The sequence below is a fragment of the uncultured Victivallis sp. genome (assembly GCA_944389935.1).
In the GTDB taxonomy this organism is placed as follows: Bacteria; Verrucomicrobiota; Lentisphaeria; order Victivallales; family Victivallaceae; genus Victivallis.
In genome coordinates this window covers 1-57,671 of sequence record CALXOE010000013.1, presented here as the reverse complement: position 1 = coordinate 57,671, position 57,671 = coordinate 1, and the positions used below count along the sequence as shown (strand labels likewise).

Sequence of the window (57,671 nt, the reverse complement as noted above, 5' to 3'; positions counted from 1 at the left end):
CGGCGGACGATGAACCGGCGCCGTTGGACGGATCAGTTCCCAGGTCCGTTTGACCCGGTTCAGGAGCTCGTTGTGCAGATTCATTGGCCCGATGTTCCCTGTTCTGCCGCCCGGGCTCTCTCCCGGGCGGCGGTTGAGCCGATAGTCGCGCTTACGGCAGATAGGTGAACTGGAACGCCTTGCTCGCGTTCACCGCTTCACGGATCTTCTCGACGAGCATCTCGGGAACCTCGACGTTCGTCTTGACCACCGTGAGCGAAAGCCCGGACTTCAGATCCTGCGGCGCGCGGATGTCGACGATGTTGATGTTCTTTTCTCCGAGGATTCCGGCGATCCGGCCGATCACGCCCGGTTCGTCCTTGTATTCGACGAAGAGATGATGACCCGTCGGCTCGAGATAGAGCTGGTCGAAATCATTCAGACGCGAGATCATGAGATTGTTCTCCGTGATCGTGCCGCGCGCTCCCGCCTTGTAAATCAGATTGCCGCCGACAAAGAGGTCGATGGTCATCGCTTCGCCGTAGTGCTTGTTGTTGTCGACTTCACGGTTCACAAGCTCGATCCCCGCATCGGAGAGGTAGTGCTCCGCATCCGAGGGGGTCGTGTCCGGCGCGAATTCCGCCGCGATTCCGGCCGCGATCGGCGGCGTCATCCACTTCGCGTACTTCGCAAGGTCGCCGTAGAAGCTGGTTTCGACCCGGGTCGGATTCTCCTTGCCGAGATAGGCATTCGTCAAACTGGTCAGCACGTAGGCGAGCTTCTGATACTTGGCGTCGAGCCCGTCCGGCAGGGCCTTGTTGACCACGCAGTTCGTGATCCCCTGCTCGAAGTAGGCGATCGTCTGCTCGGCTGCCCGCTTGGCCGCGACGAAGTTCGCCTCGAACGTGTTCGCTCCGAGGTGCGGCAGCATGAGGTCGCAGATATCCGCAATCGGCTTCTCGCCGGCGACATCTTTCGGATAGACGTCGTTGCAGAAGTAGATCTTCTTCTCGGCCTTGACCGCACGCAGATCCGCCTCATTGAGAATTCCGGCGCGGGCGCAGTTCAGCAGCATCGCGCCCGGCTTCATGAGTTCGAGCAGACGGCGATTGATCATGCCGCGCGTTTCATCATTCTCCGGGATGTGCAGCGAAATGAAGTCCGACTCCTCGAAAATGTGTTCGACGGTGGTCAGTTCAACCCCGAGTTTATCCGCGAGTGCGGGTGAGAGCATCGGATCGTAGCCGAGCACTTTCATCTCGAATCCGGCGAGCCGTTTCACGAGCAGCTGCCCGATATGGCCGAGCCCGAGAATGCCGATGGTTTTTCCGGTCAGTTCGCGGCCCATGAACTTGCTCTTCTCCCAGTCGCCCCTGCGGGTCGAGATGTCGCCGGCGACGACGTGGCGGCAGACCGCCAGCATCATGGCGATCACCTCTTCGGCAACGGCATTTGAATTCGCGCCGGGAGTGTTCATCACATCGATGTCGTGTTTGCGGGCATATTTGATGTCGATCGTATTGTAACCCGCTCCGGCGCGGACGATAAGTTTCAGATTCGGCAGCAGATCGATGATTTCCGGTGTGATCTTTTCGCTGCGGACGATCAGCACCTCCGCGTCGGAATTCGCCTTGACCAGTTCATCGAGCGGTGTGGCGGCGTCGAGCACCACTTGATAGCCGCGGTCGGACAGCATGGTCGCCGCGAATTTGTCCAGTTTGGTCGGAATCAAAACTTTACGCATGATGATATCTCCAGTGTGAATGGTGGCTCGCTTCAAAAACGAATCAACGCGAAGCGGAATTGACGGATCCCCGCTTCCGCTTTCTCCTTAATATACCATGTTCCATCCCTTTTTTCAAGGAACGGTTTCCGGCGAATCAGGCGAATTCGATGAGAACGACCTCCCGCCGGCAGCCGATCCGCAGAGGAAAAGAGCAGTCCCCGATTCCGGAGCTGACGATCATTCGGGTGGTTCCGTTGCGTCGCTGATAGAGCCCGTAAGCAAGTCGGCAGCCGTACCGGCTCGAGGCGTAAAGCGGTCCGATCAGGGGGAGACGAACCTGACCACCATGCGTGTGCCCGCAGAGTATCAGCCCGACCGGATCGAGCGCATGCAGCGTGTCCAGCGCAATCGCCGTGTCGGGACGGTGAACCAGGAGAACCGGGAACAGTCCCGACGGCCACCGCTCGGGAAGATGTGGAGAGCCGTTCGCGAGCTCGTCGCAGCCGTAGAAGTAAAATCCCTCATATTCGACTCCGGCGTTGCAGAGATAACGAATTCCCGCCGCTTCGTAAAGTGATTCCCAGAACTCCGCTTTCAACCAGCTTTTACCGCGTTCCCAGTTCCCCGGAATCGCGAGCCGGAGCGGAGCGATGTCGCGGAATTTTTCAAGCAGTTCCGGCAGCGCGTCAAGTTCGATGGCATCGGTGGAGAGGTCTCCCCCCAGGCAGAGCACGTCCGGACGAAATTCCCGGACCCGTTCCGCGGCCAGTGTCGCCAGATGCCGGTCGCGCGCACTGCCTCCGTAGTGGAAATCGGTCGCAAATGCGATCCGGCGCCCGGCGATCGCCGGGGAGGCGGCGGGCAGCGTGTAGAGCACCGCCGTGACTTCTCCTCCCGCAACGACACGGACCCGGTTGTAGCCGATTGAACGAACCCATCTCCGCAACCGTCCCGGATGCGGAACGGTCAGCGGAAAATAGATCGACCGGAGCGTCCGGAGTTTCAAGCATCCAGCTCCGCGATGATCGCTTCGGAGAGCGGCCGAACCGCAGCGAGAACGCATTTGCGTCCGCCGGGCGCGTCGATCGTGTCGCCGACCTTGCTGTTCAGCACGGCCTGTCCGAGCCGGGTGCGATAGGCGAGGAACTTCCGTTCCGGATCGCCGTCCCAGGCGCCGAGAAGCTGATAGACTTCAACTTCGCCGTCCTCGTATTTGAGTTCGATCTCGGAGCCGATCACCGCAGTGTCTTCCACCCGGACCGAACGCATGTTCACGGGCTGGATGCGGCTGAGTTCGCGCTCGAGCTCCGAGCGGCGGCGTCCGAGGAAGTTGCGCCGTTCCTTGGCGGCGTCGAACTCGGAGTTCTCGCGGAAGTCGCCGTGAGCGCGCGCGGCCTTGAGCGCCTCGCGGTTCTCCGGAATATGAATGTTGATGATGTCGTCGAGTTCCTGCATGAGTCGTTTGTGCGATTTCACGCTCGTGTAGTTCGGCTCGTTTCCGGCGGGGGCGTCGGTGTCGATTTTGCCGATGCCCGCTTTCAGAATCCGCTGGCCCGCTCCCTCCTCGAGATAGCTGCGCAGTTCCGGAGAGACCCGCGAGAGCTTGACCATCAGGCTCTGCCGTTCACCGGAGCTCAGGAAGAGCGCCCCCTGCAATGCGGCGGCGAACATCGAAACGTCGTCTCCCGCTGCGTGAATCAGCTGTTTCTGGAAATCGGCGTTGTTCAGGAGCAGCGTCCGGAGTTCGCGCAGCGCCGCGCCCCACGCTTTCGGCAGATTGTCCTGCGAGAGCGCGCGGGAGACGTTGTCGACGTTCAGAAGCTGCAGCAGCTCCGCGCTTTCGCGTTTTTTGCGGTTTTTCCAGATCCAGAGCAGGAAGTCCGACGTACAGGCTTTCTGTTCGATGAAGAGATCGTAGAGCACCTCGTCTGCGACGTTCGCACAGATGGCATTCAACGACTTGAGCGGAACGCGCATCGCGCACTCCGCGAGGTACTCCTCCGGAAAAATCGCCGCCGTGATCCGGGCGAGCTGTTCGAGCTCTTTCGCCGGAAGTTCCCCCCATACCGCAAGGCAGTTGAGATCCGCCGACGCGGGGCTCGCGGGCCAGAAGAGCGCTTTCCCCGGCAGCGGCGAGAGCATCGCCTTGAGCTGTTCGACCGAGGCGCGCGGAGCGAGGCGCGCGACGATCGAGGCCAGAAGTTTTGAATCGCGTGCGGCAGTGTCCGGTTTCAGGTTCGAGAAGAAGCGGTTGAACGCGGCCGCTTCGGCGTCGGAGAAGTTCCCCGCTCCGGCTTTCTCTTCCGCCGAGAGCAGCAGGTCGACCTCCTTGAGACTGCGGCCGTCGCAGGCGCGGCGCGTGGCGGGCGCGGCGGCTCCGGCCGCGTTGTCGGCCCAGTATTTTTCAAACGCCGCCCCGTCGAGATTCCGGGCACATCCGTGCTTCGCCATGAGCCGGGCAACCTCGTCACTGACCGGAACGAGCGCCTTGCGTTTGATGATGTTCCGGAAATCCGCGGAGGAGACCATGCCGCGGCTGGAGTCAACGAGTTTGATGAGTTCCGGACCGGGCGTGAGCAGAACGGCCTCGCGCAGCACGATGTCGAGCGGAACCGCGGCACCGCCGCCGGTCCCCCCCCAGGTGTTGATCGCGAGCGACCCGATGCTGTCGAGCGATCCGGCGATGCCCCAGCGACCCGAGCTCGGCAGAAAGACAACCAGTCCGTTCTTGAGCATGCGCAGCCGCTGCAGCCGGGCTGCGAAATCGTTCAATGCGACGTTTTCGTCGCGGACTCCGAGCGCCTTCATGATCGGCGGCCGCGAGAGATAATTCGGCAGGACGGCTTTCACCGCCTGTGCGAGCAGCTTGCGGAACACGGGGGAATCGGTCATCGGCAGTCCTGCCAGTCCGATGCAGAATGCACCCTGTGCGTCGTCAAGTTCGTCGTTGCCCCACGCTTCCCAGAGCAGATTGAGCTCTTCCACTACGGATGCGGGGATCGGATTACCGGCAGTGGCCAGCAAGGCAAGGAGTTTTTCAAGCGTTTTCTTGTCAGGGGAGGTCGTTGCGGTGACCAGAAGATCTTCAAAAGCGGCTGAATCCATCGTTGTGTCTCCATCGTAAGCGCCGCGCTCCGCGGAGGGAGCGCCCCGCGCGTTTTCTTGCAAGTAATAAATATAGCCTCCATCGGATTTTTTTTCAACAACAGCACTCCGGTTTCCGACGATTTCATCTCTTTTTTTTTGTTTTCCTGTGGAAATCGGGACTCTGTGGCGTTACAATAATCAGAAATCCATTTCAATGAGGATGAAACTATGACGAACTTTCACTCGTTCCGTCCCGGCGAACTCTGGCCGGACGATCATGGCGTGCACATCAACGCCCACGGCGGCTGTCTGCTCCGGCACGGCGGAAAAATCTACTGGTACGGCGAACATAAAGTCGAGGGACGGCGCGGCAATCTCGCCCGGGTCGGCGTCCATGTTTACGTCTCGGACGATTATTACAACTGGCGCGATGCCGGAATCGCGTTCGACGTGAAGAACTCCGGTTCGACCGCGGTGCGTCCCGGCTGTGTCATCGAGCGGCCGAAAGTGCTCTTCTGCCCGCGAACCGGGAAGTTTGTGATGTATTTCCATTTCGAGCGCGACTCCTCGTATCAGGACGCTTCGATCGGAATCGCCACGGCCGACGCCCCCGAGGGGCCGTTTCAACTGCGGGAGATCACGAAGATCAATCCCGGTTTCTGGCCGGAAAACACTCCGCCGGAGTTGCGCGATCCCGCCCGGATCGCCGCGAGCGCGGCGAAGCTCAACCGTATTTCATGCGGCGAAAATCCGGAAGCTGCGCGCGGATCGATTCTCGGCGCCTGCGTTCCGACCGGGCAGGATTCACGCGATATGACGCTCTTTGTCGACGATGACGGCAGAGCGTATCTGATCTACTCTTCCGAACGGAACAGCACCACGCATGTGGCGGAGCTCACCGACGACTACCTCGGGCGGACCGGACGATTCTGGCGGATCTTCCCGTTCCGCTGGATGGAGGCGCCATCGCTCTTCAAACACAACGGAAAGTATTATTTCATCGGGTCCGGCTGCACGGGATGGGCGCCGAACGCGGCCCGTTCCGCTGTCGCCGACTCTCTGCAGGGACCGTGGACCGAACTCGGGAATCCCGCCGTCGACGACGGCGGCGAGTTGACTTACGGGGCGCAGAGCACCTGGATCGAACCGCTCGGGGGAGGGCGCTTCCTCTTCATGGCCGACATCTGGCGTCCTGACAACGCGATCGACGGCCGCTATCTCTGGCTGCCCGTCGAATTCGAGGGGGAGAGACCGGTCCTGCGCGCCCCGCGCGAGTGGTCGCTCGAATCACTGTGAAAGGCCGAGCAGCCTCTTCGCATTGCGGACGGCGGCCATCGCATCCGCGCCGTAGACCGCGCCGATCGATTCTGCGAAGTTCTCATCGACCGCGGCGCCGCCGACGAGGACCGGAATGTCGAGCCCCCGCTCACATGCCAGGTCGATGACGACTTTCATCTGCGGCATGGTCGTGGTCATCAGCGCGGAGAGCCCGATGAGCTTCGCCTTTTCACGGATCGCGGTTTCGACGATCGTCTCCGCCGGAACGTCCTTGCCGAGGTCGATGACCCGGAAGTTGTGGTTTTTGAGCAGCAGCGCGACGATATTCTTGCCGATGTCGTGGATGTCTCCCTTGACCGTCGCGAGGACGAATACGGGGCCGTCGCCGCGTCCGCCGCCCTCTTCGAGCAGCGGTTCGAGCTTCTCCATCGCTTTCTGCATGGCCGAAGCGCTCTGCATGAGCTGCGGCAGGAAATACTCCTTGCGCTCGAAACGGTTGCCGACCTCCGTGATCGCCGGAATCAGAATCTCATCGACGATCACCCCCGGTTTCGTTCCGGAGGCGATGACTTCATCGAGGAGTTTCAACGCTTCGCCGCGCCGTCCGCGCAGCACGGCATCGTAGAGCCGCTCCGGAAGCGGAAGCGTCTGCGGTTCCGTCGGTTTCGACTCCGGAACGGGTGAATTCCCCTGCGCCGGAAGCGCAGCAAAGCGGTTGATGTACCGCTCAAGCCGGGAGTCGCGCCCCGTGAGCGCGTCAGCGGCCGCAATCGTGTCGAGAATGCCCGGTGCAGCCGGATTCGCGATGGCCGAAGTGAGTCCGCGCCCGATCGCCATCCCGAGAAACGTCTGATTCACCACCGCCCGCGACGGCAGCCCGAAACTCACGTTCGAGAGTCCGCAGATCGTCGCAAGTTCCGCCCGGCGGCGGCACGCTTCGATGAAGTCGAGCGAAATCGCCGCCGCCTCCGGATTCGCCGAGATGGTCATGATGAGCGCATCGGCGACGAAGTCCGCCGAGTGGTAACCATATTTTCGCGCATGCCCGGCGATTTTCGCGAGGACCTGCATCCGCTCCTCGACCGTCGCAGGAATTCCCTGATCGGTCAGCGGCAGCAGCACGAGCATTGCCCCGTACTTCGCGGCGATCGGCAGAATCGCCCGGATCCGCTCCTCCTCCAGCGAGATCGAATTGAAGAGCGCCCGCCCGGGATAGAGCCGCAGCCCCGCCTCCACCGCTTTCGGATTGGTCGAGTCGATGCAGAGCGGAGTGTCGACCGTGAGCACGAGCTGTCCGATTGCGCGGCGCATCATTCCGGCTTCATCGATTCCGGAGAGACCGAAGTTCACGTCGAGCAGCGCCGCGCCCTGTTCATTCTGTTCGCGCGCAAACTGTTTCACGAGTTCGAGCGAACCGCTGCGCAGTTCAGCCTGAAGCGCTTTCTTGCCGGTCGGATTGATCCGCTCCCCTACGAGCGCGAACGGCTCCTCCGGCGCGAGGCGGCGGAAGCGGCCGGGCGAGGCGACGACGCCGCGCTTCTCCGGAACGACCGGGCGCGGCAGGCTGTTTCCGAGCGCCGCGTTCAGTTCCCGGATGTGTTCCGGGGAAGTTCCGCAGCAGCCGCCGATCAGATTCGCGCCGGCGTCGACGAGGGCGAGCGCAGCCTGGGCGAACGGTTTCGGTGCGAGGTCGAATTTCGTCACGCCGTCGAAGAGATGCGGCATTCCGGCATTCGGCTTGGCGACGAGCGGAATTTCCGCGTAGGGTTTGAGTTCGCGGATGATCTCCGCCATCGCCTCCGGGCCGGTCGAACAGTTGCAGCCGAATGCGTCCGCGCCGAGGGATTGCAGCGTCACGAGCGCCGAAACCGGATGAACTCCGGTCAGCGTCCGTCCGCCCGGCTCGAACGTCAGAGTCACAATCGTCGGAAGATCCGAGAGTTCCCGAACCGCGATGAGCGCGGCGCGCGCCTCCTGCAGGTCCATCATCGTTTCGATCGCAAACCCGTCGAGGCTTTCGCTCGCGAGCAGCGCGCGGATCTGGCGTTTGTAAAGTTCGACCGTCTCCTCGAACGCGAGTTCCCCGTAAGGTTCGATGAGTTTTCCCGTCGGAGCAATGTCACCGAACACATACCGGTCGGGCGGCAGCGCGCGGCGTGAGAGTTTCGCGAGTTCCCGGTTGAGCTCTTCCGTGCGTTCCTCAAGACCGAACTCCGCGAGTTTGAGCGGATTGGCTCCGAAAGTCGGCGCGTAAACAATATCACTTCCGGCGGCGGCGTAGCTCCGCTGCACGTCGAGGATCGCATCGGGATGGTCGAGAATCCACGCTTCGGGGCAGACCCCGGCGGGCATCCCGCGTTTTGCCAGTTCGGTCCCGGTGGCTCCGTCGAGGCGGAGAATGTGCCGGGCGGCGAGATCTTTGAATTCACTGCGTGTCATGCGTGTCCTTCCTGCGATGTTTTTCCTTATAAGATACCGCTCTTTCCGGAAAAATTCAACTAGCCGGGGTTTGAAACCTGCGCGGGAGAAGATATATTTAGAGTAAAACGAATTTTGACCGATGAATCAGAGATCAGGAGGATGAGCGTCATGGACGGAGTTCGGAATATTTTCGCGCCCGGCGCCGGTTTTTTCACTGGATGCAACTACTGGGCCAGCCATGCGGGAACCGCAATGTGGCGGGATTGGCGGCCGGAAGTCGTGGCGGAGGATTTCAGGCAGCTCGCCCGGAACGGGGTGACGGTCGCGCGGGTGTTTCCGCTCTGGCCGGATTTTCAGCCGATTCAGGCGCTCACGGGATTCGGGCAGTGCTTTGTCGAAATGCGCTTCGGGGAGGAGCCGCTGCCTGACACCCCCGCCGGACGCGCCGGCGTCGATGAGAAAATGGTCGAGCGTTTCCGCGAACTCTGCCGCATTGCCGCTGAGAACGGCATCCGGCTCATTGTCGGTCTCGTGACCGGCTGGATGTCCGGTCGCATGCATGTGCCTCCCGCATTCGAGCGGGTGAATGTGATCACCGATGCGACCGCCATCAAATGGCAGGTCCGGATGGTTCGGTATCTCGTGCGTTCGCTGAAAGATTGTCCAGCGATCGCCGCATGGGATCTCGGCAACGAGTGCAACTGCATGGGCAGCCCGGTTTCCGCCGATGAGGCCTGGTGCTGGAGCGACACGATCACGGCGGCGATCCGCCGTGAGGACGCGGAGCGCCCGGTGGTTTCCGGCATGCACTCGCTCGTCTGTGACGGCGGGCCGTGGAAGATCTCCGACCAGGCGGAGGTGACCGATGTGCTCTGCACGCACCCGTATCCGCTGTTTACGCCGCACTGTTCAACCGATCCGGTCAACACGATGCGCAATGCGTTTCACGCCGCCGCCGAGACGCGGCTTTACGGCGATGTCGGCGGCGTTCCGGCGTTCGTCGAGGAGGCGGGCAGCCTCGGACCGACGTTTTCGAGCGAGACGGTTGCCGCCGCCTATTTGAACAACATGCTCTGGAACAGTCTCGCACACGACTGCCGTGGTTTGCTGTGGTGGTGTGCGAATGACCAGACCCTGCTTAAACATGCTCCCTACGACTGGGTCGCGATGGAGCGCGAACTCGGACTTCTGCGGCCCGACCGGGAGGAGAAGCCGACGCTGCGTGTGATGAAGGCATTCGGGGAGATGCTCGACCGGACGGGACTGCGTAAACTCCCCCCGTTCCGGCGCGATGCCGTGATGATCCTCTCGCAGGATCAGGATCAGTGGGGCGTGGCGTACGCGGGATTTCTGCTCGCGAAACAGGCGGGGTTCGACATCGAGTTCCAGTATTCGGAGCAGGCGCTCAAACCTGCGAAATTCTACATCCTGCCGTCGATCCGCGACACGCGCGTGATGCCGGGACGCCGCTACCGGGAGCTGCTCAGGGCGGTTCAGGAGGGGGCGACGCTGCTGGTCACTTCCGACGGCGGGTCGCTCGAGCCGTTCAATTCGGTCTTTGGAATCGACATTGCGACCGTCAGCCGGGCGGTGGCCGAGACGGTGATCTCTTCGGAGGAGCGCGACTTCCATCTGCGCTGCCGTTCCGAGTTTCAGATCGACCTTGTGAACCGCGACGCGGAAGTCCTTGCGGTCGACAGCGATGATGATCCGATCTTCTGCTGCCGGGCGTTCGGGGAGGGGAAAGTGCTTTTCCTCGCCGCCCCGATCGAACGGGCCGCCTCGGAGACGCCGCGCGCATTTCTGCCGGGCGGGCAGGAGCTTTATCGGCTTTACGCGGCTGCGGCGGAAAAGGCGGGAGTGCGGCGGCGGGTATTCCGGACGAATCCTCAGCTCACGCTCACCGAGCATGAAGTCGATCCGGATACGCTGCTTGTGATTGCGGTCAACAATACGCCGACAACATTCACGGATGAGATCACCTCTTCCGCCGAGTGGGTATTCGATTCGATGGTCTGGGGTGAACCGCCGGTCGTGTCGGGCTTCACGGTGCAGGGAAACTCCGGCTCGATTTTGAAATTCCGCAGAACGAAGCGGGGGTGAGCCGGGCAGCGGTGAAACGTGTTTTTTTCTTGACCCATCGGCCATAAATGGCAGATGCTGTCATAAATGTGAGGAAATATTGAAATGAAAGCAGTTGTCTCCGTCATCGGACGGGATTCGGTCGGCATCATCGCCAAGGTCAGCGCGGGGTGCGCGGAGTCGGGTGCGAACATCCTTGATATCTCGCAGACCGTTTTGAATGAATATTTTACGATGATCATGATCGTGGATATCAAGGCGCTCACGGTTCCGTTCAACGATTTTGTCGACCGGATGAGCGCGCTCGGGCGGCGCGAGGGGCTCGAGATTCACGCCATGCACGAGGACATCTTCAACTCCATGCACAGGATCTGAACATGTTTGAGATGAAAGACATCCTGGAAACCATCAGCATGATCCGCGAGGAGAAGCTCGATATCCGGACGATCACGATGGGGATTTCGCTTTACGACTGTCAGTGCGACGATCCAAGGCGGCTTGCCGTGCGCATTTACGACCGGGTCATGAGCCGTGCCCGCGATCTCGTCCGCACGGGGGAGGAGATTGAGAAGAAGTACGGCATTCCGATCATCAACAAACGGGTTTCGGTGACTCCGATCGCGCTGATGGCGGGCGGGCTCGACGTCGACGGAGCGGTCGGAATCGCGAAAACGCTCGACCGTGCCGCGCACGAGCTCGGGATCAACTTCATCGGCGGCTACAGTGCGCTGGTGCAGAAGGGGTTCACGAATGGCAGCCGGACGCTGATCAGTTCGATTCCGGAGGCGCTTGCCGAGACGGAGCGGGTCTGTTCGTCGGTGAACGTCGCGAGCACGAAAGCCGGAATCAACATGGACGCGGTTGCGGAGATGGGTCAGATCGTCCGCGAGACGGCGGAACGCACGAAAGAGAACGGTTCGATCGGCTGCGCGAAGCTCGTTATTTTTGCGAACGTGCCGGAGGACAACCCGTTCATGGCGGGGGCGTTTCACGGGATCGGCGAACCGGAGACGGTCATCAACGTGGGAGTTTCCGGGCCCGGGGTGGTTGCCTCCGCGATCCGGCGCAAGGGGGCGTGTGACCTGACTGAGATCGCCGAGACGATCAAGCGCACGGCGTTCAAGATCACGCGGGTCGGGCAGCTTGTGGCGCGCGAGGCATCGGAGAAACTCGGCGTCCCGTTCGGAATCGTCGATCTTTCGCTCGCTCCGACACCGGCGGTGGGGGATTCGGTCGCCTACATCCTCGAATCGATGGGGCTTGAGAAGTGCGGCTGTCACGGCACGACTGCGGCGCTGGCGATGTTGAATGACGCGGTGAAGAAAGGGGGGGTGATGGCCTCCTCGCATGTGGGCGGACTCTCGGGTGCGTTCATTCCGGTTTCGGAGGATGCGGGGATGATCGAGGCGGTGCGCTGCGGCGCGCTGAATCTCGAGAAACTCGAAGCGATGACGGCGGTCTGTTCGGTCGGGCTGGACATGATTGCGATTCCGGGGGATACGCCGGCGGAGGTGATCTCCGGCATCATCGCCGACGAGATCGCGATCGGCGTGGTGAATTTCAAGACCACGGCGGTGCGTCTGATCCCCGCATACGGCTGCAAAGTCGGGGATACGGTTTCATTCGGCGGACTGCTCGGCGAAGCGCCGGTGATGCCGGTGAACACCTGTTCTCCTGCTGTGTTCATCGGGCGCGGCGGCCGGATTCCGGCGCCGATCCAGAGTTTGAAAAACTGATTCGGAGAGAGCGGTCGGGAGGATGAAGCCGGGAATGCGCGAAAAGGCGGTCACGATCAAGGACATTGCGGAATACTGCGGGGTGTCAAAGAGCCTCGTCGGGTATATCCTGAGCAATTCGCCCACACGCCACGGTTCGCCCGAGGTGCGGGAGCGGGTACTCGAGGCGGCGCGAAAGCTCGGTTACCGGCCGAACCGGGCGGCGAAGATGCTGGTCGGCCAGAGCAGCCGCCTGATCGGCATCTGCATCTGCAGCCAGATGCCGCCGGTCCTGTTCCGCTGTCTTGCGGCGATGGAACGCGAAGCCAAGAAACGCGGTTACCAGCTGATGATCAGCGAAAGTTTCGGGATGCCCGAGGATCTGCTTCAAAGCTATTATACTTTTATGGAATACTGGATTGCCGGCGTGATTTTTCTGGGCATCGAACATCCCCGTGACCAGGAGCAGGTTCGGGCTTGTTTTTCGGGGAAGCGCAATCTTCTGTTCATGGGAGTGTCTCCGCTTGAGAGCGCCTGCTGTGTCGATGTGGACTGGGGGGCGGGCAGTTATGCCGGTGCGGAACACTTCATCCGGTGCGGGCGAAGATGTCCGGCTCTGGTGGTGGATCAAGTTCCTTACGTGTCAATCTTGAGCCGGATTCACGAATTCCGCGAGGCGATGCGGCGCGCCGGGCGTGTGGAGGGGAGGGACTTTCTTATCTCCCGTATCAATTACTCCCCCGATCGTGAGCACATGCGGCGCGAGGTTGTCCGGGTACTCGAGGAGGAGCTGCTGCCGAACCGGGTGGACGCGGTCATGATGCAGAATGACGTTTATGCCGCAAGTCTGCTTCAGGCTTTGTCCCGGCGCGGCATTCGGGTGCCGGACGATATGGCGGTGATCGGGTTTGACGATGAACTCTTCTCCTCTGCGACGATTCCGCCGCTGGCCACTGTCGACCAGAATGTGGAACAGCAGGCAGTGGCCGCCATCGATCTGCTTGTCGCCCAGATCAACGCAGAAGGGGAGCTCCCGGCGGAACAGCGCAGCATCCGTATTCCCTGTTCTCTGGTTCTGCGCGAATCCGCCGGAATCCCCACTGCCTGATTTTTTCGAAAAATCGTTTTTTTTTTGCGTTCCCCTCTTGACTTTGATCGCAAAGTTTGGTATAATATAAAAAAACGTGGAACGTTCCACAGTGATGGGTTTCATCCCGATGGAAAGGAGTGTCATAATGAGAAAAAGTCGGTGCAGAATGATCTGTAAAGTTCATAAATTCACATTGATAGAACTTCTGGTGGTGATTGCGATCATTGCGATTCTGGCGGCGATGCTGCTGCCGGCGCTGAATCAGGCGCGGGGACGGGCGAAAGCCGCGAATTGTGTCAGCAACTTGAAGCAGCTTGGGCAGGCATTGCTCGCTTATGCGGACGACTCGAAGGGGTGGGGGCCGTCCTGCTATTTTGACAACGGCATCTGGTTGTTGCCACTATTGGATGGAGGGTACATTCCAGGTCCATCCTATACGCTTTCCTGGAACAATGCGACGTTTGATACCAATACGAAAGGGGTTTTCTGCTGTCCGTCGGTCACTTTCCCCGGCACGATGAAGTATACCTACGGAATATTGACTTACGGGAATTGGGGAATGTTCCACCTGACGGGAGGAAAACTTTTCCTGATCAACAATTCGAACGGAATCCCCAAGCCGTATTCGACAATGAATTCAAATCTTTCCCATAGCCAGTCCTTGATTCTCGGAGATTCCAGTGTGGTTGCTTCGGCAGCCGACTCCTATTTCCGGATCGATATGGTCACCAGCTGGAATGGAGAGGCGAGTTTGCTTCACAGCGGCGGGCAGGGGAATTTCCTGCATGCGGACGGTCATGTCGCCGCTCTCCGGAATTACGAATTGAGGAAGCACTGCAGCTGGACCTATGGAGCAGAACAGGATATTACGGTCAAATACGCACTGCCGGGCATGACCGCTCCACTTGTCGCACCATAAATATTTTCATTAACGAATTCACTCATCTGAACATTTCCGGAGGGTACAAAAATGGATCGAAGATTTTGGAGGGCAGCGGCTGTTTCCGCTGTATTGGCGGCGGGAACTTGGCTTTCCGCGGGGGAGGAGTTTCTGCTTGGTTCTTGTGCGCACTTTTCCAAGAGCCGGGCTGATGTCAATGCGACGCTCGATTTGATGGTGGAGGGGGGACTTTCCGCCACTCGGGACGATATCGTCTGGGCCAGCTGGGAGAGAGAACGGGGAAAATATACTCCGCAGGGATATTACGAAAGTTACCTCAATCGTGCTCTCGAACTCGGTCTACGGCCGATGCAGCTCATCAACTACGGTCACAAACTTTATGATCCTTCCGGAGCTATGCTTTACGAAAACCCGAATCCGCCGCAGGAGGCGTTCGACGCTTTCGGCCGCTTTGCCGGCTGGGTCGCCGCCCGGTATCGCGGCAGGGGGAACGCTCCGCAGATCTATCAGATCTGGAACGAGTGGCCGGGACAGGCCGCCCCTTATGCAAAAGCGCTTGCCGCGGCTTATGCGCAGATGAAGAAAGCGGATCCCGACTGCATCGTCGTGGCGAACTCCTGCCATCGCCGGGAACCGTTTCTGGAGGAGACGTTTCAGCAGGGAGTTCTGCAGAACTGCGACGGAATCGCCTGGCACAACTACAACCACGGAGAACTCGGGGAAAAAAATCGTTCCTCCGAAACGTTTTTCGCCCGGGTCTGCAATGTGCTGGAACTCTCGAAGAAATACAACAACGGAGTCCCGAAACCGATTTACCTGACCGAAATCGGCCGCCCGAATCATCTGGGAATTGACGGCAGCACGGAAGCGGAAGCCGCCGACTATCTCACGCAGCTGCTGCTTCTGTTCCGTACCGAGCCGGCGATCAAGGGTGCTTGGATTTACAACTTTTCGGACAGCGGCTATGATCCTTATAATCAGGAGGACAATTTCGGACTCTGCACCGCCGACGAAACTCCGAAAGAGGCGTTCTACGCCGTACGCTCCATCGCCGACGTGGTTCGTCACGCTAAGTTTGTGCGGCGTTGGAAGACGCCGGACGATGTGCGGCTTCTGCAGTTCCGCATGCCGGACGGGCGCGATGTTCTGGCGGCGTGGACCGCGGTTCCCGATGTGCGGCATCAGTTGATCTTCTCCCGCGGCAGCGCGCCGGATGTTCCCGCTGAACTGCTGGTCGCTGGCGGTGTCCCGACCGTGCGCAAGTGGGGATGGCTCGAATGGGTCGACGCCGACAACAACAAACAGATCGGTCTCGGCGGCAGACGCAAAGACGAGATCAGCTTTACCGCGGGCAGCCGCCCCGTACTGCTCTTCGGAAAGCTCGACGGGGTTTCTCTGCGGACGGTCAAGCGGATCGAGCGTCTGCCGAAGGACGGCGGCAGTGGCGGAATCAAAGTGCCGGAGGAGGTCATCCTTGTTGGAAAATCCCTCGATCAGGCGCAGGATCATCCGTTCGGCTCGGAACTTCTGTACCGTCGCATGGGCGGATTCGGGCCGCGCAACGGTGTCGCGGATCTCGACGCTTCGTTCCGTATCGCGTACGACAAAGAAAATCTGCTGCTCGAAGTGAGCGTGACCGACGATGTTCCATTCAACAACTTTCACGGCAATATGCTCTGGGGCGGGGATTCGCTTCAGCTCGCATTTTCCGCGCTGACCCGCAATGAGAGGGGACCGGCCGGAACCGAATACGGTCTGGCGTTGACGCCGCAGGGACCCGAGGTGTTCCGCGAGGCTTCCCAGATTGGCCTCGAGACCCCGACCCGGGTGAAGCTGGATGCAAAACGCACCGGGACGAAGACCGTCTACCGGATCACCGTTCCCTTTGCGGAAATCGGCGTCGAACCGAAACCGGGTATTCCGATCGGCATGTCTCTGGTGGTCAACGACAACGACGGCAAGGGACGCAAGGGGTATTTGCACTGGGCAGACGGTATCGCAAACGGCAAGAATCCCGACCAGTATAACTGGGTCGTCCTGCAATGAAGAAACTGTTCAGTTTGCTGTTGTTCTCCGGCGCGGTTCTGCCGGTCCTCGCCGAAGCGCTGGAGATCAGCTTCGACAAGGGGACGAATCCCGGGTGGGGGTTCTTCATCGGCATGGAGGCTCCGGGCGCCCAGGGAAATCTGGTCATGATGCCGGAGAAAGTCGGCATCCCGGCGCTCCCCGCCGCCCGGTTGGAGGGTGCGTTCAATAACGGCGGCTGGTACGTGGGGATGAGTCGCCATTTTCAGAAGCCCGTTCCGTTCGGAAAGCTTACAATCAAACTCGCCAGTTGGGATTACAACGCAATTGTCATCCGACTGGTTGACTCCACCGGTCAGACGCATCAGATGCCGGTCTGGTTCCGGAGCGGAGGGGAATGGAAGGAACTCGTCGTTCAGCGGCCGAAGTGGTCGCGGATTCACTGGGGCGGCGCCAACGACGGCAAGTGGCACGGCAACCTGAAGTCGGTCATCATTCTCGTCGAGGGAAACGGTCTTGTGGACAGGAAGAAAGGGCAGGGATTTCTCTACCTCAACCGGATCGCCATCGAAGCGCCCTGAGGGGCGAATAGATCGATCCTGATAACAGCAAAGCATGAGGCGGCACAGCCTCACGCGGAAAATGGATGAACGATTCTGTTTCGTGATGGAACAGAATCGTTTTTTCGGTATCTGCATTCGTGCAGATCATTGGGAACGTGTTTGTTAAGGAGTGTAAGCCGGAGCGTATGTCCGAACCGGCAACCTTTCTTTTTCCCGGTCGAAGTCTTTTTTTGAATTTGCAACGGGAATAAATCATCGGAAGATTCTCTCCCGATACTTGATAAAACAGATATTTGAGTGTATTGTAATAAGTTTTTTTACCTTTATGATGCGGAAAATCATTTCAGAGATTGGATGAGGAACAGCAGGATTATGGTTTCAGTTTCGTCAGCTCCCCGTTTTCACGTTCCGGCAGCATTCGGAGTGCGGCCGGGCAATGAATTTTTCTTCCCGATCCCGGTTGACGGGGAGGGCGTTGCGCTGCATTGCGTGAATCCGCCGCCGGGTACCCGGTTCGATGCGGCGTCGCGGTCGCTGCGGGGACAGTTCGCCGCTCCCGGTACCTGGCCAATCTCATTCGAGGCGGAGAATTCCGCCGGGCGCGTCGTTTGCATCGTCAAATTTGTGGTTGGCGACTCCATTCAGTTGACGCCGCCGATGGGGTGGAACAGCTGGTACTGCTTTTCCGAGGGGGTCAGCGATACGAGAATTCGCACCGTGGCCGATGCCCTGGTGGAGCGCGGACTCGCCGCGCATGGCTGGAATTTCGTGAACATCGATGACTGCTGGCAGGGCGAACGCGGAGGAAAATACGGCGCATTGCAGGGGAATGAACGCTTCCCGGATATGGCCGCCCTGGCTGATTACGTGCATTCCCGCGGTTTGCGGTTCGGGCTCTACTCGACGCCGTGGATCTCCACCTACGCCGGTTTCCGCGGCGGCAGCACCGACGGCGGAAGCGAGGAACGTATTTTCCTGCCGCCGGAAGAACGGCTGCAGCCGAATCAGGTATTCGGACGTTTCCCCAGCTTGTATCAACGCAACGTCAACCGGACCGGGACGGAGTGGCGGGTCGATGACGATATCCGCCAATGGGTCGAGTGGGGCGTCGATTTCGTGAAGATGGACTGGCTCCCGAACGATCTTCCGACTACCCGGAGAATCGCCGCCGGGCTGCGGAACTGCGGACGCGACATCGTTCTGAGTCTCTCGAACAACGCGCCGGTTGCGGATGCGCAGGAGCTGCTCGATTGCGCCGAGCTCTGCCGGATCACGGGGGACATTCGGGACGAGTGGGAGAGCATCTCCACCATTGGATTTGACCATCCCGCCGGGTGGCGTCTGGCGGCGGGACCGGGGCGGCATCCCGACCCGGATATGCTGCAGATCGGCGCGATCGGCATCCCGAACCGGCCGAATCCGACCTATACGCCGAGCCGGCTGACTCCGGAGGAGCAGCGTTTGCAGTTTTCCCTCTGGTGTCTGCTGTCGGCGCCGCTGCTGCTGAGCTGCGACATCGCCGGGATGGATGACGAAACTTTCCGACTCCTGACGAACGACGACCTCATCGCGGTCGATCAGGATCCGCTGGTCTGCCCGCCCCGGATCCGCGATTGCGGCGACGGTGTCCTCGAATACCGGAAACCGCTCGCGGACGGTTCCGAGGCGATCGGCCTCTTCAACCGTGCGGACGAAATTCGCCGGACTCGATTGGAGATTCCCCGTCGCGGGCGCGAACTCTGGAGCGGCGAAGAGCGGGAACTCTGCGGAGAGTTCACCGTCGCCCCGCACTCCTGCGCGGTCTACCGGAGCGGGAGCCCGGCCGAATCCGGCCGGTAACGCCGGAAGAGCGCTTTGACCGTGTCGAACGCAAGTTTCGGGCGGCGGTATTCGTCGAGCAGTCCGGCGCAGTTGAATCCGCGCGGTTTTGTCCGGATCTGGCCGCAGAGCGTATAACTTTTGCAGTCGAACATCTGCCAGAGCGTGATTCCGCAGTAGCGCGGATTTCCGAGGATGGCCTCGATCGCAGTCGCGAAGTAGTCGGACTGATACTCCTCGCTCCACTGGGCGCGTTCGCGGCTGCGGATTCCGTAGATGCCGCATGCGCCGCTTTCACTCACAAGCAGCGGTTTTTGCGCGAACTGCGGTGCGCTGAAATAATCGGCCCAGCGGTCCATCTCCGGCTTGACCACTTCGAGATTGTTCCGACTCCAGTCGTCACATTCGCTGATCCAGCCCGGATAGGGATTGATCGAGATGATATCCGCAAGATCGAAGCAGATATCGCGGTCGAAGCGGTTTGAGGCGTAGGAGATGAGCCGGGTGTCGTCCTCCGCGCGGATCGATTCGATGATTTTCCGGTAGAGTTCGCGCCCGGCCATCGTGTCGGAACAGCTTTCATTCAGAAATCCGTAGATGATGACCGACGGATGATTCACGCTCGCGCGCGCCATTGTCGCCGAGGCGCGGCAGAAGAGTTCGACTTTGACAGGATCCTCCGCGTCGGCGGCGGGCTGCCCCCAGCCGTAACTCTCCTCCCAGACGAGAAATCCCATCTGGTCGCAGAGCTCGAGGAACTCCGGATTCTGCTGATAGTGAGCGCCGCGGATGAAATTGGCATGGAGTTCTTTCGCGTATTTGAGGTCGTCGACCATGAGCTGAGTCGGCTGAACCGGGCCGAATTCGGGGTGGGATTCGTGGCGGTTCACGCCGAGGAGGCGCAGCGGTTCCCCGTTGAGCAGCAGTTGGCAGCCGTCGGTTTCGATGGTGCGGATTCCAAACCGTTCGATGACCGTATCGTCTGCGATCCGGACGCACAATGTGTGCAGATCGGGCTGTTCCGGACTCCAGATCCGGAAGTCGGGGACTTCGACCTCGAACGCGATTTCGTTTTTCTCGACGCGCGCCTCGGCCCGCTGGAGCTCCGCGCCGTCGAACGCATACTGAAATGCGAGCATTTCCGGGACCGCGCCGCGCAGGGAAAGTTCGACCCGCACGAGTCCGGTTTCGAGATTCAGCGTTTTGATCCGGATCTGGTCGATCGCGAGTTTCGGCAGACGCTGGATCGAGACGCTGCGGTAAATGCCGCCGAACGCATAGAAGTCATTGTAAGGTTGCACCAGCGGAGCGTTTTCCGGACTGAAACGGTTGTCGACGGCGATCACGATTTCGTGCATTCCATCTTCAACGGAAAAATCGAACTCAAGTGTGGCATACGGGATTCTGCATTGTCCGATCTCGTTCCCGTCGAACCAGATGCGTGCGTATAGTCCGAGCCCATCCAGCGAGAGACGGCAGAGTCCGGCGGGAAAGTGGAACCATTTCCGGTAGAGTCCGACTCCGCGGCGACCGATTCGCTCGCCCGCCGTGTCGAAACACCCCGGGACCGCGGCGATTTCATTGAACACTTCAAGTGAGGGAACGATCGCATTCACGTCGATTGCATCCCCGAGCCAGGCGAAATCCCAGGCTCCATCGAGAAGCCGGGTGAAACGATCCGGATAGACTGGAAAATTTCTCATGACGCTTTCTCCCTGATCATAAGCATTTGTGTTGTCCTGACCACGTTTTGAAGATACACCCGTGTGATCTTCTTGTCAAGTACCCTTACGGTTTCTGCCGGAAAGTTCCCCGCTCCATGGGAGAAATGTTGGAAAAATTTTCAAAAAAAACGTTTTATCACTTGACATTTTCATCGAAATTCAGTATAATTAATGCAAACGATAAAACGTTTTCTTAGTTTTCTGACAAGACAGTTGGAGCGGATACGATGGGCAAGAACGGGATCAGAAGTGTGGCGGAGCTGGCGGGAGTGTCGATCGGGACGGTCTCGAAGATATTGAATCCCTCCTCTTCCGCAAATATCCGGGTATCTGCCGAGACGCGCGAAAAGGTGCTGGCCGCGGTGAAGAAGCTCGATTACCGCCCGAGTTACGGCGCGAAACTGCTGCGAGGAGAGAGCACACGAACGATCGGATTTGCGATTTCGATGCCGAAGGACCACAATGTCGCCTATCTTTCGAGTTACACGTTTCGGCTGTTGAACGGAATCGGCCATGAGGCCTCGATGAAGGGTTATCAGGTGCTGCTGCTGAACGGCGTCGACTACCGCTGCTTCATGAATATCAAGCGGGTCGACGCACTGATTATGATCAATTTCGCCTTGTCGTCGAATCCGGAACAGGAACAGATGCGCGAGATGTTCGAACTCTTCAATGAACGGCATTATCCCTACGTGGTCATCAACCGGGAGCCGGGGGAAGAAAAGATGCCGAAGATTCCGTTGATCCGGGTCGACAACGCTTCCGGGATGAGGCAGGTGGCGGATTTCATTGTCCGCAAAGGATATTCGACCGTGGGATTTGTCGGGGAGTTGACTTCCAATCCGCAGCAGCATCATCTGGACCGCTGCCGATTTCTGGCGGAATATCTTGCCGGGACACCATGCCGGCTGTTGCCGGGAGCGGTTTTGAATGGGAGCGGCGGCGGGATTCCCGATGTTCCGCGGGTCGGCCGCTACAGCCACGATGAAGGGCGTGTCGCATTGCGGTATCTGATGGAAAAGAAGTGTGTTCCCCGCTGCCTCGTCTGCGGGGACGACGACATCGCCATGGGGGTCTTGAAGGCGGCGATTGAAGCAGGGATCCGGGTGCCGGAAGAGCTTGCCGTGATCGGGTTTGACGACGATCAGAACACGGATTATCTGAATCCGGCCTTGACGACGGTTCACCAGCCGCTCGAGGAGTTCGGACGCCTCGCCGTCGATTATGTCCTCGCGAAGATGGAGGAGCCGGAAAAGTTGATCGAACTGGTGATCGAACCGAAACTGATCGAACGGGAATCGGCATAGAAACAAGATGGAATGGAATCCGAAGGCATTGCAATACAGGAGGTTTTTTATGACGAAACGTTTCTTTACACTCATCGAGTTGCTGGTGGTGATTGCAATCATCGCGATTCTTGCGGCGATGCTGCTGCCGGCGCTGAATCAGGCGCGCGAGCGTGCACAGAGCGCGAAATGTATGGGTAATTTCAAGACGATCGGCCAGGCTTCCGCCATGTATCAGGGAGATAACAATGACTATTTTGTGAATGGAGGCATCACAAATTACGATGTGGAACCGACGACAACAGGAAGATGGTTTCACAAACTAGAAGTGTACACGAAGAATTATACCGTATTCAACTGTCCGGCCATGGTCAAGGAGTCGCCGAATTATGAAGTCGCGAATTACAACGGCCAGTCCGTCGGCGGTTGGAACCCCTCCTGGGGGCAAATACCGCGTGGCCGGGCCGGTTATGGCGCTGTTTGTTGTTCCGCCTTGAACACCAGTCAGTTTGGAGCGGCCAATAAATCAACCGGAGTACCGGATTATACGGTGAAGATCAAACAACTTCAGGAGCAGATCAACTCCATGTGGAAGGGGACCCGTCCTTCGGTGAGCAAAATCGTGTTTGTGACAGATGGTCTGATGAAGATCAATTCCACTGTCTACAATGGAACGGATTCGATTTTGACGCTTAAGCATTTTGTCCACCGCGACCGGCGCAATGTCGTATATATCGACGGTCGGGTGGAGTCCAGGGGGGTCAACGACTTCCGCGGCTGTGAAGGGGATAACGCCGCAGGTCCGTACTGGCGGGTGATTTTCAGCAATTAGGGGATAAAGATAAGGAAAGGAATCCCGTTTATGAAATCTCTACTTCTATTTCTGGTTGCGTGTCTGTTTTGCGTGACCGCTCCGGCCGCTGTGAAACTTACCGCCTCCGGAATCGAGGTCGACGGCGGCGCGATGGGAAAACTGACGTTCCGCTATCCGAAATTTACGCCACAGGGCGGCAAGGACGTGAAGCCGGAAGTGAAATTCGTCGACGATGCCCGCGTCGAAATCAGCTATCTGACCGAAGGAGCTCCCGCCATCGTTCTGACTCGCGACGGCGATACCGTAACCGGCATTCTGACAACGAAATCCGCCGGAAAACTCCGCTGGGACATGTATATCCCGATCATATTTGCCGGAAGCGGCTTTTTCTCGTTCGGTGCAGATGGCGAAAAGAGACCGTTTCCGAAAAATCTGCCGGAAAAGCCCCATCTGCTCCAGGCCAGTGGCAATGCTTTACAGCTGTTCGACGGCAACACCGACTGTTCCATCGGAATCCATATTGATCCCGGCGCCTACTGGCAGCTGCAGGACAACCGTGCATGGAAGTGGAAGATTTTTCAACTTGTACTGTTCCAGGATGTCTATGAAAATCACCGGGAGCAGAAGATGACTTTCCAATTCAGTGCGAAGCAGCCGGAAGTTGCCAAAGTTCGCGTCGACCGTTTTGGCCAGCCGACCGATCTCGAGTTTCCCGGAAAAGTCCACTCGGAACAGGAGTTGAAGAACGACGTCGCAGCTGATAAGGCGTATTTCGACTCTCTCAATCCGCCCGCCCGGACCGTCTGGGGCGGTCTGCCCGGCAGCCGCGAGAAGTTCAACCTCAAGGCAACCGGTTTCTTCCGCACCGACAAGGTTGCGGGCCGGGATGTTCTCGTCACTCCGGAGGGGGATGTCTTTTTCCAGCTCGGCGTCTGCACGGTTTCGCCCTGCGACGATTACACCTACATCAAGGGGCGTGAACAGATCTATGAATGGCTGCCGAAGTACGAGAGTGAATACAAGACCGCCTACCGCGGTCACTGGGCGACGGATTTCTCCTACTATCTCGCAAACCGGATCCGCAAAATCGGGAAGCCTTTCGACCTAGACGAGTGGAAGACGGAACAGATCGACCGGCTGCGCAAATGGGGATTCAACAGCGAGGGTGCTTTCACCACATCCTCAAAGGCAAACCGCGGGAAAAAATTCGGTCGGGTTCCCGGCTTGTACACTCCTGCGGGAATTGTCGGGAGCATTTGCGACCCGTTCGATCCGGCGATCCGCGAAGATCTCGGCCGGAATTTCAGCAAACTGGCCGGCTCCAAAGACGATCCGACCATCATCGGATATTTCATCGCGAATGAACAGCCCTATCCCGAGGTCGCCCGCATGGTGCCGGGATTCGACGGCAAAGTCGCCGCCAAACGCGAACTCGTCCGCATGCTTCAGGAAAAGTACCGCCGCATTGAAAAGTTCAACACCGCCTGGAATTTGAAAGCCTCCAGTTTCGAGGAACTCAACGATCTGCCGCTTCCGGTTCAGACCCGCGAAGCGTGGACCGACATGGAAGCGTATGCGGCGCACTTTTTCGACGCCTATTTCAAACTCATCGGCGAGACGTTCCGCAAATACGATCCGAACCATCTGCTGATCGGCGCCCGCTTCCTTGTGGCGAACGCGAATGTGGAAAGTGCGGTAGCCGCGTGCGGAAAATATTGCGATATCTTCAGTTACAACTATTATACCCGGACGATCGATCCGGCGCTGCTCGACCGGATTCATCGTCTGTCCGGGAAACCGATCATCCTCTCCGAGTGGAGTTACGGCACGGGCGAGCAGGGGTTGTCCGGCGGTGTCGTCGATGTCCGCAACCAGATTGAGCGCGGCAAGGCGTACCGCAGTTATGTCGAAGAGGCCGCTTCGCTGCCGTACGTGGTCGGCAGCCAGTGGTTCGCCTATATCGATCAGGCGCTGACCGGAAGATTTTTCCAGCACTACAGCGGCGAGTGCATGAATATCGGGCTTGTGAATGTGGCGGATCGCCCGTTCAAGGAGTTCCTCGCGCTGGCGATGGAGACGAACTACCGCATCTATGATGTGCTCTTCGGCGAAGTCGAGCCGTTCGTCTGGCGCGCGGAGGGAACGGTCGGCGAGAGAGCTGCGAAGAGTGTGCAGATTCCGCATGCCGTTGCCGGGCACAAGGTGGACGGCATCCGCCAGCCGTGGCCGGGGCGCCCGTCGGAACGGATCGACGGTTCCTGCCTCGTTGACGGTGCGGAGGATGGCGGCGTGAGTGCCGACTTCTGGCTCTGCTGGGATGAGAAGAATCTTTACCTCTTCACGGAAGTCCGCGATCCGAGCCCGGCCCGGAACAGCCGGAAAGGAAAAGACCTGTGGCAGAGCGACTGCATCGAGCTCTTCATCGGCGGCGAGGAGCTCGAAAAAAGCGGTCCGCTTCTCTTCTCAGATCGGCAGATTCTGATCTCGGCCGAACCGTCGAAAGGTGGCGCCTGGGTCATGAATCAGCCCTCCCAGCCGAAAATTCCGGTCGTTGTGATTCCGAATTCAAAGGGATACGCGATGGAGGCGGCGATTCCGTGGAGCGCGCTCGGAATCAAGCCGGAATCCGGTCGCAAAATCCGTTTCGACATCGGCCTCGACGATGGAGATGACGGCTCGCGCCGGCTGCGGCAGTTCATGTGGAGCGGACGGGCAGACAACAGCTCCGCACGCACCCACTGGGGAACTGCGACACTTGTCGACTGATTCGGAACTCTTTCTTGACAAGGGGGGCCTCCATAAGGGGCTCTCCTCTTTTTTTTGCCTCTTGACTTTTCGCCGGAATGAAGCTATATTACATTCATAAATGTTATTTATGAATTGGCTGAAACAGGGGGACTGGAAATGAAAGTCGCGGGTACGTCGCCGAATGTGCGACAATGTAACTGCAATCTGGTGAAGTGGTTTCTGCTCTCGAACGGCTGTGCGACGAAACCGGAGATCGCCGAGGCGACCGGGATCAGCCTGATGACGGTCGGCAAGATCGTCAATGCGATGCTCGAAGAGGGATCTCTGCGGAAGAGCGGGATGAGCGATGCCGGGCTGGGCCGACGGGCGGAGCGGTTTGAACTCGACGGCGACCGGAGCTGTTCGGTGTCGTTGCGGTTTCGGGATACGGGGGTTGATTTTGTGGCGGCGAACGAGTTCGGGCACGTGTTGCGCGAGTTGTTTGCGCCGATGCCGGAGGGGTATCTGATCGATGATTTGTCGCTGGTGCTTCCGGCGTTTCTGTCGGGGCTGCCGCCGGTTCGGTCGGCGGTTGCGGGATTTCCGGCGGCTGTGTTCGGCGGGCGGATCCACAGCGGTCACCTCTGTCAGTTCCGCAGCGTCGACTTGCAAAACGAGCTCGATTCACTGCTCGGTGTCCCGGTCTGGATGGGGCGTGACCTGAATCTCGCCACCGTGGGATACAGTCGCCGGGGACTCGCCCCGATGGCGGAGCAGAAACCGGAACTGCAGGACATCAGTTGTTTCCTGCTCGATCCTGCCGGGTATGGTGTCGGCTGCATGGTCGGGGGGAGGGTGCTGCGCGGAGCGGATTTCTTCGCCGGAGAAATCGGACGCATGCCGCTTCCCGGCGGGCGGTACATCCGCGAAATTTCCGCTCCCGAGGTTCCTGATGAAGAGTATATCGAGGGCGTTGCGCTGCTGCTGGGGGCGGTGGTTTGCATCGTGAATCCGCGTGTGGCGATTCTCTCGGGGCGTTCGGTCCGGGAGTCTCTGCTGCCGGAGATCGGGCGGAGACTCCGGCAGCGTATCCGGTTTCTCTGGGAGGGGGAAAAAGCGGTCTGCCCGGAACTCCTTTATGAATCCGACCTCTGGCCCGACTATCGAGCCGGGCTGATCTACCGTGCAACCCGTCGGCTCCACTCCGGCGTCCAGATGGTCGATGATGTCTTTTGACGGGAAAAGCTCTTCAGAGGCAGAATTTCCCTGCCGCTCCGGCTGCGGGGCGTGTTGCATCGCACCCTCGATCTCTTCGGCGATTCCGGGTATGCCGGGGGGAAAGCCCGCGGGCGTGCCGTGTGTGAATCTCGACGCGGAATTCCGCTGCCGCATCTTCGATTCGCCGGAGCGGCCGGCGGTGTGTGCGTCCCTGAAGCCGAATCCGGAGATGTGCGGCAGCTGCCGCCGGGAGGCGCTTGCCTTTCTCACGCGGCTCGAGGAGCTCACCCGGCCCTGACCGTAAGCCGGAGCCGGGGGCGGGATTTTCTCGTTCAGAGCAAATCTGCGGCGAGTGCGGCCAGTTCGCTGCGTTCGCTGCGGGCGAGCGTGATGTGGCCGAAGAGCGACTGCCCTTTCATGCGTTCGACCGTGTAGCTCAATCCGTTGCTCGAGGCGTCGAGATAGGGATTGTCGATCTGGTGCGGGTCGCCGGTCAGAACCATTTTGGTATCTTCCCCGGCGCGGCTGATGATCGTCTTGACCTCGTGCGGTGTGAGGTTCTGCGCTTCGTCGACGATGACGAACTGGCGCGGAATGCTGCGGCCGCGGATGTAGGTCAGCGCTTCAAGCTCGAGCTTGCCGCTGTTCATCAACCCCTCGACCGAATAGTGCGATGAGCTTTTCACCTTGCGTTCGGCTTCGCCGCCGAGCAGAAAATCAAGATTGTCGAAGATCGGCTGCATCCAGCTTTTGAGTTTTGCTCCCTTGTCTCCGGGCAGGAAGCCGATGTCGTTGCCGAGCGGGATGATCGGGCGTGAGACGAGAATCCGGTCATACGCATTTTCATTGAGCACCAGCTGCATGGCGGCGGCGAGCGCGAGCAGCGTCTTGCCGGTTCCGGCGCCGCCGACGAGCGTCACGAGCCGGATTTCCGGATCGAGCAGCAGTTCGAGCGCCATGCGCTGCTCCCGGTTGCGTGGCGAGACGTTCCAGACCCGGTTGGTTCGGGCGGAATCGATCACCTGAAGCTGGCGGTCTTTCCGCATGCGCGCGAGCGCGCTCTGCTTCGATCCGTCGGCGGAAGTGAACACCACGAATTCATTGGTGAGCAGTGAGCGCGGACCGGCCGGGATTTCGTGTTTTTTATAGAGGGAGTCGAGTTCCGCGGCGGAGAGTTTCCCCTCCTGAAATCCGGTGTAGAGCGCCCGTTCGTCGACCTTGCCGCGCTCGAAATCCATGACTCTGAGCCCGACTGCGTCGGCTTTCAGCCGCAGGTTGATATCTTTGCTGATGAATACGACCTGCCGCCCTTTTTCACGCAGACCGAATGCGACTTTCAGAATCCGGTTGTCGGGAGAGTCCCCGCTGAGGTCGAGACGGAACACCTCCCGGATTTTTGAATCCATTTTGCCGTCATCGAGTTCCGCAAAAGAGAGTACGAAGAGTTTTCCGGTCGCGGTCGACGAGATCGCCGAAAGCGGAATCCCGTTGCGCAACTGTCCCGGCTCGCTTGCGGACTGCCGCAGTTTGTCGAGGCGTCGGATCACCTGCCGGGCGTTGCGGCCGAGTTCATCGGAGTTCTTCTTGAACTTGTCGAGTTCCTCGACCACCGCCATCGGAATGACGACGTCGTTGTCGTGGAACGATTCGATGCTCTGCGCACTGTGCAGCAGAACGTTCGTGTCCAGTACAAATGCCTTGATCGCCATACTCTCCTCCTCTCCTGTTTTACGGCGGTTCCTGCGTCAGTAGCTCGGAACCGGCTCCTGATCGAACTGCTGGAGCGCACGGTCACGTGCTTCGGTCCGGGTGCGGACACCTGTTCCGGAGGCCTGCATCACCCGCTTCGTAAGAAGTCCGAGCAACGCGGGCTGTTCGATCATGAAAGTCTGCGCATTGATCACGCGCGCGCCGTTCTTCGAGCGGATTTCGCTGGTCAGCAGATGCATGGCGCTTTCGACGTCCGCATTGTTCTGGAAGATCGAAATTTTGCCCGATCCGGCCGCGCTGCCTCCGATGATCGGAATTCCCCAGAACGTGTAGCAGGGAATCTCGACGAACGTGTGACAGACCGCTTTATCCGCCCGGTCGGAAAGGCCGAGCCCGTTGAATTTCTGGGTCGATTCGACCGACGTGCATCCGCTCAGCATCGCCAGCGCAGCCGCCCCGCAGAAACACCATGCCGCAAATTTCTTCATTGTTTTCATACTCCTTTATTTGTTGTATTTCAACGCTTTTGCGCCGATGTCACGGCGGCAGAATCCGCCAGTAAACGAGATTTTATCCACCGCCTGATACGCCTTGTCGATCGCTTCGGCGATGGTTTTTCCGCGGGCGGAAATCCCGAGGACGCGGCCGCCCGCATTCACGATTTTCCCATCCTTGAACGCAGTTCCGGCGTGGAATACCACCGCTCCGGTCGCGGCGGCTTCCGCAAGCCCGCTGATCTCGAACCCTTTCTGATAGCTGCCCGGGTAACCGCCGGAGGCGAGAACGACCGATACGGCCGGATCCTCCGACCAGACGAGCTCCGCTTCCGCAAGGCGGCCGTGCGCAACCTTGTCGAGCACGTCGAACCAGTCGCCGTCGAAACGACGCAGCACCGGCTGGATCTCCGGATCACCGAAACGGACGTTGAATTCCAGCACCTTCGGTTCGCCGTCGCAGACCATGATCCCGACGAAGATCACGCCGCGGAAGTCGAGTTTCTCCGCCTGCACACCCTTGAGGAACGGCGCGAGAATCCGTGTATTGATCTTCTCCCACACCTGTTCGTTCACGACCGGAGCGGGGGAGTAGGCCCCCATTCCGCCGGTGTTGAGTCCGGTGTCGCCGTCGCCGACGCGCTTGTGATCCTGTGAGGAGACGAGCGGGACGATCGTCTTTCCGTCGCAGAGCGCGAGGATCGACGCCTCTTCCCCGTAGAGGCACTCTTCCACGAGCACCTTTGCGCCCGCCGCGCCGAACGCACCGTCGAAACAGCCGTGCAGGAATGCGAGTGCATCCGCTTCGTTATCGGCGACGAGCACGCCCTTACCGGCGGCGAGGCCGTCGGCCTTGATGACGATCCCTTTCGCGCCGGAGGCGAACTCTTTTTTCACATACTCCGCCGCCGGGGCTTCGCTCTCGAACGTCGCGGCTTTCGCGGTCGGGATGTTGTACTTCAGCATGAACGCTTTCGCGAAATCCTTGCTCCCCTCGAGCTGCGCGGCCTCTTTCGTCGGACCGAATACCGCGAGGCCGCGGGCGCGGAAACAGTCGACCACGCCGTCGCAGAGCGGCGCTTCCGGGCCGACCACGGTGAGGTCGATCCGGTTCTGTTCCGCGAAGTCCGCGAGTTTTTCGAGTTCGCCGACGCCGATGTCGACGCATTCGGCATCCGCCGCGATTCCGGCGTTGCCGGGGGCGCAATAGACTTTTTCCACCCGGGGACTCTGTTTCAATTTCCAGACCAGCGCGTGTTCGCGCCCGCCCGAACCGATCACCAAAACTTTCATTTCTTCTCCATTTCCGGCAGCATTCCCGGAATTTCGCCGGGTGTGCTTGCAATCCGCTGATTTTGATATTACTATAACAATAGCGCAAATTTCGGAAAGTTAAAGTAAATATGCTGGAAAATCGCGACGAAATCTTGAAATCAGACGACGAAACCCTCTCGCATCTGTGCGAACTCGAGTTTTTCAAGGGGAGCGGCAACGGCGGGCAGAAGCGGAACAAAACCTCGAGTGCCGCCCGCGTGCGGCTGATCGGAACCGCTTACGTCGCCTCCGACTGTACCGAACGCAGTCAGCACCGCAACCGGGCGGCCGCTCTCGCGAAGCTCAGAATCGCTCTCGCCTACGGGGAGCGGAATACGCCGCCGATTCCGCCGGAACGGTTCGAGTGCGCGCTCGAACATCCGGAGTATCCGCTCTGGCTTGCGCATGTGCTCGATGTGGCCGAGGCGAATGGATGGGACCTCAAAGCGACGGCGGCGGTTCTCGGCTGTTCGCCCTCCGCGCTTGTGAAGAAGTTCGCGCGCGACCCGGAACTCTGGCAGTTTGCGAATCAGGCCCGCATGAAGCGGGAGCTGCCGCCCCTGCGCCGTCCCTGAATTCCGCCGGATGGATTCAGGCGGGCATCCAGTCGATCAGTTCCGCGGCCGGGTGGTGCTTCCGGAATTCGGTGAACTCCGCGAACGTGCGGACGCCGCCCGCCTGAACTGCATGATAGTATTCCACGCCGGGGATCGATTCCGAATCGGGCGTTTCGTATTTTAGGCGCAGCACTGCGCGTTTCATCTCGGGCGTGAAACGCTCCGCAATACGGTCCGCGACGCGCTCGAAGTGGCCGTCGTAACGCGAGCCGGAAACGATGTGGATCATATCGATCTGCCACTCGAATCCCCCGGCATCCGGCAGGAGGATGTGGTATTCAAGACACCGTTCCGGGGTGTTGAGCAGATTCGTGTATTCGATCCGGCGGACCGGATGGTTCTCCGCGAGCGTCCGGAGCGCGGCGAGTCCCTCGGAGGGGGAGGGGAAGCGCGAATAGAGATGCAGGTCGATGTCGCGGTGCTTCATCATGAGCCCGTTGCGGAGCGACCCGACGATCTCGACCTTGACGCCGAGCATCTCCCAGATTTCGACGATCCGGCACAGCGCGAGCAGTTTTCGCGCGCGTTCGCATTGTCCGGCGGCGAGCGCCGAAAGTTCCGTGTCTTTCATTCGGATATTTCCTTTCCTGGAATGAGATGGGAATATACACCCGGAATCGCTCCTGTCAAGCCGGCCGCGCTTGCATTTCCGCCCTCCCGGTGCTATCTTCACCATAACGGCTTTCAGAGAGGCGGGTATGGGCTGGAAACGGTGGTGCAACTTGCGGAATCGGGCGTCCGGGGCGGTGTTTGCCCTGACGCTGCTGTGGAGCGGGTGCTATGGGGTGCTGTCGCTCGCGCTTGTCTTGCTGTGGAGCGGGCGGATCGCTTTCAATCAGGTCGCATTTCTCGTCTGCTGCGGAGGGTGTCTCTTCCTGTTCTGGTATGTGATTGCGACGACCTGGTTTTATCATCTCGCCTACCGCCGTGTGTTCCGGCGTCATCCGCTGCGCCGATTGCCGCTCGTCGCGGGGTTGCTGCTGCCGTTTGCGTGGCTGATTCTCTGGTATTTCGAGCGTTACTGGGACTGGTTCTGGGTAACGTGGTTTCTGTACGGCTGGCTGTTGCCGCTCGTGATTGTGCTGCGTTCGCTGCGGACGGCACTGCTGGAATGTCTGACCGTCATCTCGGGTTCGATCGGGATTTTTCTGCTGGCGCTTGTCGGCGGGCATTTGTATTCCACGTATCTGCTGCAGTTTCCCGTGATTGGAAAATTGTCCGGAGGGCCGCCCTGGTATGATTATGTTCTGCCGGTGAATGTGGAATTTCCGCTGCTCGCGGAACTGCCGCTGCGTTACGGCATTTCCGGGGAGGGGTGGGGATGGCTGACGTTCTGGGCCTTGTTTTTTCTGGCGGCCGCGTACTGTTTCCGGATCGGATGGATCGCCCGGATGAGCGGATGCAGGGTGCGTCGGCTGCTGCGCCGGCCGGTGTGGGCGCTCTGGGGGTGTGTTGTTCTTATCTACGCCGGGTCGCTGTTTCTGGCGCATCAGGCGGAGCGGGAGGTCGCACAGCGTTATCTCAGGCTTGAACGTCATTTCGGGCGGCCGGTCACGGCGGCGGCCCTGCGGGAGATCTGGAATCCCGCGCGCGTCTGCCCCGAATCCCTCCTGCTTGAGGCGGAAAAACAGCGGAGCATTCTGCTTGAGCGTTGTTTCTCCTCCTCCTATGAACATTGGGGATGGATCGGGTCATCATGGCCTGTCATTCGATTCGGCCTGATTCCCGCGCAGGATTGGAATGCGTTCAAAGAAAATTATCTGCGCGATTCCGAGGCGTGGGCGGAACTGGACCGCTGGATCGATGAGAATGCTCTGCTCGAAGCGGAGAGAACGTTTGAAACCGGAAAACTCCAGAGCGGATATTTTCAGGTCGGATTCTACTCTGATGTTTCGTCCCTGCTTGAGATGGAACTTTTCCGGGTGAGACTTGCGCTCGAGCAGGGCGAGCTGCCGGAAGCGCTCGAGCGCCTGGAACGGCTCAGGAGGAATGCCGACCGCTTTCTCGATTCCGCCGGGGCGCGAATCGGAATTCAGGAGGCTTTTTTTGCAAACGGCCTGCTCGAACTGGAGATGTACTGTCTCGAATTGATTCTCGAGTCCGGTCTGGCGGACGAAGCGCTGCTGCGACATTGGGAACGCATTCTGGTCGAGACCGAGGCGCGTCTGCCGGAGTCCGAAAGACGGATGCTCTATCGTGATACAGTGGTTTTTGTCGATGAGTTTGAAGCGATTGCCCGGTTCGGCAGCCCGTATGCCGGAAATCCCGAAATTCCGTTCCAGCTCGTGCCGCTGCAAAGTATGCGTTACTCCTGTCCGCTGATCTGGTGGCTCTTCCGGCGCGAGCAGGCTGCGTTCATGGAGAGCTGCGAGTCACCGGACTCGGCGCCTCCGGTCGAGACGATTGAGCGGGAAAGTATCTGGCGTCCCTGGTACTCCTGCATTCGGACGTGGATTCCGGAGATATACCGCACGATGAGCGCGCGTCTCCGCACGGCCCGGGCGCTGATCGCGCTGGAGCTGGAGTTCCGCCGGAGCGGACGGTATCCGGAAACGCCGGATTTTCTGCCGGAGGATCCGTTCTCCGGAAAGCCGCTGCTGTTCCGGATCGGCCCGTACGAGACCTGCGGCGAGACCGTCGGCTCCGGAATTCAGGTCTGGAGCGTCGGGCCGGATGGCGACAATTACGGCTTCGTCAGTGACGACATCCGCGCCGTCCGGCTTCTCTCCGCTCCTCCCGGTGGGTACTCTCGTGAGGAATGAAAAAGCGGGGCTGACTGGATTCCGCCCCGCACTGTTTCCGGATTGTTCGTCACCGGGAGCTGATTGAGACCGATTCGGAGCCGACCAGGTAGAGAATCGCCGGAGTGACGGTGTATTCTTTTCCCGGAAGCGGCTGCTTTTCCCCGAGGTGGTTCATCGCTTCGACGACTTTTCCTCGGACGTTGAGTTCGACTTCATGGGAACCTATTGCGCTCCAGATGCCCCACACTTTCGTGCCGTCCGGCCGCGTCCAGTTTGCCAGATATACGCTGCCTTTCTTTTCCAGCGACGGCCGGCTCGAACCGGTTGGGCAGAGTTCGGTGAGTGTCTGGTACGCACGGAATGAGGGTTTGGGATCAAGGTTCTTTCGGACGATGCCGAAATGCGCTTCCCGCTCATCGGGCTTCCATTCGCCGGAACGGAAGTTGTACCAGAAAATCCGCTCGACTCCGTTCGCCAGTGCGATGAGATAGGTACGCGGCAGCATTTCCGCCTGACGTTCTTCCGGAACGGTCTCCAGGGTTGCCCGCGACGTGCAGACAATGATATTTCCCCTGAGGTCGCTGTTGAACTTGTAGAGCGCCGCAACAGCGGATTGATAGTTGTCGGTGCCGGCCGTTATGATCGGGATGAACTCGTCACCTTTTTTGAGATTCCGGTCATGCAGGAAACGCCCGGCGGGTTTGAAGTCGACTTTGAAAGCGTTGGCGAATTCGGGGCCCGGCTTCTGCCAGGTTTCCTGTTTCGGCACACCGTCTTTGACCCACCACGCTTCCCAGCCGATATGGAACTCTTTCATATGCTTATCGTTGACCTGAACCTTTATCCCGTCAGGCTGAAGTTCGTAGTAGAACGGCAGACCGGAGGGGAGAAGCAGCGTTCCGCCGCGTTTCACGTAGTCGAGCAGCGCAGGCAGATATTTCGCCGGGAACTCTTCTCCGATGGAGGGAACCAGTACCGGATACCGCTTGACGGAGAGACCGCGGAGTTCATCGAGCGTAATCCCGTCCACCTGCCGGAACATGGCGAGAGCCCCGCTTTGTTTGAAAAGCCCCGCTCCCTGGAAGCCTTTTCCTTCATCGCAGACGACCGCGACGGAATTTTTCGCCGGATCGAGCCCCGCCCGTTTGAAAGCCGCGGGCAGGATATCCCGGAATAGCGTGTTCGGCTTTGCCGTCGACCAGCCGACTTCAGTGATCCAGATCGGCTTGTCTTCGAGATTGTACTTTTTCATCAACGCTTCCAAATCGCGGAATTCGGCGAGCATCAGTTCCGGAGTCCCCTGCCAGTGGTAGGGATGGATGTTCATCACGTCGAAGTAGTTACCGGCTCCGGCCTTGAAAGAATCCTCGATATAGTCGAGTGGAACCCCGGCCGTTCCGCCGTAGAGGACAGTCAAAGTCGGATCGATCTTTTTGATTTCCTCATAGGAACGTTTGAGCAGAGGAACATAATCGGCTCCCCGGGGAATACCCCGCCAGAAGTTTTTGTGGTTTTCTTCGTTGTAGACCTCCCAGTACCGAATGTCTTTCCTGTAACGCGAGACAGTTCTGCGGACATATTCTCCCCAGGCGTCAAGGTGTTTCCATGCCGGAGTCGCCCACGGCACATCGTAATCAAGGATCGGCAGGATATTGATCTTTTCCTGCTTTGCGATCGGAATGAGCTTGTCGAGCCGGTCGAAGTTCCACACCCCTTGTTTCGTTTCGACTCCGCGCCAGTCGAAATCGGTGCGAACCCAGGTGATGTTAGCCTCGTGCATGCGTTTGAATTCCCGAGGCGCGATTTCAAGTTCGCCGCGGCTGACATGGGCGCAGACGCCGTAGGGGGCATCGATCTTATCGGTTGCTTTTCCGGGGAGTGACATCCCCGCAGTGACGAAAGCCAGTATCATGGAAAAAAAAGGTCTGAACATCATAAAGATCCTCAAGCAAGGTAGCAGTTTCTCAGGTTATTTGGATTACATGCCCACGTCGCCGGCAAGGCTCGCGTAATAGTATTGCAGATTGAACGGCATGGCTTTAAGTTCTGCGCCAGTGTGCAGCGCTGCGTGCCCGTCGGCGAAAGCGCTTGCGGTTCGGCCATTGTGGACCTGTACCACCGCAGCCGTATCAAGGGCATCATTGTACAGAAATCGGGGAAATGCGGTTCCGTTCTTTTTCCAATAGGTGTCTGCAAAGATCAGGATATCTCCCGGCCGTTTCATTTTCGGGAGTGAGAAGAGATAAAATTCCACAGGTTTGTGCGCCGTATAGAGGTAATTCCCGAATAGATTACGACGTTCTTCATCCATTGTTTTCCCCTGATAGAAACTGAAATCAATGCCGTAAAAGCTGCGCCAGTAATCATATTTCTCCGTTTGATTATTTACCACCGAAGGGCACAGAAATGTAGCACGCGGGACGTAACCGCTGTCCGGGTTTTGAACGTAAACCCCGTTGGAATCCGGTTGACAGGAAAGGAGGCCTATCCACAGAGCAGCGGCTGTATTGTTGTTCTTGTTCTGCATATAGCCGATGTAGTAATTGGAAAAATCATTAGAGTATTGAATTTGTGCAAGCATCGCCTGTTTTTTATTGTTGATACACTGGGTGGCTCGCGCATTTTCTCTGGCACGGTTCAGCGCCGGAAGCAGCATCGCCGCCAGGATCGCGATGATCGCAATTACAACAAGAAGCTCTATCAATGTAAATTTCAATCTGCCCATAATTCCTCCCTTCTTGACACCAAGCATTATTTTGTTCATGATCAACCAATCATTGAACTCTATAATATAATTTTACTGTTGTTACACAGTTTAGTCAATCTGTGTCACTTCGTTTCCTGTTTTTTTGTATAAATCAGAATATGGAAAGATGAGAGGGGAGGTTTTGATGTTCAAACTCCCTCCGGTATTCTGCTTGACAAAATCTGCGCGATACTGTATGGTAAAAAAACTGCTTCGGAAAAGGAGGATAAGCAGGCGTGTCTCGTGATATTTCTTCACAAGTGAATTTTCTGTATGAAAAACTCCTGTTGGAACTGAATCATTTTGCAGTCTCCCGGCGTTTTTTCTCAATCCGTGAGTTGATGTCCCGATACCAGGTGTCGCGTCGTATCGTGGAAAAGGTTCTTGCCCGACTTGAAGAAGAGCAGAGGATCAGAATTGAACCCGCCAGAGGGAGTTTTGTTCGAGAAAGCAAGTGCAACAAGCGCATCATTGTATCGGTGCATTGTGATTGGCCGTCAGAAAGACTTGAGGATTTGGATGCGGCCATCGCGGAGGAGGTGAATGCGTATTCCGGATGGATATTCTCCCGGGCTCTTTTCTGCCCCGATTTCGGCTCTCATTTTATAAAGCTTCTGAAAGAGATACACGGTAACGTGTTTTTGCTGCGTTTGCCGGTCATAAAACTGACTCAGCAGCTTATCGTCCAAATTTTGAGTTTGCCGACACCTGTAATTTTTTGGGGAAACGATATTTTGATTGATGGGATCAATGTGTTGGATTCCAATTCCGAATTTGCCGGCATGTTGGCCGCGGAGTGTCTGGTCCGCAATGGGCATCGCAAAATTGCATTGATTCTTTCGGAACCACATAATATTTTTTCTTGGAGGCGAAACAACACATTTCTCTCTTATCTGCGTCTGCACGGACTCGCTCCCGTGGTTATCGATTGTGAGATCCGCAGCGGAGAAGCCTCCATGGCCAAGACTCATGACCGGATGGTTGCGTATTTCAAAACGCATGGAGCGGATTTTTCCGCCTGTTTCGTCTCAAGTGATTATTCAGCATTGGGCGTTATGAGTGCCTGCCGGGAATGCGGTCTGGAAGTGCCTGATGACATCAGCATCATTGGATCAGGCAACATCTCCTGCGTATCTCATTCCCAACCGCAGCTCACCACCATTGCCGATGACCTGCCGGGTATCGCCCGCACTTTCTGCGAAGGAGTGGAGGAGCTCTTCAATGGAGGTCATTTCGGCATTCGAACGGTTTCTCCTTACCTGATTGAGCGCCAGTCTGTCCGCGTTTTGTCGGGAGAGGAGGAAAATACCCGTCAGCGCAGATCGACTTTCCGGTCTTTGTAGTAGAATTCCCGGTCACGGTCGCAGATCGGGCGCAGTACGCGGCACGGGTTGCCGACCGCCACGACCCCGGCGGGAATGTCTTTCGTCACGATGCTGCCCGCGCCGATTACGCTGTCGTCGCCGATCGTGATGCCCGGCAGAATGACCGCGCCCGCACCGATCCAGACGTTGTTCCCGATCCGCACGGGGATGTTGAACTGTGCGACCTTGCGCCGCAGTTCCGGATCGATCGGATGGCCCGCCGTCGCGATGGTCACGTTCGGCCCGATCATCACACTGTCGCCGATGTAGACGTCCGTATCGTCCACGAGCGTCAGATTGAAATTCGCATAGACGTTGCTGCCCAGATGGGTGTTCCGTCCCCAGTTCGCGTGGAGCGGCGGCTCGATGTAGCAGTTTTCGCCGACTTCCGCGAGCAGAACTTTCAGGAGTTCGCGCCGCTTCGCCTGTTCGGTCGGCCGGGTCTGGTTGTAGTCGTAGAGCAGATCGAGACATTTGAGCTGCTCATTGGCGATCTCCTCGTCGGTGCAGAAGTAAAGTCTGCCGTCTTTCATCCGTTCTCTCGTGTCAGTCATGAATCGATTCTCCGTTTCAGTTGATTTCAAACGATTTCGCTGTCGTAGGGGATCGAGTCGAGAAAGAGTTTCCCGTAATGCTTCGAGATGACCCGGCGGTCGAGAACCACGACGATTCCGCGATCCTCGCGGCTGCGGATCAGCCGCCCGACCCCCTGCCGGAATTTCAGAACCGCCTCCGGCAGCGTGTAATTTGCAAACGAGTTGCAACCTGCACGTTCGAGTTTCTCCATACGCGCGGCGATGAGCGGATGACTCGGAACCGCGAACGGCAGCTTCGTCACAATCACGTTCGAGAGCGACTCGCCCGGCACGTCGACTCCCGTCCAGAAGCTGTCCGTGCCGAAGAGCACCGAGTCGATGTCCTCCCGGAATTCGCGCAGCAGCCCCGAGCGGGTCATGCTCTCCCCCTGAACCAGCAGCCGCCACCCTTTCGAGCGGAAATATTCGCGCAGATCATCCGCCGTCCGCCGCATCGAAGAGTAACTCGTAAAGAGCACAAACGCTTTCCCCTGCGTGAGTTCGACGAATCGCGGAATCTGCTCCTCCAGAGCGCTCTGATACTCCTCGTTTTTCGGGTCCGGCATGGCGCGCGGAATGTAGACCCGCGCCTGATCCGAACCGAACGGCGAGTCGAGCAGCAGCGTTTGCCCGTTGCAGAAACCGGTTCGCCCCGTGTAGTAGGAGAATGAGTTCCGCACGGTCAGCGTCGCACTGCACAGAATGACCGGAAAATCCTGATTGAAAAGGAGATCCGAAAGCAGTTCCGCAATGTTCAGCGGCGTCGCGTGCAGCGTGGTTCCGCCGCGCTCGCTCTCGGCGTAGTAGACCGCGTCGGGCAGCCGCTTCTGCGTGAACTGATCGATCCCGTTGATGAATTCCCGGCAGCGGGTCAGCTGCGCCTCCACCTCCGTTCGGAAACTCGCATCCTCCTGATCTTCAAGAAACAGCGCGAGTAGACGATGCAGCTCCTCGAGTTTGGGACTCAGCCGGTTCGGAAAGCGGCCCGGTTCGTGAATCGTGAGCGCGCTCTCGTTATGGTCGCGCAGGAGATTTTCGTAGGGAGTGAAGAATCCGTATGCTTCGTCGCGGCTTTCGGCGACCGCGCCGCGCAAAGACGGATCGGTTCCCTTGCGCATGAGCAGTCCGCGCGCGCTCTCCTGATTGTAGAGCCGGTTCAGCGTCGAGACGATTCCGACGCGCGAAAGGTGCAGCCCGAGATGATCGGCCGCGTTGTCCTCGAGCGTATGCGCCTCGTCGATCAGCACGACGCCGTAATTCGGCAGCAGTGATCCCGCCGATCCGGCCGTGAGCCGCATTGCCAGATCCGTGAAGAAGAGTGCGTGATTCGCAACCACGATGTCGGCCGTCTCCCATGCCTGCCGTGCCCGATAGTAAAAACAGTTCCGATAGAATTCGCACTTCGGCCCGAGGCAGCTCATTCCGTCACAGCAGGCGAGCGCCCAGGTCTCGGGCTCGAGCCGGAAGTCGATGGAGTCGCGTTCGCCGTCGGCGGTCCGTTCCATCCAGCGGCCGAGCCGCTCGACATCGAGCGCGAGTGCGGGCGCCGGCAGCAGCGCGTCGCGCTGTTCGCCCGAGAGAAGTGCGAATCTCCTGCGGCAGAGATAGTTGTGACGCCCTTTCGCGAGCGCGGCGCGGAAGTCGATCCCCGTCAGCTTCTTCAGCAGCGGAATGTCTTTGTCGATGAGCTGCTCCTGCAGATTGATCGTCTCGGTCGACACGATCGCCGGCAGTCCCGAAAGTCGCGAGCGGTAGATCAGCGGCACGAGATAGGCGAAACTCTTGCCGACCCCGGTCGGCGCTTCAATGCAGAGATTCTCCCCCTTGCGCAACGCCTCGGCGATCGCCCCGGCCATGTCGAGCTGCTGCGGCCGGAACTCATAGGGGCGTCCGCCGTGTTCAGCGGCGGCTTTGAGCGGGCCGCCCGGTGCGAAAAACGCCTCGCACTCGGCTCGGACGTCGAGTTCTCCCGGTTCCGGATCGGGTTCATATTCAACCGCGAACTCCTCGGGGTCGAAATCGGGAATTCCCTCATCCGGAACAGATTCCGGATCCTCCCGCGGCGGAAGGTTGAAATCGATCGGCATAATCATCGTCGCTATCGCTGCTCCAGATAGTCGTCGATCATCTCGGGCAGGTTCTGCAGATAGTGATCGGAGATGTTGAACCGTTCGGCGATTTCTGCCGTCATGCGGGCCGCGTGAGCGGCTTCCCCGCTCGCGAGATCGGCGGCGCTGCGGGACATCTCGATCGCGATTTTCGGAATCCGGCAGATGAATTTCGCCCGCGGTTTGTGCGGCAGCAGCAGCCGGACCTCCTCGGTGTTTTCGAGTGTGAACGAGATCGAAAGCAGTTCCTCGGCGTAACCGAGTTCCGCGTAGAGCCGTCCGAGAAAGCGGTACGCTTCGGCGATCTTGCGCACGAGCAGCGTGAAGTCGAGCTCATGCTCCGGCACGGGCAGATAGGCGATGTAGTGGAACATGCCGCTTTTGAAGAGCTGCCACATTCTCCGCCCTTTCCGCGAGAGTGCCCGCAGCGAGGTGTTCGTGACATACGCTTTGCGGATCTCGTCCGAATCGAGGAACTCCGGCGTCGGCAGCGACGGCAGCGCCGCATCGACCGCCCGGCGCAACGCGCTTAAACTGAATGCTTCCGAGTGATAGCGCGGCGGAGTCACCATGAGATTCACGAGCAGCGACGGCACGTTCCGCGGCGGATTCTGCCGCCGTTTGAAGAAGACTGTGGCGTTTGCGAGCGCGGCTTTGAATTCGCTTGCGTTATCCGGTTCGGTTGCGAGGCGGCTCTCGTAGAGGAGTCCGCGCAGCATGCGGCCGAGCTCCTCACGTTGATTGCGGAGCGCGCGCTGGATCAGCATCTGCATCTCGATCGCGCGATAGGCCGGACGGCTCGAGGCGTCCGGCGTGCGGATGTAAAAGACCCCGGTCTGAAGCTCTCCCTCGATTCCGCTCGTGCAGACGTGCGGCAGACTCCGGAACGGGCGCACCACGAAGATCGCATAGCGCTTCCCGTCGACGACGGGACGCTCGATCGTGAATTCGATCGGCGGCTCGACGTAACGGTTCACAAACTGCCCGACCGTGGTCGGGTCGAACGAGTGGATCTGCTCCCGGTTGAGTCCCGTGTAGACCGAGGGATGCCCGGAGGAGTCCTCCCCGACGCCGATGACGATGCAGCCGCCTTTCGTATTCGCGAGAGCGAGGCAGTGGCGCACGATCTTCCCTTTCGCCTGGCGGGTCATCTTCGTCCAGCAGAGGGCGGCCTTGTAGTCGAGCACGTCGGATTCGACGCCGCGGTGGACCAGCTCGGCGAAATCGTTCGGGAGTTTTCCGGGCAGCTTCTCCATCGCCGGCGCTACTCCGCGTCGTCGAGATAGATGAAGTGCATGCAGTTTTCGCAGCTTGTGACGGCGCCTTTCTGCATGTTGGTCATCGCCTGACGGGTCACGCGCAGGTGGCAGCTTCCGCAGATCTCGTTCTCGACTTTCACGAGCGGCGCAATTCCGTCTTTCGCGTTGAGCAGCCGGTTGTAGCGGGCGAGGGTTTCGGCGTCGACGCCGCGGACGTCGGCCGGGCGTTCCGCTTTCAGTTGCGCGATCTCTTTCTTGAGATCTCCCGCAAAGGCGACGAGTTCGTCGAATTCCGCGCGGATCGCATTGACGGCGGCTTCGTTGTTCTGCCGGAGTTTGCGGTACGCTTTCTTCGCCTCCTCGAATTCGTCCATGAGTTCGAGCTCACGGCTTTCGAGTTCCCCGATCTTCTTGTTGTTGAGTGCGATCGTCCCGAGCATGGCCTGATACTCGGTGTTCTTCTTGACCATGGAGGACTGCTGCTGAAGTTTTTTATTCTCGCCGTTGAGTTTTTCGATCTCGGATTCGACGCTCTTGCGGTTGAGTTCGATTTTCTTCGCCGCGTTCGCCGCCGTCGCGACTTCGGCAACGGCGGCATCGCGCTTCCCCTTGAGAGTCTCCATCTCTTTCGGGAGCAGAGCGAGACGTGTTTCGAGTTTCCGGATGCGCAGATCGATTGTCTGCAGTTTCAAAAGAGCTTCCGCCCACCTTGCCGCCATCGGCTGCCTCCTGTTCCTGTTCGTATCGGTTTTCTGTTAAAATAATGTCTGCTGATCGCCGCCGCGCAGCGGGGAGAGTCCGAGCTTTTCCCACGCTTTCGGCGTCGCGACGCGCCCTTTCGGCGTGCGCACGAGGAATCCGCGCTGGATGAGGAACGGTTCATACACCTCCTCGATCGAATCCTCCTCCTCGCCGACCGAGACCGCGATGTTCTTGAGTCCGACCGGTCCGCCGCGGAAATTCCCGATGATCGTCTCGAGAATCCGGATGTCCATCTCGTCCAATCCGTCGTTGTCGATCTGCAACAGTCCGAGCGCGTCCGCCGCGACCTTGCCGGTGATGACCGAGTCGGCCCGGATCTGCGCGTAGTCACGGGCGCGGCGCAGCAGATTGTTCGCAATGCGCGGAGTGCCGCGGCAGCGTCCGGCGATTTCGCGCGCGCCCTCCTCGTCGATTTCGATTCCGAGGATTCCGGCGGAGCGCTTCAGAATTTTCGTCAAACTGTCGGTGTCGTAATAGTCGAGCCGGATATTCAGTCCGAAACGCGAACGCAGCGGCGAGGAGATCATCCCCTGCCGGGTCGTCGCACCGACCAGCGTGAAGTGAGGCACCGAGAGCCGCACCGATCGCGCCCCCGCCCCCTGTTCAAGCATGATGTCGATGAAGAAATCCTCCATCGCGCTGTAAAGATACTCCTCGACCGTGGTGTTCAGCCGGTGGATCTCGTCGATGAAAAGGATGTCTCCGGGTTCGAGCGCGGTCAGGAGTCCGGCGAGGTCGCCGGGTTTCTCGATCGCCGGTCCGCTCGAACTCTTGAGGTTCGTGCCGCGTTCATTCGCGATGATGTAGGCCAGCGTGGTTTTGCCGAGTCCCGGCGGCCCGCAGAGCAGAATGTGGTCGAGCGCCTCACCGCGCGCTTTCGCGGCCGCGACGAAGAGTTCAAGCTGATCTTTGACTTTCTCCTGCCCGGGGAAGTCCGCGAATTTCGGGGGGCGCAGCGTGACCTCTTTTGCCGGGTCGCGTCTGTTCAGAGTCGATGTGATGAACCGTTCCGTCATAATCTTATAAATTTGTATCGCCGTCTGACTTGTTTTCCGGCGGAAGAGGTGTTAAATTTAATACCGTATCGTCATATAGAAAAAATAGCGCAACAACAGGAAAATTTCCAGTTCCTCTAAACGAAAAAGAAAGGAATTCCAGCAGATGTACGATCTTGAAAAGGCGCTTCTCGCCGCAAATACCGTCCGGATGCTTTCGGCGGAGGCGATCCAGAAAGCGAAGTCGGGGCATCCCGGTATGCCGCTCGGCTGTGCGGATTTCGCGATGACGCTCTGGTATAAGTACATGCGTCACAACCCGAAGAATCCGGCGTGGATCGGACGCGACCGTTTCGTGCTCTCGGCCGGGCACGGGTCGATGCTGGAGTATTCGCTGCTGCACCTTTTCGGTTACGGGCTTTCGATGGAGGAGTTGAAGAATTTCCGGCAGTGGGGAAGTCTCACGCCGGGACACCCCGAATTCGGTCACACCGCCGGAGTCGACATCACGACCGGGCCGCTCGGCACCGGGTTCGCCTCGGCGGTCGGCATGGCGATCGCAAAACGCTATTTCGCGGCGAAAACCGGACTCGACCGCGCCGGCCTGGCCGACAATAAGATCTACGTCATCGCGGGCGACGGCTGCATGATGGAGGGCGTTTCAAGCGAAGCCGCGTCGCTCGCCGGCCACCTCAAGCTCGATGAACTCGTCGTCTTTTACGATTCCAACCGCATCACGATCGAGGGGCAGACCGATCTGGCGTTCTCCGAGAACGTCGCGGCGCGGTTCGCGGCATACAACTGGCGCGTGATCACGCTCGAGAACGCGAACGACCTCGCGCTCTGCGATGCGGCTCTCGGTGAGGCGCAGAATTCCGACGGTCGCCCGACTCTCATCATCGGATACACGCAGATCGGTTTCGGCGCGCCGAACAAGCAGGGGAAATCCAGCGCTCACGGCGAACCGCTCGGCGTCGACGAGGTCGAGGCCCTCCGGCGCAATCTCGGTATGCCCGAGGGGGAATTCACGGTCCTGCCGGAGGTGACGGAGTTTCTCGGCCGGCGGATCGAGGAACTCGTCGCCGAGGCCGCGGAGTGGGATCAGAAATTCCAGGCGTTTCTCGAGGCCGATCCCGGGCGCGCGAAGCTCATTGATGCGTATTTGAATTGCTCCGTCCCGGCGGACATCAAAGAGCAGCTCATGGCGGTTGCTCCGGTCGACAAGCCGGTCGCGACCCGCGCCTCGTCGGGCGTCGTGCTTCAGAAAGCGGCGGAGCTCGTTCCGGCGCTCTTCGGCGGTGCGGCCGACCTCGCGCCCTCGACCAAGACGAACATCAAGGACGGCGGCGACTTTTCTGCCGAAAATCCGGCCGGGCGCAATCTCCATTTCGGCGTTCGCGAGTTTGCGATGGGGTGTGCCGGGAACGGCATGGCGCTCTACGGAACGGCGATTCCGTACACTTCCACTTTCTTCGTGTTCAGCGACTTCATGAAACCGGCGATCCGGTTGGCCGCGCTTATGAAACTGCATGAGATCTACGTCTTTACGCACGACAGCTTCTACGTCGGCGAGGACGGGCCCACGCATGAGCCGATCGAGCAGATCGCGATGCTGCGGACGATCCCCGGCCTGACCGTCATCCGCCCGGCCGAGGCGCATGAGGTCGCGCAGGCGTGGGCGGCGGCACTCGAGGCCGACGGCCCGGTCGCGCTGCTGCTGACCCGCCAGGATCTCCGTCCCTACGACGCGGAGATGGCGAAGAAAGTCGACGTCTCGAAAGGCGCGTTCGTACTCGAGGATGATGAGGATTTCGACATCATCCTTGTGGCGACCGGTTCCGAAGTCAACCTCGCGCTCGACTCCGCGAAGCTCCTGCGCACGAAAGGGGTCGGTGTCCGCGTGGTTTCGATGCCGAGCCAGGAGCTCTTCCTGAAGCAGGACATCGATTATCAGGAGGAGGTGCTCCCCTCCTGGTGCATGTGCTGTGTCTCGATCGAAGCGGGTACGACGTTCGGCTGGGAGCGGTTCATCGGACGCGACGGCCTCGCGATCGGGCTCGATCACTTCGGCGCCTCCGCCCCGTACAAGGTGCTGGCCGAAAAATTCGGCTTTACGCCGGAAGGAGTCCTCGACCGGATCGGCGAACATTTCGTCTGCGCCGAAGAGGATGATGATGAGTGCGGCTGCGGTTGCGGCTGCGGCGACGATTGCGGCTGCGGTGACGACGACTGCCACTGCGGCAAATGATCGTCATACGCACTCCGGGTAATCGGATATCAGCAGAAGAGAGCGTCCGGCGTCGGGCCGGGCTCTCTTTTTTTGCGGCGGGTCACCGGGCGGCGGGTTGAGTCCCGGTGGCACGGCGGTAGAAGATCAGCACGCCGCCGGGATCGTCGATGACGCCGTACTCCTCCTCCGGAAGAAGTGAGTTCAGCACCGGCGGGAGCTCGTAGAATGTCTCTTTCCGGCCGCTGTAGTTGTTCCGGTCCAGCACGAAAAAGTCGGCGCGGAACACCGGCGGAGTTCCGAAGCCGATCACCGGAAAGTCGAAAACCCGTGCTTTCGGCAGAAACCAGACCCCGGGCTCGTTCTGGCAGACCACCGTGCTCTCCGGCGTGAGCGGAAGCTGTTCAAAGAGTGCCCGCGCTCCGTCCGCATGCAGCAGCCGGTTCAGCATCTCCTCCCAGTAGATCGGTCTGAGCGGCAGCGAGAGAACGCCCCCCTGGTAAGGCGGCAGTTTGTCCACGGTGTACTGGACGTAACGGGAGAGCGGCAGATCGCAGCAGACAACGTGGCATCCGAGCATCAGAACCACGGCTGCCGCGAGTGCCGGCTGTTTGAGCCGACGCAGCTGCCTGCGTTTCCGGCTCATGGCGCGGAGGCTGCGCATTCCGTACAGCGCGACGACCGGCGTGACCGCCAGCAGCGCGGAACTGTAATGACTCATCAGCAGCTGCTGGTGCGGTTGCGCCGAGACAAGCTGAATGCCGATCACCGGCAGCCACAGCAGCACGAACATCTTCCAGTTCCCGAGCGGCAGCAGGGCGAATGGGACCAGGACGCTCAGTACGACCCCCGGTACGCTCTCGTAGAGAAGCCGCCCGGTCATCGCACCGGCGTTGTGGAGCGTCTGAGAGAACGTCGGAGCGAAAAGCTCATAGCGTCCGTAATGGAAGTAGTTGACGTTCAGTATGTAAGGATAATAGATCTTCAGTACGAAAAATGTCCAGAAAAGTGCCGCGGCGATCGCCCCCGCTCCCCAGAGGCGTCTGCCGCGCTGCGTGAGCAGCCACAACCCGGTTGCTCCGACGGGGATCACGAAGTCCTCTTTCACGAGCGGCGAGAGCGCGAGAAGCAGGAAAAACGGCAGCATGCGTTTCCGGCCCAGAAAGTAGAACGCCCCGAAGAAGAAGAGCGGGAAAAGCGACTCCGCATGGAAGTCGAAGAGCACCATCCGCGAATAGTAGGGGTTGAAGAGATACATCGCCGTGAGCAGAAGCGGGAAACCCCCTTTCCGGAATCGGAGCTTTGCCGTCGCATGGAGCAGCGGCGCGGCGAAAGCGAGTGCCGCCGCCTGAATCAGCACGAGCCACATCTGCGTGTCATAGAGCCGATAGAGCGGAGCGAAGAGCAGGGAGATCGGGGAAAAATGGTCAAATGCCCCCCGGTAATCCTGCATGAGCCCGCGGCCGTTCGCCGCATTGCGCAGCATCGAGTCGTAGATGCCGAAGTCCCAGTTCCCCATCTGCATCGCCTCGAGCTTGTAGCAGCCGAGGGCGGCGTAGACGAGAAAGAACAGAAGCGTCATGAGCCAGAGCAGACGCGTCTCGAGCTTCTCCGGAAAGGAGAACCGGAGACGCCCCGCACCCGCCGCCGCCACGCCGGCCGCCGCGAAGAGAATGACAAGAAACACATAATAGTTCATACGGGTAATTTACTGCCCGAAACTGTTTTTTCCAGTTGCAAATCCGGAATACTCCCGCTATTTTATAAAAAGTATGAGGTTCGATTGGAAAAAGTTCGATTATTTTCTCCTGTTCGCCGCCGCCGCGACACTGCTGGCGCTGTTGTTTCCGGGAGATACGGTCTGGTTGCGGGACGAGGCGGAGTTGATGGCTCTGGCGCTCGATGCGAACGAGGCCGGCCGCCCCGCGCTGGAGGGGCTCGCCGATCCGTCCGGCATTCCCCGCGGGATTCCGATCGTCTGGCTGAACCAGATTCTGCTGCTGGTGACCTCGAATCCCGTGGTGATTGTCGCGATCAAGGGGGTTGTTCTGCTCGGGCTCTGCTGGGGTGCGATTCTGCGGCTCGCGCACTGTCTGCATCTTCCGGCGGGACCGGGGGCGGCGCTCTGGCTCTGTTCGCCTTTCATCTGGTTTTATCTGCGCATGCCGTGGGACAACATCTGGCTGCTGCCGTTGTCGCTCTGGTTCGCGGTCTGCGCGGCGCACTTTCTGCGCGACGGGCGGATGTGGCCCGTCGCGGGCGCAGGAGCGTTGTTCGTGCTGATGTTTTACCTGCAGCCGGTTTCGGTGGTGGTTCCGCTCGGATTCGCGGCGGGGGGAGGGGTCTTCCGGCCGGAGCTGTTCCGACGGGAGTACCGGAAATTCTGTGCCGTCGGCGCGGGAGTTCTGGTGCTGCTCGCACCCTTGCTGTATCAGGGCGTGCGGGGAGGAGCGTTCGGCGCGGGGGCGGCCCGGGTCCCGTTGTTTTCCGCGCTGGGGGGCGTCGCCCGGTGCTGGCAGAATCTGACCGCATTCGGATTTACCGACCGCTTCACGCCGGAAATCGGGCTCGGAATTCCGGGACTGCTGGTCATGTTTTCGATCCCGGTGATCGTTTTCTTCCTGATTCTCGGCGTGATTGCGGTGATCCGGAGATGGCGCCGGCATGAGCTGAACACGTTCGACCGGCTCTGTGTCTGCGGCGGGATCACGATCGTCCTCTTCGCGGCGGGTCTGCTGATTCTCCGGGTGGAGCCGCAGGCGCATTACAATTCGGTCGTGGCGTTCGCCTGGCTGCTGCTGGCGTGGCGCGGATTTACGGTGTTGCGCGGCGACTACCGGAAAACGGCGGCGATTCTGCTCGGCGCGGCACTGATGACGGAACTCCTGTTTCTGGCGGATTTCACCCGGCTGGTTCATCGCTATTCGGGGGGGAGTTCGGCGTATTTCGGTACGACGCTCGCGCGGCAGTGGCGGGTTGTCCGGAGCCTGACTGCGGCGCACCTGGCCAATCCGGCGCTCGCGGTCGAGATCGAAATCGACCGTTTCCGGGAAGATCCCCTGCCGCTTCAGGTGCTGATCCGTCTGGCGGCCCGCTGCGGAGACCTTCCGGATGTGGGCGGCGCGCCGCGCCGTGCGAAACTGTTACCGGCCCGCAGCGGCTGCGGAATCGACCTCATCCTCGTGGAGTAGACGGTAGAGCAGCAGCAGCGCGCTCCCGCAGCTGCGTTCCCGCACGGAGTGGCGGTCACCGGTGAAGTGGAACTCCTGTACGATCCGTTTTTCCCCGGCCCTGACGCCGATGTAGACGAGTCCGACCGGTTTTTTCGTGTCGTCGCTCGCGGGACCGGCGATTCCGGTGACGGCGACGGCGCACTCCGCACCGAATTTTTCCGCAGCGCCGTCGACCATCGCGGTGGCGCATTCGGCGCTGACTGCTCCGAACGAGCTGAAGATCTCCTGCGGAACCCCGAGCAACTGGTGCTTGAGCTCATTGCTGTACACCACCGCGCCGCCGCGATAACTCTTCGACGAGCCGGGAATCGCGGTCAGTTCCGCGGAGATCATGCCGCCTGTGCAGGATTCTGCCGTCACCAGATGCCATTTCCGCCGTTCCAGTTCGGCGAGGATCGAACCGGGCAGCGCGAGTTCGCCGCAGGGGAGGGGCGTCGGTCCGGCGAACGCTCGCGCGAGTTCTGCCGCTTCGTGCACACGATCCGGATCCGACCCCGAAACGAAGACCCGTGTCCCCGCCGGAGTCGCACAGTATGCGAGTTCGACCGGGAAAGACGAGAGCGCACTTTCGAGGCGCACCTGAAGCTGAAACTCCGGCTCCCCCGCCGCCAGGAAACCGACCGTGAACTCATGTTCCCGGCATTCCGGTCCGGCGGCGAGGTCCTCCAGCAGCGCGGCACGGACCATCGGCTCGAATTCTCGCGGCGGCCCCGGCAGCAGATAGATGCGGCGCGCACGTCCTCCGTAAATCGTGTCGATCCGGTAGCCGGTGGCGGAGCCGTTCGGATTCGGCAGCAGAGTCGCCCCCTCCGGGGCGCGCGCCTGCCGCAGCACCGGTTTCGGCACGCGCCCCCGGTGGCGGAGCCCCCAGAAGTTCGTGACCTTTTCGACCAGTTCCGGGTGCGGCGCAAGTTCCAGCCCGAAGAAACGGGCCGTCGCATCGAGCGTGATGTCGTCCCGGGTAGGCCCGAGTCCGCCGCTCACGATCAGTGTGTCGGCACAGTCGAGCGCTTCGGAATAGGCGGCGTACAGATCCCGTTCGTGGTCTCCGGCCGTCAGCGCGAGACGGATTGCCAGCCCGATCGAGTTGAGTTCCCGGCCGAGAAAAGCGAGATTGGTGTTGAGAGTCGTCCCTTTCAGGAGTTCAGTTCCGGTGGAAATAACGGCGATGCTCATAAATGACCTTTCAGAATACCGGCGAGAGAGCGCCCCATACGGCGCAGATTTTCCGGCGTTTGTTCCAATGCCTGTGCGAGTGTCCCCGGCCCGGAGGCGATGGAGAAGCAGCCCGCGAAACATACGGCTCGAAAATCCGGTTCGATCGAACCGGAACAGAGGATCGTGCGGACGTTCCGTTCCGCCGCCCGCGCGGCGACGACGGCACAGAGTTTTCCGTCGAGACTCTGGAAATCGGTGCGCCCCTCACCGGTCACGACCCAGTCGGCACCGGCAAGATGGCGGTCGAATTGTGCGAGATCAAGCAGCAGCCCCGCCCCCGACTCCATGCGCCCGCCGAGGTGCCGCAGCAGAAAACCGACTCCGCCGGCCGCCCCGTCTCCGGGCGTTTCCCCCGGGTCGTTCCAGAGTTCCGCCCAGTGTTCGAGTCCGCGTTCGAGCTGCTCGACTTCAGCGGAATCCGCCCCTTTCTGCGGGGCGAATACGCGCGCGGCTCCGCGCGGCCCGGTCAGCGGATTGGTCACATCCGAGGCGATGCGGATCTTCGCCGTCGCCAGCGCGGGATGCAGCCCGGAAATGTCGATGGAGAACACATGCCCGAGAGCGCCGCCTCCCGCCCCGGCCGGGATGATTTTCCCCGTCGCGTCGCGGCAGACACCTCCGAGCGCCTGAAACAGCCCGATCCCTCCATCGACGGTCGCACTTCCCCCGATGCCGATGACGAAGTCGCGCACTCCCGCGTCGAGCAGAGCCCGGAGCTCTTCACCGACACCGGCAGTCGTGGTTCGCAGCGGATTGCGTTCGGATTCGGACAGCCGTTCGAGTCCGGCCGCTTCCGCGAGTTCGACGACGGCACAGCCGGAAGGCAGCAGCGCATGGCGGGCTGTCACCGGCTGCCCGAGCGGGCCGCTGACGGTCTGTTCTTCAAGCCGCCCCGCTGCGGCGCGGGCGGCGGCTTCGACCGTGCCCTCACCGCCATCGGCCAGCGGAAGTTCGATGATGGTGTCTCCCGGTGAAATTTCCCGGATTCCCGCGGCGAGGCAGGCCGCGACCTGCGGCGACCGGAGACAGTTTTTATAGGAGTCCGGGGCGATGATCCATTTCACGGGCCGTTCCCTCCGGAGCTGCCGCCGGCCGCGGGCATGTAAACCTGGTTCGCCGGGCTGGTGTAGAGCAGCGTGTCGTTGATACGGATCCCAAACCACTCGTGAAATGCGTTCCGCATCGCGCCCGAGACATTCTCCTGGTAACCCGAATCGAAGTTGCTGACCGGATCTATGGCGGAGCTTCCGGTTCCCTGGACCAGAACGGCCGCGTCATAGGCATTCGTCTGCGTTCCCGTGAAATCCGAGTTCAGGCTCGAATCGAACGAGCGCGGGCTCATCCATCGATAGGAGTAAACCGCATTTTCCGAACTCCAGGTCGAACTCCAGGTCGCGGACTGCACCTCATCGACGGATGAGCCCGGCCGGGAACGGATCGTGTAATCATGTGCGGAGAACGGCGTGATGAGATCCGAATCTTCTCCCAGGTCGGTTCTGGTGTAGTACCAGCCGGAGAGTTCCGTCACGGCAGAGCGCGGTTCGACGCCGGAACGGGCTCCGCGCTCCGCTCCGACTTTCGCCGAGAGCAGGGTGCGGTTGTCCGCCAGGGCGAGCCCGGCCACGAAAATCACGCCGAGCATCATGGCGATGAGCCCGACCAGCATGGCGGTCAGTTCGAGCATCGCCTGTCCGGATTCCATTCTGCGCTGCAGCCGTTGCTTTTTCATCGTTCAGATCCTCGGTGGTCCGGGCTGGGTGTCCGGTTTGTTTTGAACGCCCTCGAATCCGGGTCCTCCCGGGCCGCCGGGATATCCTCCCGTGCTGTACAGAACAGTCGGATCCTGTTCATCGTTCGTGACGATATGTCCGGTGGAGTCGACCACGATATACTCCCGGCTGTCGGGCGAGCGGAAAAAGCGGTTCGCGATTCCGCCGTTCAGATAATCGGTCACCTCCCTGACCCCCCGTTCCGCCGAGGTGAACACCGTGAAAATCTGCGGCTCCTGCAGCCAGCCCGCCCCGTCGGCGTTGCTCTGCGAATAGACGAAGCTCCGGTTGTCGAAGAGCTGATCCGCCCGACTCCGGTAAGACCGGTCGAACGAATCCGCGTCCCATGACGGATTCCAGCCGTAATACCGGAACCCCGGACCGTCGGTCAGATATTGCAATGCCCGCAGGTAGGTCTCGCTGCCGAGCGGCGGCGAGTCGGTGTAGTCGAAGAGCGATCCCTGCCGGGAGAGCCAGTTCAGAAAACGGTCCAGCACCGAATTCGCAGTCCGCAGCACCCCGAAGCCGTAGGGCAGCGGCATGTAGGTCGGCAGGAGCGTCGTATTGTCGAATACCGGCAGAATCACCGGCACGGCGATCGGCGGCTGTGCCCCCTCGAGCTCTCCCAGTACTTTCGCGATGGCGCCGGGGCGGTAGTCGGTGGTGTTCTCCCCGGAGGCGGTCGAAATCCGCCGCGTACCGATCCGGCGGCGGAAAAGGTTGTTTCCGTCGTCATCGCTTTTCCGGTCGAGATGGACGAATCGTTGGTCGAACGCCATCTGCCGAACTCCGTTGCCGCCGGAAGAGTCGTAGTCGTACCGGGAAACCATGTCGAGCACCACCGATCCCTCCGCATAGGCCGCCGGTCCCTCGTAGATATATTGCTGTTTGACCGGCTTGCGCAGCACGCCCGCCTCATACCACCAGCTGTAGTGGTCGTCGTCGTAACTGCTGTAGTTCTTCCGGTAGTAATCCGGATACCAGAAGTTGTCGAAGAGGCAGAAGCGCAGGGACGGCAATTCGTCGGGGCGATAGACGGTCTGATTCGGGAGCAGATTCTGGATCAGATTGCTGACGGTGTAATCGTACTGCCCGGTGCTGTACTGCACTCCGAGCGTGAAAATTTCGCTTTCATTCGGAAAATCCGACATGGCGTAATCGATGTTCCACCATTTTCCCTCGTAATCCGCGTCGGTTCTGTCTTTGACGAAAGGGTAGATTTCGCCGAGCCAGCTGCTCTGCGTCGGCGGGTCGCCCGCCTGGATTTCAGCACGATGCAGGAGAATTTCCGCATAGAGATCCTCTTTCGCGAGCCCCGCCGGTTCCACGATCGGATTGCCCGCGACGCGCGCGTTCGGGAACACCGCCACCATCTGATCGACGATGCTCTGCACCATGTTGCGGTAGGGATCGCGCCACTTGAAGTTGTTGACCGTTTCGACGTCGAGATAGCGCCGGTTTTCATCGAGCAGATCGACATAATCCTGCAGCGGCTTGTTCCGGGGATTGTACTGGTCGAGACTCACTCCTCCCGGATTGAGTCCGTTCTGCTTGGCCGCCTGCTGCGCCGCCGCAAAGCCGACCAGCGGCCCGAGAAACGAGATGCGGGTCTGCATTTCCGTCAGAATTGCGATCCGGGACGCGAGCTCCTGCTGCCGCTGCTCGTCCTTGTCGAGTTCGGGATCCGGGGCGAATGCCGGCCAGTTTTCGTCTGCCTCGAGCATGGTTTCGCACGCCTTGATGAGGTTGATCTCCCCGATGAGGTTCAGCGACTCTTTCTGCCACTCGGCGCCGGCGAGGGCGGCGGCCTGATGGGCGGTTTCGACCTTGTATTTGGCGCGGATCACGTTGTGCACGTCGAAGATCAGCAGTATGCCGAGCAGCAGGATCAGCATCATGATGATCCCTGTGAGCAGAACCTGCCCCGACTCCCCGCCGCTGCGACTGCCGTGTTTTTCTCCCGGCCTCATCGTCCGTTACTCCATGTACAGCAGCGAATAGTTGTAGGTCTGGACGCTGCTGGAGGGCTCCGGATTGTTCGAGATTCCGAGCAGTGCCGCGAATCCCGGCCCGAGCAGCGGCGAATTCAGCAGCCGGATCGTGCCGCTGGCGATGGTTCCGGTCCCCGCGGTGAGGTAGAGCTCCGGATCGTTCTTCTTCTGCGGATACCAGTACTCGTAATAAACGCCGCTGGCGTCGCCCGAGGTCATGTAACTTGCGGCGGCGTCTTTCTCGGAGAGGTTGCTGCTGCCGCGCCGTTTGCCCGAGATGCTGATCGCCGCCACCCGGGCCGCGCGCAGACAGAAGTTCGGGCGATAGCCGAGCGCCGCGGATTTCGCGGTGTAGAATGCGGCATATTCGCAGAACTGCTTCTGGATGCACCAGTAAAAGATCTGCAACATGCCGAAGAAGAGCAGACACAGGATCAGCAGCGCGGCGATCGATTCAAAAATCGCCGCGCCTCGTTCACCGGAGCGGTGGCTTCTTTTACCGGTCATGAGACCTCCTCTCCCGTTTCGCGGAGCAGCGCGGTTACTCCCCCCAGTTCTGCCCGGTCTGGGCGTGGCGGCGGAGCACGTCGCGTTTGATTTTTCCGGAGAATGTCTTCGGCATGTTCGTGACGAATTCGATCTCGCGCGGGTATTTGTAAGGCGCGGTTTCGCGTTTCACGAACTGCTGGAGTTCGCGCACGAGGCTCTCGGTCGCCTCAAAGTCAGGCCGGAGCACGATATACGCCTTGACTTTCGCGCCGCGCAGCGGATCCGGCGCCCCGACGACGGCGACTTCGAGAACCGTCGGATGTTTCGCAAGCACGTCTTCCACCTCCGAGGGGCTGATCCGGTAGCCGGAACTCTTGATGATGTCGTCGCTGCGGCCGATAAACCAGAAGTAGCCGTCTTCGTCGCAGTAGGCGCGGTCACCGGTGTAGTAGTAGTCGCCGATGAAAGAGGAGGCGTTCTCCTCCGGATTGTCGAGATACTCCATGAGCAGTCCGACCGGACGATGCGGTTCGAGGCAGAGCGCAATGCGTCCGTCCTCGCCTTTTTTGACGGGGTTGCCGTCGTCGTCATGCAGTTCGATATCCCAGCCGGGGGCGGGCACGCCCATCGAACCGGGTTTGACTTTCATGCCGAGAAACGTGCCGATCATGCAGACGGTTTCGGTCTGGCCGTAGGCTTCGCGGATCGTGAGTCCGGTGCTCTCTTTCCAGAGCCGGATGGTTTCGGTCTGCATGGGTTCGCCCGCGGTCGTGCAGTGCTTGAGTTCCGAGAAGTCAAACCGCGACAGATCCGAGAGCGTCAGCATGCGGTAGACCGTCGGAGGCGCGCAGAAACTCGTGATTTCATACTTCTCGATGAGCGGGAGGAGTTCGTCCGCGTGGAATTTCCCCCGGATGTCGTAGATGAAAATGCAGCAGCCGGTGATCCACTGCCCGAAATAATTCCCCCAGAGATTCTTTCCCCAGCCGGTGTCGGAGACGGTCATGTGCAGATCGTTCGCAGTGAGTCCATGCCAGAGCTCGGCCGTGACGCGGTGTCCGAGCGCATAGGCGTGGTTGTGGAGCACCATTTTCGGATATTTGCTCGTGCCGCTCGTGAAGATGAGCAGCATCGGCATGTCGGATTTCGTGCGGATCTTGATCGGGCTTTTGACTTCGCGTTGAGAGAGTTTCGCGTTCGGGCCGGCGATTTCGGCGCGGTAGCTGATCCAGTTCGGCCGTTCGCCGTCGACGAGCAGCCGCGAAGCGAGCGCGGGGCATTCATCGTAGATCTCGTCGAATTTGTAGGCGTTTTCGGTATCGGTGATGACCATTTTGAATTTGCCGAATTTGACCCGGAACTCGAGGTCGTGCGGCGTCAGAAGCGTCGGCGAGGGGCACTGGATCGCACCGAGTTTGATGAGCGCCAGAGAGAAGATCCACCACTCCGGCAGCCGTGGAAGCATGATCATGACGCGGTCGCCGCGCGTGATTCCGTGTTTCAACAGCAGATTCGCCGCCTGGTTCGAGAGGCGGGAGAGGTCGTGGAACGTGAACCGTTTTTCGTCGCCTTTCTGGTTGCGCCAGATCATCGCGAGTTTGTTGCGGTCTTTCTCCGCCCAGCGGTCGATGACATCGTAGCCGAAGTTGAAATATTCGGGGGCCTCTACCGGAAACGACTCCGGGAATGGCGGAATGACAACCGGCGTTTCACTCTTCTTATTCATGTTTTTGTATTCAAATTAAGTTGATGCGGATCTGCTCCGCTTTTTCAAATGATTCTGAAAATACTATACACCGGCAATATGAAAACGCAACCTTTTCCCGTTTTTTTCAAATCGGTTTTCCAGAAAAAAAAGGAGGTTTCTGTTGAAAAAAAGGGGTTGCTGCTGTATTGTAAATGGATTTTTCACCGGAACCGAATTTCAGGAGGATTGGATTTATGGAAAAGATTCGTGTGATGATTGTCGGATACGGCAATGTCGGCCGCGGCGTGAAGCTCGCGCTCGGCCGCAATCCCGATATGGAGCTCGTCGGCGTCGTCAGCCGCTCGCCGGAGCGCGTGAAGAAAGAGCTGCCGGACGTCCCGGTCATGGCGATCACGGATGTGGAGGGGTGGCAGAAAGCGTTCCGCCCCGACGTGGCGATTCTCTGCGGCGGCTCGAAGAACGATCTGCCGGTGCAGGGGCCGGAGTTCGCGAAGTATGTGAACACTGTCGACAGCTTCGACAACCACAGCCGGATTCCGGAGTATTTCGCCGCGGTCGACGCGGCGGCGAAAGCGGCGGGCCATGTTTCGGTCATTTCGACCGGGTGGGATCCGGGCATCTTTTCGCTTGAGCGCGTGCTCGGCGGGGCGTTCGTGCCCGGCGCGCGCGCCTACGGATTTTATGGACTCGGCGAAAAGGGCGGGCTCAGCATGGGGCACTCCGACGCGCTGCGGACGATTCCGGGCGTGAAAGATGCGCGCCAGTTCACGCATGCGATTCCCGAGGCGATCGAGCGCGTCCGGCGCGGCGAGAATCCGGCTTTCGAGCCGGGCGACATGCACACGCGCGAATGCTTCGTCGTGCTGGAGGATGGCGCGGACAAGGAGGCCGTCACGAAGACGATTCTCGAGATGCCCGGCTACTTCGCTCCGTACAAGACCACGGTGAATTTCGTGAGCCAGCAGGAGCTTGACGAGAAGTACAAGGGCTTCCCGCACGACGGGCTTGCGATCGCGGTCGGTGAAACCGGCAACGGCAATGTTGCGCGCGTCGAATACCGTTGCATCTGGGGGAGCAACCCGGAGGCGACGGCGAACGTGCTTGTCGCTCATGCGCGCGCGGCGGCGCGTCTTGCGAAAGAGAAGCGTTCCGGCGCGTTCACGATCCTCGACATTCCGGCGGCCTATTTCACGACGCTTTCGCGCGAGGAGCTGCTGAAACACTGGATGTAATTCCTGATTTTTCCGCACGGCGGCGTTCCCCTGCAATCCGGGGAACGCCGCCTTTTTTTATCTCGTTTAAGCGCAAAAGATTGTGCGTCAACCGTAAAGCCGCTCTCGAGGATTGTCTGAAAGATTTTCATCTTCAGGCCAACGGGCGTCTGGAATCGCTCAGAAACAAATGTGTGCAAAGCAGCGGATACTTCCTGATTACCGTTTGCTCACCGACTCCTGACGGAGTTCTAACCTCTTTCCCCTTTCGTTTCCGTCGCGTTGTGATATTTTATCCTCAGGAAGTCGGAAACGTATCCCATGACCTGAATCGTGTGTGCATAATGTGTACATGATTGTTGCTTTTGTGTGCATCAATTTTTTCGGGTTCTGAGCGGAGTGAACTCTTTTTTGAGCGGGAAAACGATTCTGGCACGCCGTTTGCTTAAAAAGTGACAGTGACACAACTCCAAAGCGAAAGGAGATGGTATGATAAATAGCTGACGTTTGCGGTTTCTGCTTGCGGCGTGTAACTTATGGCGATTAACTTACACGTATGGAAGCGGACAGGTTGCAGACTGAATATTTATTTGAGGCGCCTCCGAAAAGAGGATGACCCCGGAAAGGAGATTAGTCAGATCTGCAAACCAGAGCGCCACCGTAGAGAGCGATGTTAATTCGAC

At 59.6% G+C, this 57,671-nt stretch carries 44 protein-coding genes (1 of these 44 running past the window's edge); 20 read left to right on the top strand and 24 right to left on the bottom strand.

The window, feature by feature from the left end; all coding sequences use genetic code 11:
• The 4 genes from Q0J85_RS05990 to Q0J85_RS05975 form a co-directional block, all read right to left on the bottom strand.
• Nucleotides 1-84: the 5' end (the start) of a hypothetical protein gene (locus tag Q0J85_RS05990; RefSeq protein ID WP_294479149.1), read on the bottom strand. The gene continues 570 nt to the left of window position 1, outside the view; only the first 84 of its 654 coding nucleotides appear in the window; its start codon is at nt 82-84; its stop codon lies off the left edge, out of view.
• A 67-nt stretch (nt 85-151) separates the two neighbouring features.
• Nucleotides 152-1,723, bottom strand: a complete 1,572-nt coding sequence (locus tag Q0J85_RS05985) for a 3-phosphoglycerate dehydrogenase family protein (RefSeq protein ID WP_294479147.1) — start codon at nt 1,721-1,723, stop codon at nt 152-154.
• 136 nt (nt 1,724-1,859) lie between these two features.
• Nucleotides 1,860-2,711, bottom strand: a complete 852-nt coding sequence (locus Q0J85_RS05980) for a metallophosphoesterase (protein WP_294479145.1) — start codon at nt 2,709-2,711, stop codon at nt 1,860-1,862.
• Complete coding sequence (locus Q0J85_RS05975; protein WP_294479144.1) at nt 2,708-4,810, bottom strand: GreA/GreB family elongation factor; 2,103 nt, start codon at nt 4,808-4,810, stop codon at nt 2,708-2,710. The genes Q0J85_RS05980 and Q0J85_RS05975 overlap by 4 nt, the downstream gene beginning before the upstream one ends.
• Nucleotides 4,811-5,020: 210 nt before the next feature.
• Between Q0J85_RS05975 and Q0J85_RS05970 the strand changes: the two genes are divergently transcribed.
• Nucleotides 5,021-6,088, top strand: coding sequence for a glycoside hydrolase family 43 protein (locus tag Q0J85_RS05970; RefSeq protein ID WP_294479142.1), 1,068 nt, complete (start codon nt 5,021-5,023; stop codon nt 6,086-6,088).
• Here Q0J85_RS05970 and Q0J85_RS05965 read toward each other — a convergent pair.
• On the bottom strand, nt 6,080-8,509 hold the full coding sequence (locus tag Q0J85_RS05965) for a homocysteine S-methyltransferase family protein (RefSeq protein ID WP_294479140.1): 2,430 nt from the start codon (nt 8,507-8,509) through the stop codon (nt 6,080-6,082). The genes Q0J85_RS05970 and Q0J85_RS05965 overlap by 9 nt on opposite strands.
• A gap of 150 nt (nt 8,510-8,659) precedes the next feature.
• Here Q0J85_RS05965 and Q0J85_RS05960 point away from each other — a divergent pair, with 150 nt between their 5' ends.
• From Q0J85_RS05960 to Q0J85_RS05925, 8 genes are all read left to right on the top strand, one after another.
• Nucleotides 8,660-10,594 (top strand): hypothetical protein, encoded by a 1,935-nt coding sequence (locus tag Q0J85_RS05960; protein ID WP_294479138.1) that lies wholly within the window; start codon nt 8,660-8,662, stop codon nt 10,592-10,594.
• An 84-nt stretch (nt 10,595-10,678) separates the two neighbouring features.
• Nucleotides 10,679-10,948, top strand: a complete 270-nt coding sequence (locus Q0J85_RS05955; protein WP_294479136.1) for an ACT domain-containing protein — start codon at nt 10,679-10,681, stop codon at nt 10,946-10,948.
• 2 nt (nt 10,949-10,950) lie between these two features.
• Nucleotides 10,951-12,309, top strand: a complete 1,359-nt coding sequence (locus tag Q0J85_RS05950; RefSeq protein ID WP_294479135.1) for a PFL family protein — start codon at nt 10,951-10,953, stop codon at nt 12,307-12,309.
• A gap of 22 nt (nt 12,310-12,331) precedes the next feature.
• Nucleotides 12,332-13,396 carry a LacI family DNA-binding transcriptional regulator gene (locus Q0J85_RS05945; RefSeq protein WP_294479133.1) on the top strand — a complete coding sequence of 355 codons (1,065 nt, stop codon included), beginning with the start codon at nt 12,332-12,334 and terminating at the stop codon, nt 13,394-13,396.
• A gap of 148 nt (nt 13,397-13,544) precedes the next feature.
• On the top strand, nt 13,545-14,297 hold the full coding sequence (locus Q0J85_RS05940) for a type II secretion system protein (protein WP_294479132.1): 753 nt from the start codon (nt 13,545-13,547) through the stop codon (nt 14,295-14,297).
• 51 nt (nt 14,298-14,348) lie between these two features.
• Complete coding sequence (locus Q0J85_RS05935) at nt 14,349-16,325, top strand: sugar-binding protein (protein WP_294479130.1); 1,977 nt, start codon at nt 14,349-14,351, stop codon at nt 16,323-16,325.
• Entirely contained in the window at nt 16,322-16,885 is a 564-nt protein-coding gene (locus tag Q0J85_RS05930) for a hypothetical protein (RefSeq protein ID WP_294479128.1), read from the top strand. Before Q0J85_RS05935 ends, Q0J85_RS05930 begins: the two co-directional genes overlap by 4 nt.
• Nucleotides 16,886-17,239: 354 nt before the next feature.
• Nucleotides 17,240-18,706, top strand: coding sequence for a glycoside hydrolase family 27 protein (locus Q0J85_RS05925; RefSeq protein ID WP_294479126.1), 1,467 nt, complete (start codon nt 17,240-17,242; stop codon nt 18,704-18,706).
• Here Q0J85_RS05925 and Q0J85_RS05920 read toward each other — a convergent pair.
• Nucleotides 18,670-20,388, bottom strand: coding sequence for a glycoside hydrolase family 2 protein (locus tag Q0J85_RS05920; RefSeq protein ID WP_294479124.1), 1,719 nt, complete (start codon nt 20,386-20,388; stop codon nt 18,670-18,672). The two genes, Q0J85_RS05925 and Q0J85_RS05920, sit on opposite strands and share 37 nt — an antisense overlap.
• Nucleotides 20,389-20,636: 248 nt before the next feature.
• On the opposite strand from Q0J85_RS05920, the gene Q0J85_RS05915 reads away from it, so the two are divergent.
• The 5 genes from Q0J85_RS05915 (at nt 20,637) to Q0J85_RS05895 (ending at nt 26,752) form a co-directional block, all read left to right on the top strand.
• The gene (locus Q0J85_RS05915; RefSeq protein WP_294479123.1) at nt 20,637-21,716 is read left to right on the top strand and encodes a LacI family DNA-binding transcriptional regulator; all 1,080 of its coding nucleotides are present in this window, start codon (nt 20,637-20,639) and stop codon (nt 21,714-21,716) included.
• A 49-nt stretch (nt 21,717-21,765) separates the two neighbouring features.
• Complete coding sequence (locus Q0J85_RS05910) at nt 21,766-22,527, top strand: prepilin-type N-terminal cleavage/methylation domain-containing protein (protein WP_294479122.1); 762 nt, start codon at nt 21,766-21,768, stop codon at nt 22,525-22,527.
• A gap of 30 nt (nt 22,528-22,557) precedes the next feature.
• On the top strand, nt 22,558-25,275 hold the full coding sequence (locus Q0J85_RS05905; RefSeq protein ID WP_294479121.1) for a sugar-binding protein: 2,718 nt from the start codon (nt 22,558-22,560) through the stop codon (nt 25,273-25,275).
• Between the two features lie 138 nt (nt 25,276-25,413).
• Nucleotides 25,414-26,472, top strand: coding sequence for an ROK family protein (locus Q0J85_RS05900; RefSeq protein WP_294479120.1), 1,059 nt, complete (start codon nt 25,414-25,416; stop codon nt 26,470-26,472).
• Nucleotides 26,462-26,752 (top strand): YkgJ family cysteine cluster protein, encoded by a 291-nt coding sequence (locus tag Q0J85_RS05895; RefSeq protein WP_367274612.1) that lies wholly within the window; start codon nt 26,462-26,464, stop codon nt 26,750-26,752. The genes Q0J85_RS05900 and Q0J85_RS05895 overlap by 11 nt, the downstream gene beginning before the upstream one ends.
• A gap of 34 nt (nt 26,753-26,786) precedes the next feature.
• Here the strand turns inward: Q0J85_RS05895 and Q0J85_RS05890 are convergent, their stop codons facing one another.
• The 3 genes from Q0J85_RS05890 to purD are packed head-to-tail and all read right to left on the bottom strand — an operon-like array spanning nt 26,787 to nt 29,951.
• On the bottom strand, nt 26,787-28,163 hold the full coding sequence (locus Q0J85_RS05890; RefSeq protein ID WP_294479117.1) for a PhoH family protein: 1,377 nt from the start codon (nt 28,161-28,163) through the stop codon (nt 26,787-26,789).
• Between the two features lie 36 nt (nt 28,164-28,199).
• On the bottom strand, nt 28,200-28,652 hold the full coding sequence (locus Q0J85_RS05885) for a hypothetical protein (RefSeq protein WP_294479116.1): 453 nt from the start codon (nt 28,650-28,652) through the stop codon (nt 28,200-28,202).
• Nucleotides 28,653-28,667: 15 nt separating this feature from the next.
• Nucleotides 28,668-29,951, bottom strand: a complete 1,284-nt coding sequence (gene purD / locus Q0J85_RS05880; RefSeq protein WP_294479114.1) for a phosphoribosylamine--glycine ligase — start codon at nt 29,949-29,951, stop codon at nt 28,668-28,670.
• A gap of 110 nt (nt 29,952-30,061) precedes the next feature.
• On the opposite strand from purD, the gene Q0J85_RS05875 reads away from it, so the two are divergent.
• A complete protein-coding gene (locus tag Q0J85_RS05875) occupies nt 30,062-30,547 on the top strand; it encodes a peptide chain release factor-like protein (protein ID WP_294479112.1) in 486 nt (161 codons plus the stop codon).
• Between the two features lie 16 nt (nt 30,548-30,563).
• On the opposite strand, the gene Q0J85_RS05870 is transcribed toward Q0J85_RS05875, so the two are convergent.
• Nucleotides 30,564-31,160, bottom strand: coding sequence for a nucleotidyltransferase domain-containing protein (locus tag Q0J85_RS05870; protein WP_294479110.1), 597 nt, complete (start codon nt 31,158-31,160; stop codon nt 30,564-30,566).
• A gap of 127 nt (nt 31,161-31,287) precedes the next feature.
• Between Q0J85_RS05870 and Q0J85_RS05865 the strand changes: the two genes are divergently transcribed.
• A complete protein-coding gene (locus Q0J85_RS05865) occupies nt 31,288-33,351 on the top strand; it encodes a hypothetical protein (protein WP_294479109.1) in 2,064 nt (687 codons plus the stop codon).
• Nucleotides 33,352-33,400: 49 nt separating this feature from the next.
• Here the strand turns inward: Q0J85_RS05865 and Q0J85_RS05860 are convergent, their stop codons facing one another.
• Together Q0J85_RS05860 and Q0J85_RS05855 are read right to left on the bottom strand one after the other, a co-directional pair.
• Complete coding sequence (locus tag Q0J85_RS05860; RefSeq protein WP_294479108.1) at nt 33,401-35,269, bottom strand: beta-galactosidase; 1,869 nt, start codon at nt 35,267-35,269, stop codon at nt 33,401-33,403.
• 42 nt (nt 35,270-35,311) lie between these two features.
• Nucleotides 35,312-36,058 (bottom strand): DUF1559 domain-containing protein, encoded by a 747-nt coding sequence (locus tag Q0J85_RS05855; protein WP_294479107.1) that lies wholly within the window; start codon nt 36,056-36,058, stop codon nt 35,312-35,314.
• Nucleotides 36,059-36,315: 257 nt separating this feature from the next.
• Here Q0J85_RS05855 and Q0J85_RS05850 point away from each other — a divergent pair, with 257 nt between their 5' ends.
• Nucleotides 36,316-37,422 (top strand): substrate-binding domain-containing protein, encoded by a 1,107-nt coding sequence (locus tag Q0J85_RS05850; RefSeq protein WP_294479106.1) that lies wholly within the window; start codon nt 36,316-36,318, stop codon nt 37,420-37,422.
• On the opposite strand, the gene Q0J85_RS15450 is transcribed toward Q0J85_RS05850, so the two are convergent.
• From Q0J85_RS15450 to ruvB, 5 genes are read right to left on the bottom strand one after another with little or no spacing between them, the layout of a single operon-like run.
• Complete coding sequence (locus Q0J85_RS15450; RefSeq protein ID WP_367274610.1) at nt 37,392-37,997, bottom strand: sugar O-acetyltransferase; 606 nt, start codon at nt 37,995-37,997, stop codon at nt 37,392-37,394. The genes Q0J85_RS05850 and Q0J85_RS15450 overlap by 31 nt on opposite strands.
• Before the next feature lie 26 nt (nt 37,998-38,023).
• The gene (locus Q0J85_RS05835; RefSeq protein WP_294479105.1) at nt 38,024-40,111 is read right to left on the bottom strand and encodes a helicase C-terminal domain-containing protein; all 2,088 of its coding nucleotides are present in this window, start codon (nt 40,109-40,111) and stop codon (nt 38,024-38,026) included.
• Between the two features lie 5 nt (nt 40,112-40,116).
• Nucleotides 40,117-41,382 carry a helix-turn-helix domain-containing protein gene (locus tag Q0J85_RS05830; protein WP_294479103.1) on the bottom strand — a complete coding sequence of 422 codons (1,266 nt, stop codon included), beginning with the start codon at nt 41,380-41,382 and terminating at the stop codon, nt 40,117-40,119.
• 8 nt (nt 41,383-41,390) lie between these two features.
• Nucleotides 41,391-42,104, bottom strand: a complete 714-nt coding sequence (locus Q0J85_RS05825) for a hypothetical protein (protein ID WP_294479101.1) — start codon at nt 42,102-42,104, stop codon at nt 41,391-41,393.
• Between the two features lie 36 nt (nt 42,105-42,140).
• A complete protein-coding gene (gene ruvB / locus Q0J85_RS05820; RefSeq protein ID WP_294479099.1) occupies nt 42,141-43,163 on the bottom strand; it encodes a Holliday junction branch migration DNA helicase RuvB in 1,023 nt (340 codons plus the stop codon).
• A gap of 145 nt (nt 43,164-43,308) precedes the next feature.
• On the opposite strand from ruvB, the gene tkt reads away from it, so the two are divergent.
• Nucleotides 43,309-45,390, top strand: a complete 2,082-nt coding sequence (gene tkt, locus Q0J85_RS05815) for a transketolase (protein WP_294479097.1) — start codon at nt 43,309-43,311, stop codon at nt 45,388-45,390.
• Between the two features lie 82 nt (nt 45,391-45,472).
• Here the strand turns inward: tkt and Q0J85_RS05810 are convergent, their stop codons facing one another.
• Nucleotides 45,473-47,068: a DUF2079 domain-containing protein gene (locus tag Q0J85_RS05810; protein ID WP_294479095.1), complete on the bottom strand. Its 1,596-nt coding sequence runs from the start codon at nt 47,066-47,068 to the stop codon at nt 45,473-45,475.
• 73 nt (nt 47,069-47,141) lie between these two features.
• Between Q0J85_RS05810 and Q0J85_RS05805 the strand changes: the two genes are divergently transcribed.
• The gene (locus Q0J85_RS05805; protein ID WP_294479093.1) at nt 47,142-48,560 is read left to right on the top strand and encodes a hypothetical protein; all 1,419 of its coding nucleotides are present in this window, start codon (nt 47,142-47,144) and stop codon (nt 48,558-48,560) included.
• Here the strand turns inward: Q0J85_RS05805 and Q0J85_RS05800 are convergent.
• Genes Q0J85_RS05800 through Q0J85_RS05775 form a run of 6 tightly spaced genes read right to left on the bottom strand, consistent with a single transcriptional unit; the run spans nt 48,513 to nt 55,795 of the window.
• Complete coding sequence (locus Q0J85_RS05800; RefSeq protein ID WP_294479090.1) at nt 48,513-49,778, bottom strand: nicotinamide-nucleotide amidohydrolase family protein; 1,266 nt, start codon at nt 49,776-49,778, stop codon at nt 48,513-48,515. The two genes, Q0J85_RS05805 and Q0J85_RS05800, sit on opposite strands and share 48 nt — an antisense overlap.
• Nucleotides 49,775-50,884: a glycerate kinase gene (locus tag Q0J85_RS05795; protein WP_294479089.1), complete on the bottom strand. Its 1,110-nt coding sequence runs from the start codon at nt 50,882-50,884 to the stop codon at nt 49,775-49,777. Before Q0J85_RS05795 ends, Q0J85_RS05800 begins: the two co-directional genes overlap by 4 nt.
• The gene (locus Q0J85_RS05790) at nt 50,881-51,549 is read right to left on the bottom strand and encodes a hypothetical protein (protein ID WP_294479088.1); all 669 of its coding nucleotides are present in this window, start codon (nt 51,547-51,549) and stop codon (nt 50,881-50,883) included. Before Q0J85_RS05790 ends, Q0J85_RS05795 begins: the two co-directional genes overlap by 4 nt.
• Nucleotides 51,550-51,552: 3 nt before the next feature.
• Complete coding sequence (locus tag Q0J85_RS05785) at nt 51,553-53,559, bottom strand: pilus assembly protein TadG-related protein (protein WP_294479087.1); 2,007 nt, start codon at nt 53,557-53,559, stop codon at nt 51,553-51,555.
• Between the two features lie 6 nt (nt 53,560-53,565).
• The gene (locus tag Q0J85_RS05780) at nt 53,566-54,087 is read right to left on the bottom strand and encodes a hypothetical protein (RefSeq protein WP_294479085.1); all 522 of its coding nucleotides are present in this window, start codon (nt 54,085-54,087) and stop codon (nt 53,566-53,568) included.
• A gap of 34 nt (nt 54,088-54,121) precedes the next feature.
• Complete coding sequence (locus Q0J85_RS05775) at nt 54,122-55,795, bottom strand: AMP-binding protein (protein WP_294479084.1); 1,674 nt, start codon at nt 55,793-55,795, stop codon at nt 54,122-54,124.
• A gap of 215 nt (nt 55,796-56,010) precedes the next feature.
• On the opposite strand from Q0J85_RS05775, the gene Q0J85_RS05770 reads away from it, so the two are divergent.
• Nucleotides 56,011-57,009, top strand: a complete 999-nt coding sequence (locus Q0J85_RS05770; protein WP_294479082.1) for a diaminopimelate dehydrogenase — start codon at nt 56,011-56,013, stop codon at nt 57,007-57,009.
• Nucleotides 57,010-57,671: the final 662 nt, after the last annotated feature.

Coding starts and splice junctions, on each gene's coding strand:
- Q0J85_RS05985 (WP_294479147.1), bottom strand. CDS start 1,723: ATGCGTAAAGTTTTGATTCCGACCAAACTGGACAAATTCGCGGCGACC.
- Q0J85_RS05975 (WP_294479144.1), bottom strand. CDS start 4,810: ATGGATTCAGCCGCTTTTGAAGATCTTCTGGTCACCGCAACGACCTCC.
- Q0J85_RS05970 (WP_294479142.1), top strand. CDS start 5,021: ATGACGAACTTTCACTCGTTCCGTCCCGGCGAACTCTGGCCGGACGAT.
- Q0J85_RS05965 (WP_294479140.1), bottom strand. CDS start 8,509: ATGACACGCAGTGAATTCAAAGATCTCGCCGCCCGGCACATTCTCCGC.
- Q0J85_RS05960 (WP_294479138.1), top strand. CDS start 8,660: ATGGACGGAGTTCGGAATATTTTCGCGCCCGGCGCCGGTTTTTTCACT.
- Q0J85_RS05955 (WP_294479136.1), top strand. CDS start 10,679: ATGAAAGCAGTTGTCTCCGTCATCGGACGGGATTCGGTCGGCATCATC.
- Q0J85_RS05950 (WP_294479135.1), top strand. CDS start 10,951: ATGTTTGAGATGAAAGACATCCTGGAAACCATCAGCATGATCCGCGAG.
- Q0J85_RS05945 (WP_294479133.1), top strand. CDS start 12,332: ATGAAGCCGGGAATGCGCGAAAAGGCGGTCACGATCAAGGACATTGCG.
- Q0J85_RS05940 (WP_294479132.1), top strand. CDS start 13,545: ATGATCTGTAAAGTTCATAAATTCACATTGATAGAACTTCTGGTGGTG.
- Q0J85_RS05935 (WP_294479130.1), top strand. CDS start 14,349: ATGGATCGAAGATTTTGGAGGGCAGCGGCTGTTTCCGCTGTATTGGCG.
- Q0J85_RS05930 (WP_294479128.1), top strand. CDS start 16,322: ATGAAGAAACTGTTCAGTTTGCTGTTGTTCTCCGGCGCGGTTCTGCCG.
- Q0J85_RS05925 (WP_294479126.1), top strand. CDS start 17,240: ATGGTTTCAGTTTCGTCAGCTCCCCGTTTTCACGTTCCGGCAGCATTC.
- Q0J85_RS05920 (WP_294479124.1), bottom strand. CDS start 20,388: ATGAGAAATTTTCCAGTCTATCCGGATCGTTTCACCCGGCTTCTCGAT.
- Q0J85_RS05915 (WP_294479123.1), top strand. CDS start 20,637: ATGGGCAAGAACGGGATCAGAAGTGTGGCGGAGCTGGCGGGAGTGTCG.
- Q0J85_RS05910 (WP_294479122.1), top strand. CDS start 21,766: ATGACGAAACGTTTCTTTACACTCATCGAGTTGCTGGTGGTGATTGCA.
- Q0J85_RS05905 (WP_294479121.1), top strand. CDS start 22,558: ATGAAATCTCTACTTCTATTTCTGGTTGCGTGTCTGTTTTGCGTGACC.
- Q0J85_RS05900 (WP_294479120.1), top strand. CDS start 25,414: ATGAAAGTCGCGGGTACGTCGCCGAATGTGCGACAATGTAACTGCAAT.
- Q0J85_RS05895 (WP_367274612.1), top strand. CDS start 26,462: ATGTCTTTTGACGGGAAAAGCTCTTCAGAGGCAGAATTTCCCTGCCGC.
- Q0J85_RS05890 (WP_294479117.1), bottom strand. CDS start 28,163: ATGGCGATCAAGGCATTTGTACTGGACACGAACGTTCTGCTGCACAGT.
- Q0J85_RS05885 (WP_294479116.1), bottom strand. CDS start 28,652: ATGAAGAAATTTGCGGCATGGTGTTTCTGCGGGGCGGCTGCGCTGGCG.
- purD (WP_294479114.1), bottom strand. CDS start 29,951: ATGAAAGTTTTGGTGATCGGTTCGGGCGGGCGCGAACACGCGCTGGTC.
- Q0J85_RS05875 (WP_294479112.1), top strand. CDS start 30,062: ATGCTGGAAAATCGCGACGAAATCTTGAAATCAGACGACGAAACCCTC.
- Q0J85_RS05870 (WP_294479110.1), bottom strand. CDS start 31,160: ATGAAAGACACGGAACTTTCGGCGCTCGCCGCCGGACAATGCGAACGC.
- Q0J85_RS05865 (WP_294479109.1), top strand. CDS start 31,288: ATGGGCTGGAAACGGTGGTGCAACTTGCGGAATCGGGCGTCCGGGGCG.
- Q0J85_RS05860 (WP_294479108.1), bottom strand. CDS start 35,269: ATGATGTTCAGACCTTTTTTTTCCATGATACTGGCTTTCGTCACTGCG.
- Q0J85_RS05855 (WP_294479107.1), bottom strand. CDS start 36,058: ATGGGCAGATTGAAATTTACATTGATAGAGCTTCTTGTTGTAATTGCG.
- Q0J85_RS15450 (WP_367274610.1), bottom strand. CDS start 37,997: ATGACTGACACGAGAGAACGGATGAAAGACGGCAGACTTTACTTCTGC.
- Q0J85_RS05835 (WP_294479105.1), bottom strand. CDS start 40,111: ATGATTATGCCGATCGATTTCAACCTTCCGCCGCGGGAGGATCCGGAA.
- Q0J85_RS05830 (WP_294479103.1), bottom strand. CDS start 41,382: ATGGAGAAGCTGCCCGGAAAACTCCCGAACGATTTCGCCGAGCTGGTC.
- Q0J85_RS05825 (WP_294479101.1), bottom strand. CDS start 42,104: ATGGCGGCAAGGTGGGCGGAAGCTCTTTTGAAACTGCAGACAATCGAT.
- ruvB (WP_294479099.1), bottom strand. CDS start 43,163: ATGACGGAACGGTTCATCACATCGACTCTGAACAGACGCGACCCGGCA.
- tkt (WP_294479097.1), top strand. CDS start 43,309: ATGTACGATCTTGAAAAGGCGCTTCTCGCCGCAAATACCGTCCGGATG.
- Q0J85_RS05810 (WP_294479095.1), bottom strand. CDS start 47,068: ATGAACTATTATGTGTTTCTTGTCATTCTCTTCGCGGCGGCCGGCGTG.
- Q0J85_RS05805 (WP_294479093.1), top strand. CDS start 47,142: ATGAGGTTCGATTGGAAAAAGTTCGATTATTTTCTCCTGTTCGCCGCC.
- Q0J85_RS05800 (WP_294479090.1), bottom strand. CDS start 49,778: ATGAGCATCGCCGTTATTTCCACCGGAACTGAACTCCTGAAAGGGACG.
- Q0J85_RS05790 (WP_294479088.1), bottom strand. CDS start 51,549: ATGAAAAAGCAACGGCTGCAGCGCAGAATGGAATCCGGACAGGCGATG.
- Q0J85_RS05785 (WP_294479087.1), bottom strand. CDS start 53,559: ATGAGGCCGGGAGAAAAACACGGCAGTCGCAGCGGCGGGGAGTCGGGG.
- Q0J85_RS05780 (WP_294479085.1), bottom strand. CDS start 54,087: ATGACCGGTAAAAGAAGCCACCGCTCCGGTGAACGAGGCGCGGCGATT.
- Q0J85_RS05775 (WP_294479084.1), bottom strand. CDS start 55,795: ATGAATAAGAAGAGTGAAACGCCGGTTGTCATTCCGCCATTCCCGGAG.
- Q0J85_RS05770 (WP_294479082.1), top strand. CDS start 56,011: ATGGAAAAGATTCGTGTGATGATTGTCGGATACGGCAATGTCGGCCGC.